Consider the following 57,671-nt stretch of genomic DNA (forward strand, 5'->3'; position numbering starts at 1 on the left):
ATTTTTCACCCAAACCAAAATTGAGACAAATAGAAGACGCATGCCCAATATGCAGATAACCATTGGGCTCCGGTGGGAACCTAAATTTTAATTCTTCCCTTTTGTGAGTGTTTTGAAGATCTTCTTCTATGATTTGCTCAATAAAATTAAGTGCTTTTTTTTCTTCAGCCATAATTTAATATATAAAGAACCTCCAGTAAAAGGAGGTTAACATCAGACAATTATTTATAAATTCGAATATTTTGGATTATTCCCCATTTTACAGGAATAAAGCGCAAAGTTACCAAAAATTAGATCGCATAGCCCAAGCTTTCTAAAACAAGAAATAATATATTTATCTTTTTTACCTAAGCTAAAATCTATTATGCCAGAAGTTTTACTAATTATACTTTACGCTGCTTTTTCAGGAATCACCGTATTTTTTGGTGGATTATTATCGTATTTCTTCGGAAAAGAATTTAGTTCAAATAAACGTACAAAGGAAATTAAGCATTTTGTAATCGCCTTTGGTGGTGGTATTATTCTTGCCGCACTTGCCCTGGTTTTAATTCCTAAGGGAATAGAAGAATTAGAACTACTGCCGCTAATTTTGTGTTTTGCTGCAGGAACATTGATTTTTTTCTATTTAGATAAGAAAATAGAACAATCTGGAAGTAAATATTCACAGCTCATTGCTATGTTACTCGATTTTATTCCTGAAGCACTTGCGCTGGGAGCCATTTTTGCCACCGATAGAAAAACAGGAATCTTATTGGCGATTTTTATCGGACTTCAAAATCTACCGGAATCATTTAATTCCTATCAGGATCTTACCGCTAGTAATTTTAAACCAAAAAGAGCGCTTAGCATCCTGTTTTTATTAAGTTTTATAGGGATAATTGGTGCGGTTACCGGCTTTTATTTACTTAGTGATCTGCCCAAAGTAACCGCAGGAATTATGACTTTTGCCAGTGGTGGAATTCTATATCTTATTTTTCAGGATATTGCACCCAATGTAAAGCTGAAAAAAACATGGTTACCGGCACTAGGGGCAAACCTGGGATTTTTAATAGGAATTATTGGTGATAAACTTATTCATTAATAAATTGATATAAAGCCCGTGTCAAGCTATCTTTGTAAAATATCCTGGAGTAAACATTCCGAGGTGTTACAAAGTATTTAAATCTCAATTATCGAGTAAAAAATAATCTTTTGGGAAGTATAAAATTAAGAAATATCAAGGTTTTTGCCTATCACGGCTGTCTTGATGAAGAAGGAAAAATAGGAAGCGATTATCGTGTAAACCTTAAAGTGAAAGGCAATTTGTCGCACTCTGCCAAAACAGATTCATTGGTAGATACCATAGACTATGTGCATCTAAACAAAATTGTAAAAGAGGAAATGGCTATTCGCTCAAAACTTCTGGAAACTGTAGCTGAACGTATTTTAAAACGAGTTTTAGATGAAATAATCCTCGTACAAAAAGTAAAGGTTGAAGTATCTAAGATTAATCCACCCATTGGCGGAAACGTGGCTATGGTTAGTGTAATTAGAAGTAAATCACGATAATTTTTTAGTTTACAGCGATTTAGAATCATCTTTTTACCTTATATTTTTTTCTCTTTCTAAATCTCTAAACCTTCTTTATTGCGGGTGATAGTTTTATTTTTTAAACTTAAAATTTTTATTACATTTGCCAACCCTTAAACAGGGCATCGTGGCCGAGTGGCTAGGCAGAGGTCTGCAAAACCTTGTACAGCGGTTCGAATCCGCTCGATGCCTCCAAAAAAGCTCCTTTTAAAAGGGGCTTTTTTTATGTCTAAAATTGAAGAATTATTATTGAAGAAATTTGATGATAATGCTACTGTTCCAAAATATTAATAGACTTTACTATTCTAAAAATCAAAAATTTAGATCTCTATTTGTTTAATTTTTAATAGTATCGTTTGGAGAAATTGTCTCAATTTGGTCTTTAATTTCAATCACCTGATTAGGAAATAAACCTTGAAAAATAAGCATACCACCAAAAACGATGAGTAAAATGCTAATCCCCTTTTTCATAAGATAGATTCTGCTAGGGGTAAGTTTTCGATTTAATTTCTTTGCGAGTAGAATCTTAAAAATATCCAGAATTAGGTAAGTACCTAAAACGCTTCCGAAGAAAACCATTATACGGTCTTCTTCCATATCCAGTTTTGGGCCGAAAACAATAATTAATCCCAACCAAAAACCCAGCACGCCAATATTAATAAAGTTTAATAGAAAACCTTTTACCGCTAATCCAAAATAATCGCTTTTACTGAGCTTTCTAATCTCTGGGGTGTCATCGTCCTGCCTAAGTACTTTTTTGGTCTGTACAAAGCTCATAAGTCCGTATGTGGCGAGAATCATCCCGCCAAACAGAAATAGAGCGGGATCATCTTTAATACGGGAAAGTAATTTGGTGGTACTTAAATAAGCAATGAAAAGAAATACAATATCTGCCAGTATTACTCCAAGGTCAAAAGCAAAAGCAGCTCTAAATCCTTTAATAGCGGCGGTTTCCAGTAATACAAAGAAAACCGGACCTAATAAAAACGCTAAAAAAAGACCTAAGGGTAAGGCTGCTAATACATCCTGAAACATACAATTGTATTGATTTACAAATGTAGACTTTTAGTTTTTTCTAATTACTTTACCGCCAAACAGGGTATTTTGGTCTATAGTTTTAGGATTACCATAAACGTTTACGGTGCCTCCTGCTCTAACCTTTGCTTCAACCCTACCACTGGCAGTAATATCTGCAACTCCACCTGCTTTTATACTTATTTCGGTATTCGTGGATTTTAGATTTTTAGCGAAAAATTTCCCACCGGTATTGATGTCTATTTCCTGATCTTCTGTTTTCCCTTCTACTTCTATTTCAGCGCCTGTATTACTATCTACGTAAAGATTACTAAGATTTACATCAGCAAAAATATCTGAACCTTCTGAAGCATTTAGATGAAGTAATTCCTGCTTTAGTTTAGAATCTACCTTTACAGAAGCATTTTGGCGGGCATCTATTTTATCAAGTTTCTTAAACTGAATGGTGATTTGAGTATTATCATTATCAAGAATTTCCTCAATACTCATCCTCACTTTTAAAATTCCGTTATCAATCTTAAATTTAACATCGGTTCTATTTTTACCGGTAATTATCGCTTTATTTTGTTTAGCCTCTTTTAAAATTACATCTAAGCCATTATAGACCTTAATTTCATTAAATTCACCCAAATCCTGGGTTAATTCCTGAGCGCTTAGCATTCCCACACTCATTAAAAACAGCGCAATAAGATAATTTTTCATCTCCATTTTATTTAAAAAGTTCTTAATCTTCCTTTTTACCAATTAAGGTAAAATCTAAGTGTCTTTTCACTAAATCGGCATTTTTTACTTTTACAATTACTTCGTCTCCAAGCTGATAAACCTTTTTAGTTTTTCTACCTACAATTGCATAATTATCTGTATCAAAATCAAAATGATCACCCTTAATATCTCGCAGGCGAATCATTCCTTCACATTTATTATCTACAATTTCCACAAAAATTCCGAAATCTGTTACCCCTGAAATCACTCCAACAAATTCTTTATCCTGGTGATCTTGCATAAATTTCACCTGCATGTATTTAATAGAATCTCTTTCGGCACTAGAAGAAAGACCTTCCATTTCACTACTGTGGTGACATTTTTCGTCATATTCATCTTCTTTGGCAGAAGGCTGACCGTCCAGATAACGCTGCAGTAATCTATGCACCATCACATCTGGATATCTTCTAATTGGCGAGGTAAAATGTGAGTAATAATCGAAAGCTAAGCCATAATGACCAATATTTTCGGTGCCATAATAAGCTTTACTCATAGTTCTAATAGCAAGCGTATCTACTAAATTTTGTTCTTTTTTTCCCTGTACATCCTGAAGCAATTGATTTAAAGATGAAGATACCGTTTTCCTGTTTTTAAGGTTTAAACCGTGCCCAAATCTGGAAACCAAACTATTTAAAGAAACCAGTTTTTCTTCATCGGGTTCATCATGACAACGATAAATAAAGGTTTTCTTTTCATCTCTTTTTCCTATGAATTCAGCCACTTTTCGGTTAGCTAAAAGCATAAATTCTTCAATAAGTTTATTGGCATCCTGAGCCGTTTTAAAGTAAACGCCAACAGGTTCATTTTCTTCATCCAATTGAAATTTAACTTCCACTTTATCAAAAGAAATAGCCCCCTGACGCATTCTTGCCGAACGCATCTTTTTGGCCATTTTATCCATTGTTAATACCGCTTCAACAATTTCATCTTTAACCGTATAAGCCTTTTCCTGTATAGAGATCTCTTCAGGAATATCTCCTTTTCCGGTTTCAATTATTTGTTGCGCCTCTTCATAAGCAAATCTAGCGTCAGAATACGTAACCGTTCTCCCGAACCACTCATTTACCACCTTTGTATTTTTATCTATTTCAAAAACCGCAGAAAAAGTATATTTTTCTTCATTAGGCCTTAAAGAACAGGCATTGTTAGAAAGCACCTCTGGCAACATTGGGACTACCCTATCTACAAGGTAAACTGAAGTTGCACGCTCGTAAGCCTCGTCGTCTAAAACAGTTCCGGGTTGCAAATAATGTGAAACATCGGCAATATGAATTCCAACTTCCACATTTCCGTTTTCCAATTTTTGAAAACTTAAGGCATCGTCAAAATCTTTAGCATCTGCCGGATCTATGGTAAAAGTTAAAACATCGCGCATATCACGACGCTTTTTAATTTCTTCCGGCTGAATTGAAGTATCTATCTGATTTGCAAATTCTTCTATTTCGCTTGGAAATTCGTGCGGCAAACCATATTGTGCCAGGATAGAGTGAATTTCGGTATGATGTTCACCAGGGGTACCCAATACCTGAATAACTTTACCAAAAGGAGAATCGGCTTTTTCTGGCCATTCTTCCAATTCAACCACTACTTTATCACCATCTTTTGCTTCACCCATTTTGTTCTTCTGAACAAAAATATCGGTATACATTTTTGGGTCTCCAATAACCACAAAACCAAAATCTTTTTGCATATCAAGAACCCCAACAAATTCGGTTCTTTTTCGCTTTAAAATTTTAGTTACTTCTCCTTCAGATTTTTTATTGCGCTTTCGGTTATAAATATAAATTTCTACTTCATCACCATTAAACGCTGTGTTTAGATCTCGTGGTGAGATAAAGACGTCATCTTCTAATTCGTCTACCATGGCATAGGCATAACCTTTTGTGGTCATATCTAGCACTGCACGGTAATAATCGTTGCTTTTAACTATTTTAAATTTTCCACGCCCTTCTTCTTCAATTTCCTTTTTTCCAGCTAATTGGGCTAATTTCTTAATAATATTATTTCTACTTGTAGCATCATTAACGCCAAGCTTAGCTGCTATTTGTTTATGATTAAATGTTTTTCCTGATTCCTTTCTAAGGATATCTAAAATACTTTTGGAAAGATTACCCTGGTGTTGGGATTTGTTTTTATTCTTTTTACTCATTTCAATATTTAAAGTATAAAATTACGGCTTCTGCCTTACATGACATCTATTTGACATTAAAGTTTTGTTAAGCGGTCTGAAAATTATCTTATTATAAAAAAATTTCACATTTACTTAACATTAAATAAAACCTAGGTGAAAACCCTTAATTCGTGTTTATCAGCGATTAAGAAAACCCTGAATACTTAATTTTTTCTTAATTTTAATTTAAGCTTAATAGCCCTCTTTAATTCCATCTTTGTAAGACTTAATAATCTAATTGCTATGGATAAAGCTAAAAGGATATCGCTTATTTTTTTCCTTATTTTTCTTTTTGGATTAATAGGATTTATAATGTCTATAAATCTTACTTTAAATAAAAAAACTAAAGTTGATGTAAAATCTGCTCAACTTTATATGGATGAACAATTAACTTATTCAGAAGGTTCTTTTTTTTATTTAAACTAGCATAAACTACTGTATTAAAGGTTCTTAAAGATTTTTATTTAGAAAATTAAAGAAATCTAAATTAGACTTTATTCATTCCCAGACTTTTAAATATTTTAGAATTTTAAATGAGGAATCTAAATCTCAAATTTTAATTCTAGAAGATAGTAGTCAATGTTATTAACATTATATATAATTATCTTTTTTTCTTCTTTTTATAAAAATTAAAACTGATGGTTATTATAGCTTGTTAACTTGTAGAACAATTTTTTTGAGGTTTTCTTGGTTTTTAAGTTAGCTTAGTTTGATAACAAGTTATTAACATACTTCTAAAGTTCTAAAGAACTGGAAATCTTACTATTTTAATATTTACTTAACAAAACTTGATAACCGAATCTTAATATCTATTCGGTATAAGTGTAATTAAAATTAATGTTTATAACCTGTTTTTATATGCTGATAACTTCTCTAAAAATAACAGACTTATAATTTGATTTACTCAGGGATATTTTGCTATTGAAATTTATATTGGATACTACAAATAAGTTTCTCAGTTTCTCATCAATGCTTATCCACAATGCTATGTCAATACTAAAGCCTTGATTTATAAGCTTATTTAAAAAGTAATTAACAATTGAAAATTGTAGTGTTACTAAGTGGTTTTTTTACCTTTGTTGCAGCTAAAACTTTAATTATGAAAATTGCAATAGGAAACGATCATGCCGGTACCGGATACAAGAAAAAAGTTGTTGATTACCTTAAAAACAAGGGTATAGAAGTTATTAACTATGGTACTAATAGTGATGATAGTGTAGATTATCCAGATTTTGTACATCCCGTAGCAAATGATGTTCAAAACCAAAAAGTAGATTTTGGAATTATTATTTGTGGAAGTGGAAACGGTGCAAATATGACTGCTAATAAACACCAGAGTGTTCGCTCTGCTTTATGTTGGAATGGTGAGATCACTAAACTAGCTAGAGAGCACAATAATGCCAATATATTGAGTATCCCAGCCAGGTTTGTTTCAGAACACCAGGCAGTAGATATGGTTAAAATTTTTCTTGAAACTTCTTTTGAAGGAGGAAGACATCAAAAACGAGTAGATAAGATTCCGGTTGAAAATTAAACCAATATTTTACTATAATTGAGACTGTCTGAAAAGTATAGTTTCGTTAATCTGGACTTGTTTCAGCTCCTATCCTGTTTTGAATATCAACAACTTAGATTCTGAAATGAATTTAGAATGACGATTAAAAAACTTTTCAAACAGTCTCTTTATTTTTATAATCTCAACAGATATTCATTAGAAAAATATGGAAATCCTTATTAAAAATTTCAATGAACTTAGTCTTGAAGAGCTTTACCAAATCTTACAACTTCGGTCTGAAGTTTTTGTAGTAGAGCAGGATTGTGTTTACCAGGATATAGATGGTAAAGATCAAAATGCACTACACATTTTAGGAGTTAAGGATGGGAAAGTAGTTGCCTATACACGTTGTTTTAATAAAGGTTTTTATTTTGAGGAAGCTGCAATTGGCCGGGTTGTGGTTAAAGAATCTGAACGTAAAAATGCTTATGGTCATCTTATTCTAAAAGCTTCACTAAAAGCGATTAAAGAGCGTTTTAAAACCGATAATATCAAGCTTTCTGCTCAACAATATTTAACCGATTTCTACGAAAGCCATGGTTTTATGCAAATAGGCGAAGGATATCTTGAAGATGGAATTCCGCATATTGCAATGATTAAATAAACACTTTATAACCCAGTTTCAAAATTTTTCTGTAATACCTGGTTAGGTACAATTGAGTTAATTTAAAATTTGTGAATAACGCTGGGTATCTTTTAAAATAGATTTAGCCTCTAAGATTTCAGGATTGTTTTCAACATAGTATTCATACAAGCCTTCTTTATAAAAGTAGCGTTTAATAATCTCATCGGTTAGAATGCTTACTATTTCGTGTTTCTTTTCATCTAATTCTTTCTTTTTTTGTGCCTCAATTTCAGTGGAAATACTTTTATAATGATCTAGAATATCCTGTTCATAACCTTCTTTTGAAGCCATAGCAAGCAGTTCTTCAAGTTCCTGTTCTGTAGCGGTTTTATAGTGGAAATTAGAAGTTTTTAAGAAGGATTTAAAATTGTTAAAATCTTCCGCTGTAAATTCAAACGATTCAGGATTTTTTAAATCATTATTATAGTAATATTCGGTAGCAAAATCAAAAATTGCATTCTGCGCCAACAGCGCATTGGTAATACTACTGTATTCTGAAGTTTCCAGTTTTACATCGGGAGATATTCCGCCACCATCAAAAACACTACGACCATTTCGGGTTTTAAACTCATTGTAATCTTCTACAGCTCTTTTAATCGCCTTACCATCTTGATCCCTTTCGGCATAATTTAAAGCCTGTATGCATCTTCCGCTTGGCGTATAATACCTTGAAATTGTAATTTTAAGTTGGGTGCCGTAGGCGAGTTCTTTAGGTCGTTGTACAAGGCCTTTTCCAAAACTTCTGGCACCTACTACCACTCCTCTATCTAAATCCTGAATAGCTCCAGCTACGATCTCGCTGGCCGAAGCACTACGACCATTGACTAAAACCACTAAGGGAATTTGCGTATCTATAGGTTCTTTTTGGGTTTGATAAGCTTTATTGTATTTCTCAATTACAGATTTTGTAGTGGTAATCAATTCGCCTTTTGGTAAGAAAATATTACTCACATTTATGGCTTCTGTTAATAAACCACCGGGATTTCCGCGTAGATCTAAAATAATTTCCTTTGCTCCCTGGTTTTTTAAATCTTTTAAAGCTCTAATTGTTTCTGATGAAGCTTTGGCGTTAAAGCGGGAAAGTACAATATATCCGGTTTTTTCATCTAAAAGTTCATAAAAAGGAACTGCTTTTAATTTAATGGCGCTTCGGGTAAGTTGGGTTGTTTTTATTTCTCCCTGACGTTTATATTTTAGATTGATTTCAGAATCTGCATAACCATTTAGTAACTCTGCAATATCTTCGCTATAGTCTGCTACTTTTATTCCTTCAACTTCAATAATTTCATCCCCGGCTTTTAAACCGGCTTTATCTGCGGGATAATTTTTATAGGGTTCCATAATTAACAACGTATTGTCAATAACCTGCACAGTAGCGCCTATACCGGTGTATTCCCCGGCATTATTTATCCTTGCCGCTTCTACATCCTGCTCGTTCCAGTAATTGGTATAAGGATCTAAATCTGCCAGCATTGCCTTAATTGCAGTATCCATTAAAGCCGCAGGATTGGTTTCATCAACATAGTTCATGTTGATTTCTTTAAAAAGCGTGGTAAAGATTTCAATTTGTTTAGCTATTTCAAAGAAATCAGACTTAAAACCGAAACTGGTAAATATAAGGGTGACACCTAGCGTAACTAGAGCAATTTTTTTGGCGAGTTTCTTTTTCATTTTCAATTTTTTAAGCCGATAATATAGAAAGATCAGTGTTGTTTCTTTTCTTCTTCCCTAAACTTCTCCATCACTTTTATCATTGCCTTATTTAGTTCTTCAAGACTAATTTCATCTCTGGAAATGTAAATAAACATCAGAGCATAAGGTTTTGATAAATCACTGGTTACAAGATACTTGTTTTTTCTGAAAGCTTCCCGCATCAATCTTTTAATACGATTGCGGCCGACAGCGGTTTTTACCAATTTTTTTGGAACTGAAACTCCGGTTTTAAAATTGCTAATTTCTGGGTTGGTTATGGGAAGATAGATGAGTTTTAGCGGATATTTTTTAACCGACTTTCCTTCCTGAAATAATATATCTATGAGCTTTTTGCTCTTTAATTTTTCGTCTTTTCCAAAACTTTGATCCATACTTCAAAAGTAAGCATAGTTTTAAGTTCTCTGTAAAAAATTTTAAGTGGAAATAAATGGAATAACAAGCTATAAGGATTGAATTATATCCGTCAACCTGAACTTGTTTCAGGTTCTAACAGACTTAGATTCTGAAATAAATTCAGAATGACGATAGGAAAACTGATATAAAAAAAGACCTCACAGGTTTCAAAAACCTGTGAGGTCTAAATTCTAATGTGGAAAAATATTACTCCTGTTCTTCTTCCTGTGTAGAAGCGTCTTCGGCAGTATAAAGGTTGTTATCTCTATTAACATCCGCCATTAATTGAGATTCGTCTATTTCTATACTTTCTATCTCACTAAGTGGTTTATCTATTTTTAGATCGTAAGTTGGACGCGCCCAGGCCCAATCTTCTGCTACGGTCCAATTCTCGTGTTCTGGAGATTTTTCCCAACGCATCATTTGCAATGGAATATAAATCATTTCTTCTTCCCCATTGCTGTAACGCACGGTAATATCTAAGGGCATTGGCATCAGGTTTTGGCGCTCTAAAGTTACTTTAGTTGAATTATCATCTGCTTCGGTAACTTCTTTAATTCTATAATCTATCTTAGCGGTAGTACGAGTCCAATCGTTTAAATACCAGTCTAATTCTGCTCCCGAAACTTTCTCTGCAATTCTAATAAAATCGTTTGGGGTTGGGTGTTTAAATTTCCATTCATCGTAATAGCGTTTTAGGGTTTTATCTAAATTCTCTTTCCCTATAACATAGCCTAATTGCGCAAGGAAAACCGCACCTTTAGAATAAGCAGCAGCTCCATAAGCGGCGTTTAAATTATAACGATCTGCCTGAGTAGTTTGTGGTTGTTCAACCCCAGAATTTGCTAATTGTAAATAACCGCGGTAAGAACCGGTGTATGGATTTTCGGCATAAGTTTCCATTACCTGGTTCATTGCAGCGCTGGAAATATAACTGGTAAAACCTTCGTCCATCCACTCGTGCTTGCTTTCGTTTGTAGCCATTAAATGCTGAAACCAGGCGTGTGCCAATTCGTGAGAAGTTACACCTACCAGGCTTCCAAAGCTACGTTCTCCCGTGATTAATGTTATCATGGCATATTCCATTCCGCCATCTCCCCCTTGCGCAACGGTATATTGATCCCAGGGATATGGACCTATGTTTTCATTAAAAAACAACAATAATGCTTCAGTTTTTTCCTGAAGATTTTTCCAGTTTTCTTTTATTTCATCGTTGTCTTTATAGAAAAAGTGAAGTACAGTTCCGTCTGCAGCAGTTCTTTTATCGTGAATATATTCAGGATCTGCTGCCCATGTAAAATCGTGTACTTTTGGCGCTACAAAATGCCAGGTGTGGGTATCACCTTTCGCTTTAACCTCTTTATCAGAATAACCATGACCAATCTCATCTGGATTTTGAAGATATCCTGAAGCGGCAACGGTATAATCTTTATCAAGAGTAAGTTTTACATCAAAATCTCCCCATACCCCATGAAACTCACGGCCTATATAAGGTGCTGCGTGCCATCCTTCAAAATCATATTCTGCCATTTTAGGAAACCACTGGCTCATAGAAAGTGCTACACCTTCTGAGCTGTTTCTTCCTGAACGGCGAACTTGTTCCGGTACCTGGCCTTCAAATTCCATCTTAAAAGTGGCTTTTTCTCCCGGTAGAATAGCCTCGTCCAACTCTACTTCCAATACAGTACCTACTTCTTCATAAGAAAGTTTGTTACCTTTTTGATCAAGACTTGAGACTCTTAAATAGCCTTGTTCTTCTTCGCTTAATTTAGAAATACGGTCTCCTACTCTCCTATCGGGATCATTAATAGTCCTGGACCTAACATCCATTTCGCTTCCAGGTTGAAAAGCATTAAAGTACAGGTGGAAAAATACACGATCTAAAGTATCGGGAGAATTGTTGGTGTACACCAATTCCTGAGTACCGGTATATTGAAAATTTTCAACATTCATATCTACCTCCATCTTGTAGTCTACGTGCTGTTGCCAGTAGTTGGTGTTATTTTGTGCACTGGCCAGGGAGGTTGCAATAAGAGCCAGACTTAATAATAATTTCTTCATTTAATTGTGGTTTTTATGATCAAAATATTACTCGATAATCGAGATTTAAATGCTCCGAGGCTTGCCTCGAAATTGAAATATTTTTACCTATTTATGCCTCGTGGCTTGCACAGAGGTAGTTTACTTAAATTCTATTTAGTTTGTGAAGCTAAAATAAGGGCATTGTAAAGATTTACCATTTTTCCTGAAGTAGATAATTCTTTAAAGGCTTGTGTGTTGCTTCTATCACCGCCTACAATTACTTTTGCATTGGTGGTTAAACCACTATCCATAATAATCTGTTTAACCTGTGCTGCGCTTAATTTTGGATAAAATGAACGAATAATTGCAGCTACTCCAGCTACAGCCGGTGAAGCCATAGAAGTACCTTGCAGGTATTCGTATTCGTTATTTGGTGTGGTAGACCAAATCTTAGTTCCCGGCGCAAAAACATCAATATTTGTTTTTCCGTAGTTAGAGAAATTGGCTAATAACTGGGCACCATAATCATAATTAATTGCACCAACCGTTAGAAAATTATCTGAAATTTCCTGGGGTGCTTCAGGATTTTGGTCGTTAGGATACACGGTATTTTCATCTAAGTTAAGGCCTTCGTTTCCACCGGCATTCACAATTAGCACATCATTTTTTTCAGCATATTTAATAGCTTCTATCACCCATTCCGGGTTTGGCGAAAAGTATTTTCCGAAGCTGGTATTGATCACTTTTGCGCCATTATCTACCGCATAACGAATAGCCAGGGCAATATCTTTATCATATTCATCCCCATCTGGTACAGCGCGTAAAACCATAATTTCAGCATTATTGGCTACACCGTTTATGCCTATGTTATTATTTCTTTCTGCCGCGATAATTCCGGCTACGTGGGTACCGTGTTTAAGATCTTCTTTTTCTGGATCTGGTCCCATAACATTTCCATTACCGTAGGTGGTATCAGTAATATCATAAGGATCGTCACCTACAGGGGCACGTCCATCCAGGTCTAAATTTAAATGGGTGTCCAGCCTGCTGGCATAATACTCTATACCTTCATCTAATTCCTCAAGTGCTTCAGGAATATTTTCACTTACGTTATTCTGAATTTGCTGCAACATGGCTTTATATTGAGCCATCTGCCCTGTAGCTTCCATCTTATTAAGCTCTTCTTTGGTATAATCTTCTTTACCAAGTTGTGAAGAAACAGCTTGGTGTGCAGCTACCAGTTGCTTTTTGATTTGCTCATACTGGTTTCTATTCTGAATAGTTTCCTCATATTCTTTTTCGTACTCTTCTTTAGCCTCCTGATAGTAGATAAATTCAGCGCGATCTGCTGTACTTATTGAGCTTGCAGTTTTACCTTCATACTTTGGCTTTAAACGCTTATAAATTCGGGTATATTCCATATTTTCTTCTACGGCATCTCCCAGGAAGTTCCAGCCGTGTATATCGTCTATATAACCATTGTTATCGTCGTCTTTTCCGTTTCCGGGAATTTCGTCGAAATTGGTCCAAATAACGCCTTCAAGATCTTCATGCTCAATATCAACCCCGCTGTCTATCACAGCTACAATGGTTTTTTGACCCTTATTATTTTTAATTATTTCCGAATAAGCTTTCTCAACGCTCATACCCGGAATAGTATCGGTCATCAGATCGGCACCGCCCCAGCCTTTTAATTGGGTTTCAGAAAGGTCGTTGATTTTTAATGGAATTGAATCTATATTGGCTATTGGCGTAGAAACTATTTTTGGGGAGCCACTTCCGCAGGAAGCCAGAATAAGCGCGCTTCCCATAGCTAATGCAGTTTTTAAAAAAGGTATCTTCATTATTTGTATTGATTGTTTTAGAAAAATATTTAGTGAATGGAATTTTTTAATTGAAAAGTTCGTTAAAAGTAAAGGTTTTGTCTAATCGCACCCCTTTTTCGGTGTTTTTTAAAGTGATAATCTCATTATGTGCATCGTGTTCCAGGAACAAATAAAAACCTTCGTCTGCCGCTTTCTTTAAGAATTTTTCTTTTTCAGTTAAAGTGAGCAAAGGTCGTGTATCAAAACCCATTACATAGGGTAAAGGAATATGGCCGGCGGTGGGCAGTAAATCTGCCATAAAAACAAGGGTTTTATCTTTATACTTAATATGTGGTATCATTTGTTTATCGGTATGTCCATCTACAAACAGTACGCCAAAATCAAATTCTTTTGCATTGGTATAAATTTCATTTTCCTTTCGATCTAAAAAATGAAGTTTACCGCTTTCTTCCATTGGCAGGATATTTTCTGGGAGAAACGAAGCTTTTTCACGAGCATTAGGTTCTGTAGCCCACTTCCAATGTTCTTTATTGCTCCAGAATTTGGCATTTTTAAAAGCCGGTTCGTAGCCGGTTCTGTCTTTGTTCCACTGTATTGCGCCTCCCACGTGGTCAAAATGCAGGTGTGTAAAGAAAACATCGGTAATATCGTCGCGATCAAATCCATATTGTTTCAGCGAATTATCTATTGAATGTTCGCCCCAGGGATAATAATAGCCAAAGAATTTCTCGCTTTGTTTATCACCCATTCCGGTATCTACAAGCGTAAGTTTATCGCCATCTTCAATTAAAAGGCAGCGGGCCGCCATATCTATCATATTATTAGAATCGGCAGGATTTGTTCTAGTCCAAAGGCTTTTTGGTACAACGCCAAACATGGCACCTCCATCCAGTTTAAAATTTCCTGATTCTATTGGATATAATTTCATAAGATTCAATTTAGTTTTCGCAAATTACTAAAAGCAAAAAACATGCACTGCCAAAATTGTGTTAGCAGGCATGTTTTAAAACTTAAAATTGAAGTAAACCACCTTTGGACAAGTCAAAGAGGGGGATAAACTGAAAATTTTGAATGTTAAGCCAGGCTACTTAGGGTATTTAAATCTTGATTATCGAGTAAAAATTACATATTATTCCAAATAAATCACTTGTTCGCCTTCTGTAACTGTATCGTTATAATGGAAAGGCCTTTTAACTCCTTCTGTATTAATTATAAAAAAGGGCAAAATTGAATTTTTATTTCCCTTATGTTCTTTTACCCATTCCCGGGTGGAGATTTCTTCTTTAATAGTTATTGTGTTTTCTTTAAAATCACCTTTACTAATTTTCAATGCCCATGGCTCTAATTCGGTTTTATTGGCAAAAAGTGAGGTAGCTTTAATTTTGTCCAGCATATTTACATCTGCACCGGTTTCACTTGGTGATACCAATACAATTTTATTTGGAATATAAAACGCATCATCGGCAAGTTGCGCGGCCAGGTAGTTTATTTCGCTATTACCGGTAAGCCCAATAAAAGTGCCTTTCTCTGCAGCATTTGCATCTTCAAGGGTTTCTTCTTTTAAAATATTGCCGTACATACTGTTGAAACCTTGTTTTTTAGCTTCTGCCACCATTTCCCGGTTGGCATCTATAATGATCACTTCATTCTTATCCTGAAGTTTTTTTGCCATATATAAACCAAGCGGATTGGCACCTAAAATAATATAACCACTCCTGGATTCCTGGTGTACCAATTCGTTTCTTTTTCTTAGCCAGTTTGTGGTCCAGGTTAATAGTAAAGGAACCGTTAATGTGGTAAAAATGGCCATAAAAACCAAGATAGAAAAGATCTCATTGGTGATGATACCCATTTGTAAGCCAATACCTGCAATAATAATTTCTACTGCACCACGACCGTTCATTCCTGTTCCTACGGCAATACCTTCTCGCCAGCCATAACCACTGGGAAGATAAAACAGGGCTGTACCAAAAATTTTCCCTATCATAGCCACTAATGTAACTACAATAAGCATTACCAGGTCTGTTTGAAATACCTCCAGGGTTACATTAAATCCTGCGGAAACAAAGAAAATAGGAGCTAAAAATCCTATAGAAATATCGTGAAATATATTGTTGATGTCTTTGGAAATTTGGCGATTAAAAACGCCATCTCTAATAAATAAACCGGCCATAAAAGCTCCTAGAATACTATGTAAACCAGCTACTTCAGCTAATTCGGAAAAACCAAGCACGATAATGAGAATTAAAGTAAAGTGAAGTGTACGGCTGTTAATTTTAGACTGCATTAAAAACTTACCCAATAATGGTAAAAGGTAAATCCCCGCGAGGGCTGTAAAAACAAAAAATAAGATAGCTTTTCCCGCAACCCATGCAAGCCCAAGCGTATCTATGCTTCCTGCATCTACATAGCTTATAATTCCAGCAAAAATAACCAGCGCAAGGGTATCAGAAATAAGGGCGCCGGCCATAAGTACGTAAGCTATTCTTGTATTGAGCAATTTTAGATCAACTAAAATCCTACTTTTGGTGGCTAGAGAGGTAACGGCAACGGCTATTGCCACGAAAATGGCAGCCATTTGTGTGCCTCCAAAATAAATTATGGTGTAATAGCCTAATACAAATGGAACTATAAACCCTCCAATAGCGGCTAAAAGTCCTGGCCATGATGCTTTTCCAAGGTCTCGAAAATTAATCTCCATGCCAATGTAAACCATAAGAAGAATAATCCCTACCTCTGCCAATACGTTAATCATTTCAGAAGTTTCCAGTAATCCAAATATTGCTGGCCCTAGAACTATCCCTATAATTAGCTCTCCCAAAATAGCTGGATAACCTAATTTTTTCGCTGCCGATCCTCCTAACCAGGCACTAGCTAAAATGATCAATAAACTAAGTATATTTAACTCTTCCATAGAAAACATTTTAACAATTAAAGCTACAAAATATTACTATTTTCACAATATATACGTAAATAGTTAAAATAAATGTGGGCTCAAACAAAAAAAGATTTTTTTATTTTAAAAACCCCAAATTCCTTATATACTTGCGGTTAAATCAAGCTATTTTTGTAAATAGCAATTTATAGCTAAAAAATGTACGCATGTTAGAACTGGCAAGTTTGATAATATTGGGGATCCTGGCGCAATGGTTGGCCTGGAAAATTAAAACTCCCGCAATTTTACCACTTATACTTATAGGGCTTTTAGTTGGGCCTATTTCAACATTAATTAGTGAAGATGGAACCAAATGGGTAGAGCCAATTTGGAATGGCTCTAAAGGTCTTTTTCCCGGAGAAAGCCTGTTTTATTTTGTATCTCTCGCAGTTTCTGTAATCTTGTTTGAGGGAGGTTTAACCCTTAAAAAAAGTGAAGTTGGGAACATTGGCCCGGTAATTTTAAAGTTAATTAGCGTGGGTACTTTGGTTACTTTTATTGGAGCTGGTTTGGCCGCGCATTTTATTTTTGATCTGTCCTGGCAAATATCATTTTTATTCTCAGCATTAATTGTCGTTACAGGGCCTACCGTTATTTCACCTATTCTTAGAAATATACCCTTAAAATCGCATGTTTCATCGGTGCTGAAATGGGAAGGGATTCTTATTGACCCTATTGGAGCCTTAATTTCTGTACTCATGTTCGAATTTATTCGGGTTGAAGGCGGGCAGGATTTTACGCAAACCGCGCTAATTGAATTTGGAAAAATTCTTCTGTTTGGATTCACCTTCGGATTTACTTTTGCGCACTTACTTGGTTTTCTGATTAAAAAACAAATTATTCCCCATTATTTGCTTAACGTATTCACGCTTGCAACCGTTTTGGGTGTTTTTGTACTCGCAGACATTTTTGCGCATGAGAGCGGGCTACTTGCGGTAGTTGTAATGGGAATGGTAATGGGTAATAAAGACCTGCCAAATATTAAGGAATTGCTATATTTTAAAGAATCCTTAAGCGTTTTACTGGTTTCCATACTTTTTATTTTACTGGCCGCGAATATCGAAATCGAGGATCTTTTACTTGTTTTTAACTGGAACTCGCTTATTTTATTTGGAATCGTAGCCTTACTTGTAAGGCCAATAGGCGTTATTTTAAGTTCCCTCGGCGCCGGTTTAAAATGGAATGAAATTGCCTTTATAAGCTGGGTTGGACCACGTGGTATAGTGGCCGCAGGTATCGCATCTTTATTTGGTCTTAGGCTTTCCAGAGAAGGCGTGGAAGGGGCCGAGTATATTACCCCGCTTGTTTTTATGATCGTACTTTGCTCGGTTTTGCTAAATGCGGCAACCGCCCGGGTATTTGCCAAGCTTGTAGGAGTTTTTATTAAAAATTCACAAGGAATTTTAATTGTGGGCGCTTCCTCTATCTCACGTTTAATAGGAAAATACCTTACCGAAAATAACAGGCGTGTAGTTTTATTAGATAGTAATTCTGATAACGTATTAAAAGCAAGAAAATTAGGAATCGATGCAATTGAGGGCAGTGTCTTTGCAGACGATCTTATGAATAATGTGGAACTAAATGATATAGGCTTTGTAATGGCATTAACTGCAAACAGCAGTATTAATAAAACGGCTATTAAAAAGTTTAAGAAACAATTTGGCGAAAATGGAACTTTTAGGGTAATTACAGCCGATGAGATGAACAACCCCGAGAAAAATCCGTCAGAAGGATTGTTCTCTCCCACCGATGACTATATTAAATTAACCGAAGTATCCAGGAAATTCCCTACCATCCACGAAATAGATTTAAACAGCAAAGAGCATTATAACGGACTCATAGAAATTTCAAAAACCGATCCTGACATTATTCCGTTATTTGTTAAAGATGAAGAAGGAAAACTTATTATAATTCCTTCTCATAGCTCTGAAGTAGAAATTTCGGGGGATTGTCAATTGGTTTATGTTGGTAAAAAAATCCAGAAAGAGGAAAAGGATGAACAGGACTATGATGATACCATAGATCAAGAAGAAGCCGAAGAAGATATTCAACAGGAAAAGCAAAAACAGGAAGAGGAAGAGAACAATTAATCTTCCTTTTCCAATTCTGCTACTAATTCGTGGGTGATTTCCATATTGTGATATACATTCTGAACATCATCATCGTCTTCAAACTTTTCTGCGAGGTTTAGTATTTTTTTGGCATCTTCAACCGGTAATTCTACTGTATTTAGTGGAATGCGTTGAACTTCAGAAGATTTAACTTCTATTTCCAGGTCTTCTAATTTTGAAGACATTAAGCCAAAATCAGTGAATTCAGTATAGATTGTTATAAAATCCTCTTCTTTTTCAATTTTTGAGGCTCCACCTTCAATAAGTTCCAGTTCAAACTCCTCAAGATTCACCTCAATCTTTTCACGTTCAATGGTAAAAACTCCTTTTTTGTCAAAAAGAAACTCCAGAGAACCATTAGTGCCCAGGTTTCCATCATTTTTGGAAAATGTAGAACGTACTGAAGCTACAGTTCTATTTGTATTATCTGTAGTACACTCAATAAAAAAAGCTATTCCGTTGGGGCCATATCCTTCAAAAGTTACCAGTTCATAATTATCAGCATCAGTGCCGCTAGCCTTCTTTATAGCACGTTCTATGGTGTCTTTGGGCATATTCACACCCTTGGCATTAGAAATCGCATTACGTAGCGCAGGATTGGCTTCAGGATCTGGCCCACCACCTTCTTTTACTGCAACGCTAATTTCTTTGATTGCTCGGGTAAACTGCTTTGCACGCTTCTTATCCTGTGCACCTTTTCGGTGCTTTATATTTGCCCATTTACTATGTCCGGCCATTTTTTTAGTCTTTAGTCATTAGACGGTAGGCCTTAGAAAAAGCTACCACTTAATTTAATTCACCACAAATTTAAAAAATGAACTACAAGTTAAGAAATGATATGAAAATGGTTATCCAATGAAAGATTTTATATATTCAGATAAATGGAAATGTAAAAATTTAATTTAGAGGAACCTAAGGTTTATCAAAAGTCTTTGATTTTGACTGATAGATTTATGTGGAAACTAAAGAATTTCCAAAAGAATAAGTTTATGGACTAACTTCCCAATTTCGAAGAGTTGCCATTTCTATAGCTCTTAATATTGCAGAAGGATCAGGTAGTTCAAAATCTGAATTTCGCCGTTATCTTCAAATATCCTTGAATTCAGTTAAAGAATGTGTCGTTTGCGTAGAGATTGCACAGCGTCAAAACTATCTTGAATTAGAAGAATATAATCTTTAAAAGATCTTGTAGAACTATCTGATCAGGAAATAAATACTACAATCTTAAGACTAAAGTCTACCGACTAATTAATCATTCAACTTCAAAACCGCCATAAATGCTTCCTGAGGGATTTCCACATTTCCTACCTGTCGCATACGTTTCTTACCTTTTTTCTGCTTTTCCAAAAGTTTTCTTTTACGCGAAATATCACCACCATAACATTTGGCGGTAACATCTTTTCTAAGTGCTTTTACGGTTTCACGCGCAATAATTTTTGCACCAATAGCTGCCTGGATTGGAATATCGAACTGTTGCCTTGGAATTAATTCCTTAAGTTTTTCACACATTTTCTTTCCAATATCGTAAGCGTTATCTACATGAAGTAAGGCAGAAAGGGCATCTACAATGTTTCCGTTAAGTAAAACATCTACCTTAACCAGTTTAGACTCGCGCATTCCTATAGGTGAATAATCAAAGGAAGCATAACCTCTGGAAACGGTTTTTAGCCTGTCGTAAAAGTCAAAAACTATTTCTGCCAAAGGCATATCGAAACTTAGTTCCACCCTTTCAGGAGTTAAATAAATTTGATTGGTGATTTCTCCTCTTTTTTCAATACAAAGCGACATTACGTTCCCAACATAATCGGCTTTAGTAATAATAGTGGCTTTAATAAAAGGTTCTTCCACCCGGTTTAAAGAAGAAGGTTCGGGTAAATCTGATGGATTGTTAACCAGGATGAGATCATCAGGATTTTTATTGGTGAAGGCATTGTAAGATACGTTAGGTACGGTAGTAATCACCGTCATATCAAATTCACGCTCTAATCTTTCCTGAATAATTTCCAGGTGAAGCATTCCTAAAAATCCACAACGGAAACCAAAACCTAATGCCGCAGAACTTTCCGGTAAAAACACCAGGGAGGCGTCATTAAGCTGCAATTTCTCCATAGAACTTCTTAGTTCTTCATAATCTTCTGTGTCTACGGGATAAATACCGGCAAATACCATTGGTTTTACATCCTCAAACCCGGCTACAGCTTCAGTAGTAGGATTTTTAGCATCGGTAATGGTATCCCCAACTTTCACTTCTCGGGCATCTTTAATCCCCGTGATAAGGTAACCAACATCACCCGTTTTTATTTCCTTTCGCGGGAATTGCTTTAGACGCAACGTTCCCACTTCGTCAGCAAAATAATTTTTCTGGGTAGCTACAAATTTTATATTCTGGCCTTTTTTGATCGATCCGTTAATCACTCTAAAATAGGTTTCCACCCCACGAAATGGATTGTAAACCGAATCAAAAATAAGTGCTCTTAAAGGAGCATCTACTTTTCCGCTTGGTGCCGGAACTCGCGTTATAATCGCCTTCAGAATTTCTTCAATTCCTAATCCAGTTTTTGCACTGGCAGGAATAATATCTTCATATTCACATCCAAGAAGGTCTACAATATCATCGCTTACAACTTCTGGGTTAGCACTGGGTAAATCTACTTTGTTAAGTACAGGAATTATCTCAAGATCGTTTTCCAGGGCTAAGTATAGGTTAGAAATGGTTTGTGCCTGTATGCTTTGTGCGGCATCTACTATCAATAGAGCACCTTCACAAGCCGCAATAGAACGTGAAACTTCATATGAAAAGTCTACGTGTCCCGGTGTATCAATTAGGTTTAAAACATATTTTTCACCTTCAAATTCATAGTCCATCTGTATGGCATGGCTTTTAATAGTAATGCCACGTTCGCGTTCTAAATCCATACTATCCAGGAGTTGTTCCTGTTTTTCACGATCGGTTACTGAACCTGTAAAATCTAAAAGGCGATCTGCCAGGGTACTTTTTCCGTGGTCAATATGGGCGATTATACAGAAGTTTCTTATATGCTTCATCGGGTATTTTTAATAATTGAATTCCTAAAAGGCTAATCAACAAATTTAAGTTTACAAATATAGTTTATTTCATAGTCCAAAAAAGAAAGATAGAATATAAGAATTATAAGAAGGTTGAATGCTTGAGTAATGGTTTATTAAACTTATATAAATAAAAAAATACCTTATCTTTTAGTTAATTATAAAAAAACTTACTTAAGTATACATTAGTTGTAAAAAAGTTTCTTTTTTTTGTAGGAGACAATTATGTTAGAATTTTCTAAAAAGGCGTTAAGTTTAGCCTAAAATAAATATTAATAATAATTAAGACACACGCTTATGGCTGCTAATCCCGCAACTAATCAAAACAACACCAGTAGATCTATTATCATCATTGGTGTATTATTTTTCATTTTTGGCTTTGTAACCTGGCTAAACTCGGTACTTATTCCTTTTCTAAAAACTGCCAGTCAGTTAAATAATTTCGAGTCTTATCTAGTGGCCTTTGCTTCTTATATTTCATATTTCGTGATGGCTATTCCTGCCGCCTGGGTTTTAAAAAAAATAGGTTTTAAAAACGGAATGTCACTAGGTTTAGTAGTAATGGCAGTTGGTGCTTTAGTTTTTATACCTGCAGCGATGTCAAGAACTTATACTATGTTCCTTTTTGGTTTATTTGTTCAGGGAACTGGTTTGGCTTTACTGCAATCTGCGGCTAATCCATATATCACTATTCTTGGGCCAATAGAAAGTGCGGCGAAGCGAATTAGTATTATGGGAATTTGTAATAAGGTAGCCGGTGCTTTGGCTCCAATTATTTTTGGTGCCATTTTACTTAAAAATATGGATGCCGTAGAAGCTAGATTAGAAGGTATGGGTGCCGTAGCTAAATCAGCAGAGTTAGATGAACTTGCTTCTCTTGTAATTACGCCTTATGCAATAATGGCTGTAATTCTGGTAGGCCTTGCAGTACTTATTTATTATTCTGCTTTACCGGAAATTGAAACCGATGGGGAAGATGAAACCGTTGCTGCTGCCAATAAAAATAAAACGAGTGTGCTTCAATTCCCTAATTTATTATTGGGAACCCTTGCTATGTTTTTATATGTTGGGGTTGAAGTAATTGCGGGGGATACTGTAATTAGTTACGCAAAAGATGGTCAGGGTATCGCCACCGGGGTTGCCAAATTCTTTACTACATACACGTTAATAGCTATGATTGTAGGTTATTTAATTGGTACAGTGACTATCCCTAAATACATCAGTCAACAAAAGGCATTACAAATCTCGGGTATTTTAGGAATTATTCTTGGTCTATGCGCCATTTTTACCGATGGGTATATTTCAGTACTGTTTATTTCTTTATTAGGTTTAGCAAATGCGCTGGTATTTCCGGCAATTTGGCCTTTAGCTCTTAATGGATTGGGTAGATTTACCAAAATAGGATCTTCTTTTCTAATTATGGCACTTGCAGGGGGAGCTATTTTACCACTTATTTATGGGTATTTAGCTGATACTTTTGATCCTCAATCTGCCTATTGGATTGTAATTCCAAGTTATTTGTATATCTGGTTTTTTGCCGCAAAAGGGCATAAAATAAAATAAAATAAAGATTTTATTATGAAAAGTTTTAGTATCAAGTTTAGCTTAGTGTTTTTAATGTTTTTTCAGTTGGGTTTATCCGCACAAGAACCCAATGTTGAAAAACCGGCAATCATCCCGCAGCCAGCAGAAGTTGAGTGGAAAGACGATTTTTTTACACTTCAGGAAAGAACAGTGGTTTGTTTTAATTCCGGTGCAGAAGCATCGGCTGCCTGGCTGCAGAGATTGTTGCAAAATACCTACACACAAAGTTATACTATGCGGGGAGAAAATTGTAACGGTTTTAATCTTAATATTAATCCAGAACTGGAAGAAACTTTGGGGAAAGAAGGCTATAATTTAGATATTTCTTCAAGTAATGTTAGGCTAGAAGCGGCTACAGAAGCCGGCCTTTTCTATGCTATCCAAACCTTACGCCAAATGTTTCCATCTGGAATTGAAAATGAAAAAGTTTCCGAAGAAATTAAACTTTCTCAAGTTTCTATAACAGATACTCCAAGATTTGAATGGCGTGGTTCTATGTTAGATGTGGCACGTAGCTTTTTTGGCCCAAATTATATTAAAAAGCATATAGACCGCATGGCTCTTTATAAGTTAAACAAACTTCACCTGCACTTAACCGATGACCAGGGTTGGCGTATAGAGATAAAACAAAAGCCTAAGTTAACAGAGTTAGGAAGCAAAGGTGCCGTTAAAGGTGGTAGGTCTGGATTTTTAACTCAGGAAGAGTATAAAGACATTCAGGAATACGCAGCGGCCAGGAATATTGTAATTGTACCTGAAATTGATATACCGGGACATATTTATGCTGCCTTAATGGCTTACCCCGAATTAAATTGCGATGATTTAAGCAATATTGAACCAAGGAGAGCAACACCGCCGGAACTTTTTCATGGTTACGAGGTTGGATGGAGTAAATTTTGTCTTGATAAACCAGAAATTTACGATTTTGTAGCTACGGTATTAGGCGAAATGGCGTCAATTACTACCGGAGATTACCTACATATTGGTGGAGATGAAATTGAAGATGAACGTTACAGGGAGTTTGTAATAAAAGCCGACTCTATTGTTCAAAATCTTGGAAAAACAACTATAGGTTGGGAAGAAGTAACCCAAGCTGCGGTAGACACTACTTTTATTAGCCAGCGTTGGAATGGTAAAACCAAGAGTGTTGTAAAAACCCCTATTATAGAATCTATTTGTTCGAGTTTTTATTTTGATCATGCCAATGTTCCAGGTCAGGAAATGACCAATAATTGGTGCCAGGAAAATGGAGTTTCTTTAAAAGATACTTATAATTTTAAAGTAACAAATCCCAATACTATTGGAGTAGAGGCTCCGGTTTGGACCGAGATGGTACTTTCTGACGAAGCTGCCGACGATAGATTTTGGCCAAGAAGTATTGCAATGGCAGAAGTAGGCTGGACTAAAGAAGAAAACAAGGATTATAAGAGCTTTATAGAGCGTTTGGGAGCACAAGGTCTTCGACTTGACTTTATGGACGTGAATTATTTTAGAAGCCCGGAAGTAGAGTGGAATAGTGATCCTAAAAAAGGTATTTTTTCAGAATTTATGCCTGAATCTAAGTTTTAAATTATTTTAGATAATTTTACTGAAAACATTACTCCCTGATTTAAATACAATCGGGGAGTATTTTAATTAAACTTAACAATGGAACATACCAATCCCGATACCGAAAAAACCTCTAAGTACAATAATTTAGAAAAGATGAGTACTTCGGCTTTGCTCAGTAATATCAATAAAGAGGATAAGAGCGTTTCAGAAAGTGTTGAAAAAGAGCTTCCGGCAATTGAAAAGTTAGTGGATGCCATTGCTCCAAAAATGGAAGCTGGGGGTAGATTGTTTTATATTGGAGCAGGAACAAGCGGAAGACTTGGAGTTTTAGATGCTTCAGAGTGTCCTCCAACCTTTGGAGTTTCAGACCAATTAGTAATCGGATTAATTGCTGGCGGAGATACTGCATTGAGGAATGCGGTAGAAAACGCAGAAGACGATACGAAGCAAGCCTGGAAAGATCTTCAGGAATATAAAATATCAGAAAAAGATGTATTGGTAGGCCTTGCCGCCTCGGGAACCACTCCTTATGTGATTGGTGGAATAAAAGAGGCACGTTCCAAAGGTATTATTACCGGTTGTGTTACCTGTAGTTCAGGTAGCCCATTGGCCGCAGCTTGTGAATTTCCGGTAGAGGTAGTTACAGGAGCCGAGTTTGTAACGGGAAGTACAAGGATGAAGGCCGGAACGGCTCAGAAACTTGTATTAAATATGATATCTACTTCGGTTATGATTAAGCTGGGCCGCGTAAAGGGCAATAAAATGGTAGATATGCAACTATCAAATAAAAAGTTGGTTAGCCGCGGAATTCGTATGATTATGGAAGAATTAAATGTTGATGAAGCAGAAGCTTCAAAATTATTACAAACCTACAAGAGCGTAAGAAGCGTTCTAGCTGAATATAAGCCTTAAGACCTACATAAGATCTAGATTGAATGCCTGGTAATATTTCCAAAGCAGACTCAGCAGGATATTATTTGGCAAATACTTATTTATAATAAATCCAAACCCTTGTTTTCATACTCTTGCAATTCTGGAGCGTTTGGGGCTAATTCAGTAATTAAAGTATCTACAACAAGAGTATCACAAACCTTAAAACGATTATAGGTATTTAGTTTTTTAGAAATGGTGAGCGAAACTAATTTTTTTGAAGATTTCACCATGGCTTTTTTCATTTGGGCAACCTCCCAGTCCAGTTCTGTAATACCTTTTTTAATATCCATATAACCGGTACCAAGAAAACAGATATCTGCGGTAATCTCAGATAAAAGATTAATAGCGCTTCCGCCGGCAGCAAGTTGCGACCCTCTTGATAGTTTTCCTCCAATAAGGTGTACTTCATCATTTTTTGAGACGTTGTTTAGCAGCTCTACCGCCATAGGTAGGCTGGGGGTAAAGAAGGTTAGATTCATTTTCCTGGGAACTAATTTTGCCAGTTCCAGGTTAGTAGATCCGCCGCTAATAAGAATCACATCGCCGTGATTTAAAAGCTCTATACCTTTTTTTGCAATAATAGATTTGTTTTCATATTCGTAAACCTCCCTGGTATTATCAGAATGAATATTGAATCCATTAGAAACAGCGCCTCCGTGAACTTTTTTTAGTTGTTTTAATTTATCCAACTCCATAAGATCCCTTCGCACGGTGTCCATAGATACGTTGAGGGTTCTGGTTAAATCACTTAGTAGTACCCTATTATGTAGATGTACTTCATCGAGAATAATTTGATGGCGTTCTGTTTTTTTCATATAAATATTTTGATGCTGGGTTTAGTTTAAAGTAAGGCTTTATAGTTTAATTAATTCAAATCCCATTAATATGTTAAAATCCACTGAATATGAACTACAAGGTAAGATTACTATTTTTCTATTAAAATTCCGAATTTGCGATTAAAAATAGCAAGAAATAAACTGTTACTTTATAAAAAATTGCATATAAAGCAAATTATTGCAATATTTAATTGCTATTAATGTATTTATATAATATGTTTGTTTCATAATCAATTGTTAATATAATAATATGGAAAAACGATTTCGTACATCGATCTTAATTTTGCTTTGCCTATTTTCTATCCAGGTTTGGGCGCAGGAGAGAGAAATTTCGGGTACTATAACAGATGAAAGTGGTTTACCACTGCCCGGAGTAAATGTAATAGAAAAAAATTCCAGCAATGGAACAGTAACAGATTTTGATGGGAACTTTAAGCTTACAATAACTGGGGGTGATGAAACTATTTTAGTTTTTTCTTCATTAGGTTTTGTAAGAAAGGAAATCGTTATAGGAGATAAAAATACTTTGGAGGTCTCTATGTTTACAGATACTGAAAGTTTAAATGAAGTTGTAGTGACGGCTTTTGGTATAGAAAGGCAGGAGAAGGCTTTGGGTTATGCGGTACAGGAAGTGAATTCTGAGGAAATTCTTGAAGGAAACAAAACCAATGTAGTGAGTGGTCTTCAGGGAAAAGTGTCAGGGGTTACTATTTCAAATTCAGGGGGTGCCCCTGGTTCTTCTACCGCAATTTTGATTAGAGGGGGAACTTCTATTACCGGGAATAATCAACCATTGTTTGTAGTAGATGGAATTCCAATTGACAACTCTACAAGTTCAAGTTTAACTGTTGCCAGTATAAACAGGGCGGCAGATTTAAACCCTGAAGATATTGAAAATGTTTCGGTACTTAAAGGGCCAGCAGCGGCTGCATTATACGGGATACAAGCGGCAGAAGGGGCTGTAATTATTACAACTAAGAAAGGAAAAGCTGGTGTAAGTACGATTTCTTATTCGGGAACATTCTCTGTAGATGAAGTTTTGGGAACTCCTGAGGTGCAGCAGCAATTTGGGCAAGGGACTCAAATTTTGAGTACTGATGGTTTTAGCTATGAAAAGGAATCTAATTTTAGCTGGGGTTCTGTTGTTGAAAATCAGGAGACTTATAATCATATAGAAGATTTTTACGAAACAGCTATAACTCAAAATCATAATGTTAGTTACTCAGGAGGTACAGAAAGCAGCACAATGTATCTTTCTATTGGAGACCTTTCTCAAGATGGCGTTATAGAAGGAACTAATTATGATAAAACCTCCTTTAAAATAAATACTACTTCTAAGTTAGGGGATAAGCTTACCGTTGGAGCCTCGGCAAACTATGTAGTAACCGAGGTTGGTAGTACTAAGCAAGGTAATGCTTCAGGTAGTAGCTATAGCAGCTTATTATCTTATCCTATAAACATAGATATTCAGAATTTTTATGCTGAAGATGGTTCGCAAAGAAGATTTTATGAAGATCAAACTTTTGATAATCCCTACTGGAGTATAGAAAACAGTCCTAACGATAACAAGGTGAATAGATTAATAGGAATTGTAAATCTAAGCTATGACTTTTTGAACGATTTTAATTTGTCTTATAAACTGGGAACAGATTATTTCTCAGAAACAAGCAAACGTGTTATTGGCACTGGATCCTTAATTGAAAATAGATCTGAAGGTTATATTAGCCAGTTTCAGCGTGAAAATAGAAAAACTACTTCAAACCTTATTTTAAGCTATAGTAAAGCGGTAAGTGAAGATTTTGAAATTGATGCTTTGGTAGGTAATATGGTTGAAGATTATAAAGTACATAGCGTTTATACCTATGGAGATGGTTTTCAGGCTCCTGGAATATATAGCATAGGAAACGTTTCGCAAGAAAATCAATCAATTACTGAATTGATAACTAGAAGAAGAGCAGTAGGTGTTTTTGGAGAGGTGAAGTTTGGATGGAAGGATGCGCTGTTCTTAAACTTTACAGGAAGAAATGACTGGTCTTCAACATTGCCCGAAGATAAAAGATCTTTCTTTTATCCTTCTATAGGAACATCGGCAGTAATAACCGATTTATTTGAGCAGGCCGGAAACGATATTACCAGTGATAATGGATTGTCGTTTATGAAATTTAGAGCAACCTGGGCTCAAGCCGGAAAAGATGCCCCAATAGGAGCTTTAAATAGTTTTTTAGGAACAAATATAAATCCACTTGCGAGTTCGGCTTATACTTATAATGGGGTAGATATTGGTAATCCAGCGTTAGAACCGGAGTTTACCGATAGTTACGAGGCAGGAATTGACGCTAGATTCTTTAAAAATAGATTAGGTTTAGATTTAAGTGTTTATTACAGTAAATCCAAAAATCAAATTCTTGAAGATATTAGGGTTCCACCTTCAGCGGGAACATTTTATGCTACTTTAAATGGCGGGTCTATTATAAACAAAGGAATTGAGGCTTTAGTAACCGCCAAATTATTTGAAAGGGGAAATGCTTTTCAATGGAATATGACTTATAATTTCGGACTTAATAAAAGTGATGTTATTGAATTACCTGGACAGCTAGATGAAGTTTATCTTTCAGATTCCTGGACTTTTAGTAACACTGCCGCCGGTGCAGCTATTTTGAACGGATCTTTATTTGGCCTTAGAGGTTACCAAGCTGTAAGAAACGATCAGCAGGAACTTATTATTGGAGCAGATGGTTTACCGGAATTGGAAACCGTAATCTTTGAAGATGTGAATCGTCTTCCAGACTGGACCTTAGGGTTTACCAATAACTTATCTTATAAGAACTTTAATTTCTCATTTTTACTCGATCTAGTGCAAGGTCAGGAAGCATATAATGCTACAAAATCTGCATTTATTTACTATGGTCTTGGAGAAGAAACCTTAGATAGATCTTCAGATGGAGTAAGAGTTGTAGAAGGAGTTTTAGCAAATGGCCAACCTAATACTACACAAGTTACAGATCAACAGTATTACCAGCAATATTATTCACAAAATGCAGAAAATTTTATTGAAGATGCTTCCTTTGCGAGATTACGTTATGCAACATTAAGTTATGACGTACCTACTGCATTATTAGAAAAATTAAATATGGTATCAGCTCAAATTTCTATTACAGGTAGAAATTTATTTACCATAACAGATTACTCTGGAGTAGATCCTGAAGTTAATACCTATGGTGCCGGAATTCAGGGTGCAGGGTCAATGGGTATTGATAATTTAGGAACTCCAAATACCAAAGGTTTTGATTTAGGATTAAGATTTAAATTTTAAGAAAATGAAAAAATATTATAAATACTTTCTACTACTAACCGCGGTAATAACGGTAGGTGCGTGTAGTGATGATTATTTCGATGTAAACGATTCGGTAACACAACCAACAACTACAGAGCTTTCGCCTCAGTACCGTATTGAAGGAGCTATAGAGAATACAGTAGCTACCGCTCAATATAGAGGGATGAGAGAAGTGCTAGGGGTTGTGCAGTATGGATCTCAAAATACAGCCGCCTACTACTCTGAGTCCTGGAACACTTTTCTATCAACAGGTAGTTATTTCTTATGGCAAAATGTATATGTTTATGCACTTCCAAATACAGCAGATCTTATTTATTTAGGTGAAAAGTTCAACGCTCCTCATTATACTGCCGTAGGAAAAATTTTACGCGCCTATCTATTAGGTATGGCCACAGATCAGTATGGCTCTATAGTCTTGGATGATAGCTATAATCCTGAAGAATCTATAAAATTAGAACCAGAATTTGTTTCTCAGGAAGTAATCTATGAAAGAATTTTTAAAATTCTTGATGAGGCTGTGTTAGAGTTAGACCAGGAAAGTGAATTAGGTTTAAATGATGAAGGAGGGGACATCTTATTCAATGGAGATTTAGAACAATGGAAGAAATTTGCATACTCCATTAAAGCACGATATTTAAACCATCTTACTAAGAAGAATTCTGGCGAACACGCATACAATCCCCAAATGGTTTTAGAGGCTGTTCAAAAAGGCTTTAATTCTAATGCAGATAATGCTTTTATAAGCTATGGTGGAGGAGAGGCTTCTAATGATAACCAACCATTCAGCGAAAGCGGTTATGGCTCTACAAGATTTGATTACTTTTCTGAATTTTTTGTTGAACTTTTGAAAAACCCATTAAACGAATACGCAGATGTTCAGGATCCCAGGCTACCAGTAATCGTTACAGAAGCTGTGAATGGAGGTTACCAGGGTGTTAAAACCGGTGCTGGTGTACCTGGCGGAGAAGGAGATAACTATTCTATAGGCTATGGCGGCTTTTATACTTCACCAGATTCTCCAACTTTTATGATGACTTATAGCGAGTTGAAGTTTATTGAAGCAGAGGCTAAATATAGAAGTTCTGATGAACCTGGTGCATATCAGGCTTATAAAGAAGGAGTTGAAGCCGATCTAAATAAATTGAATATTTCAGCAGAGGAGACAGCAGCATATTTAGAAACAATAGAAGAAGAGATTTCTATTACCAATTTTGGTTTATCTCAAATTTTCGTACAAAAATATATTGCAAACATGCTTAATCCAGAAACCTGGGTAGATTTTAGAAGAATGGATTACAGTTCAGATATTTATCCTGGTTTAGAAAGGCCTGAAAATGTGAATGTAACTCTTTTTCCAGGTGAGAACGATTGGTTAAGAGCAATGATGTATGAATACAATGAAGAAGATCGTAACTACGAGAATATGCCAGACAATGATCCTTATGTGAGACTAACAACTCCATTATGGTGGGATACACAGGAGTAAACCTTGATGTTTAAATAATATAAAACCCTTCAAAGTTTATTTGAAGGGTTTTATATTATTATTTTTCTTTAATTGCTCCTAAAATCTTCAAACTATGAAAAAAACAATTCTTTCCCTATTTGCTGTATTCTTGTTTTTTTACTCCTGTAAATCAACCCGGGAAATTCCAGAAACTCCTGAAGTACCGGTTAGCCCAGATACCGAGGAAATAGTTGAGGTAATCCCTGAAGAAGTTGAAACGCCTGAAGCACTACCCAAAGAGGAAGTAAAATGGGATCCCAATACCCCAAAAAATATCGAGGAATTCCGTGCAGCCTGGATTGCAACTGTTGCCAATATCAATTGGCCCAGCAAACCGGGGCTGTCTACATCAGCACAACAGCAAGAAGCGCTGGAACTTCTTGACTTTCTAGAGGCTCATAATTTTAACGCGGTTATTTTTCAGGTGCGTCCCCAGGCTGATGCCCTTTATAATAGTGAAATAGAACCCTGGTCTTATTACCTTACCGGAGAACAGGGGAAAGCTCCGGAGCCTTATTACGATCCGCTTAAATTCTGGGTAAATGCTGCTCATCAGCGCGGTTTAGAATTACATGTGTGGTTAAATCCTTATAGGGCTCATCATACAACCGGAAAAGAAATTAGTGAAAAATCCATTATTAAAACAAACCCAGAACTTGTTGTAGAACTTGAAAATGGAATGTGGTGGATGGATCCTGCCCAAAAAGGAACGCAAGATCGTTCATCAGCGGTAGTGATGGATATTGTAAAGCGGTATGATGTAGATGGTATTCATTTTGACGATTATTTTTACCCTTATGATTCTTATAATAACGGTAAAGATTTTCCCGATGATAGCAGTTGGAGATCCTACCAGGCTGCCAGTGGTGAACTTTCACGCGGGGATTGGCGTAGGGAAAGTGTAAATGTGTTCATTAAAAGAATTTATGAGGAAATTAAAGCTGAAAAACCGCACGTAAAATTTGGGCTAAGTCCGTTTGGAATTTGGCGTCCTGGCTATCCTGAATCTGTAAAAGGCTACGACCAGTACGATAAATTATATGCAGATGCCAAACTTTGGTTAAATAAAGGCTGGATAGATTATTATACTCCACAATTATATTGGAAAATCAGTCAGTTGGAGCAGAGTTTTCCTGAGTTGTTAGGTTGGTGGCAAAGTGAAAACACCAAACAGCGTCATTTATGGCCGGGAATGAATGTGGGAGGCGAAGGTGACCAAATGCATATTACTGAAGTGATCAATCAAATTATGATTACCCGGGGAATGCTTCCGCAAAGCAAAGGTGCAGTACATTGGAGTATAGGGCCTTTACTAAAAAATAAGGAACTTGCAAAAGCGATAAAGGAAGGGCCGTATAGAAAGAAAACCCTGGTTCCCCCAAGTCCCTGGTTAGATAATACCCCACCTCAAATTCCTAATGTTACCGTAAATGAAGACCTGGATAAAATTGAAATGACCTGGGGTGTTGAAAATGATGAGGATATAAAAAAATGGGTTTTGTATTTTAAATATGAAACCGGAAACTGGGATTATAAAATTTTTAATTCCGAAAAAAGAAGTCAGAGCTTACAAAAAGAAGTAGGGGTAAAGAAGGTTCAACTTGAGAAAATAGGAATAACTTCGGTAGACCGTAATGGAAATCAAAGTGAGTTTATAGAAATAAAAGTAAATTAACTCAGGGTAAGACCACGAGCCCTTAAATGAAAAAAATAGATTTCAAGCTAAGCCTTGGAGCATTAAATCTCGATTATCGAGTAAATTAATTATTTATGAGCCCTTTTCTAGTTTTTGGTGTTATAGCCGGTTATTTTTTGCTTTTAATGGCTATTAGCCATTTTACTTCAAAGCAAGCAGATAACAATACATACTTTACTGCAAACAGGCAATCGCCGTGGTTTCTTGTGGCCTATGGGATGGTGGGTGCCACTTTATCTGGGGTTACCTTTATTTCGGTGCCGGGTGAGGTAGGAAATTCAAACTGGACTTACCTACAGTTTGTAATGGGAAATATGGTGGGTTATGCGGTTATCGCGCTTGTTTTAATTCCTTTGTTTTATAAACTGAAATTGATTTCTATTTATGAATATTTAAAAGATCGGTTTGGGCAAAATTCCTATTATGCCGGTGCTTCATTTTTTCTTATCTCTCAAACAGTAGGAGCTTCTTTTAGATTGTTTTTAGCAGCTTTAGTTTTGCAAATTGCATTTTTTGATGCCTTCGGAATCCCGTTTTGGGTAACAGTAATGATCACCATTGCTTTAATTTGGCTTTATACCTTTAGAGGAGGTATAAAAACTATTGTATGGACAGACACCCTGCAAACCAGTTTTTTACTATTGGCGGTGGTAATAAGTATTTTTATGATTGTAGATCATATGGGGTTGGAATTCACCGATGTATTCGCAACTGTAGCCAATAGTGAAAAATCTACGATTTTCGATTGGGATTGGCGCTCTAACAATGCTTTTTTTAAGAGTTTTCTCGCGGGAATATTTATAACTATCGCGATGAACGGACTTGACCAAAACGTGATGCAAAAGAACCTTACCTGCAAAAATAAAGGGGAAGCACAAAAAAATATTTTCTGGTTTTCTATCGTATTTTTCTTTTCTACTATACTCTTTTTGTCTCTTGGTGTTTTACTTTACAAATACGCCCTGGATCAGGGAATCGCAATTCCAGAGAGAACAGACGATCTATACCCGTTACTGGCATTAAATCACTTTGGAATTCTCGCGGGTATTGTTTTTTTATTAGGAATTACCGCTGCCGCTTTTTCCAGTGCAGATTCGGCCTTAACCGCCCTCACTACTTCATTTTGTGTAGATATTCTAGATATTCAGAAGAAGGAAAAAAATCAGAAAAGAACAAGGATGCTGGTCCATATTGGCTTCACAATATTAATGTTTTTGGTGATTATAGTTTTTAATTCCTTAAATGATAGTAGTGTAGTAAGTACGGTTTTTAAAGTGGCCGGCTTCACTTATGGTCCTCTTTTAGGTCTATTTGCCTATGGATTGCTAAATAAAAACCCGGTTCGGGATAAATGGGTGCCACTGGTTTGTATTTTGTCGCCGGTAATTTCAGTAATTTTAGATTTCAATTCCGAAGATTGGTTTAATGGTTATGAGTTTGGTTTTGAAATTTTGTTGGTTAATGCAGCAATTACTATGTTAGGTCTTTTTACACTATATAAAGCGAAAATTGACGAGATTTCTCCAAAAAACAATTAAAAATAATGCAGCTAGAATTTCATTCATTTAACCTGGAGCTTAAAAACACTTTTACCATAAGTCACGGTTCAAGGGATTTTCAGCCTACTTTAATCGTTTCATTAAGCGATCGTGGATTTACCGGTTATGGAGAAGCTACAGCAACGTCCTATTACGGCGTTTCGATTGAAAAAATGCAGGCCGATATTCTTAAAATTGAAGGTTTAATTACTGAAAATATTCTACTGGAACCAGAAGACCTATGGGAATTAACCTATCCGCATTTAAAAGATAATCCATTTGCATTATGTGCGCTGGATATCGCGATGCACGATTTACACGGGAAAAGAAATGGGCAACCCCTATACAAATTATGGGGCTTGAATTTAGATCATATTCCGCTTACTAATTATACCATTGGGATAGATTCTGTAGAAAAAATGGCTCAGAAGATCAAAGAATTTCCCTGGCCACTTTATAAAATTAAATTGGGTACCGAAGATGATGTAGCCATTATAAAAGAACTACGTAAGCATACCAATTCAGTTTTTAGGGTAGATGCCAATGCGGCCTGGACGGTAGACCAGGCTATAGAAAATGCAAAAGCTCTAAAAGAATTAAATGTGGAATTTTTGGAACAGCCTTTAAAAACAAATGATTGGGAGGGAATGGAAAGACTCTATAAAGAATCGGTTTTACCACTTATTGCCGATGAAAGTTGTATTGAGGAAAGTGATGTAGAAAAGTGCGCGGGTTATTTTCACGGAATTAATATTAAACTCACAAAATGCGGCGGACTCACACCCGGGAAAAGAATGATTTTAAAAGGAAAATCGCTAGGTTTAAAAGTAATGGTGGGTTGTATGACAGAATCTACGGTGGGAATTTCAGCCATTGCACAATTATTGCCGCTCTTGGATTTTGTAGATATGGACGGCGGACTTTTAATTAAAAATGATATCGCTGATGGTGTAAAAGTCTATGACGAAAAAGTACATTTCCCTAAAAGAAACGGCACCGGGGTTGAATTATATGATAAATAGAAAAATCACGTCATTCTGAACTCGTTTCAGAATCTAACTCTCTGAAGAAAAAAGTAAAAATAATCACCAATGAAATTAATTACAATACCTTATTTGACCTTTCTCTTAACACTTTTCTTATTTGCTTCCTGCGAGGAGAAAAAAGAAGAAAAAGAGGAGAATCCGCTTCAAAACAAAATAGCGGAAGTAAAAGAAAACTACGCGCCAGATGGCCGGGTAGCTCTCTTTGAAGTTACGGCTGAAAAAACCGGAGAAACTTATATTCTTAAAGGAGAATCTAACAATCCTGAAGCGGTAACGTCATTAAAAGAAAAGCTAGAGTCACAAAACATCAAGTTTACCGATAGCATTCAGGTGCTGCCAGATACAAAAGCTTTAGAAGATAAAATTCGTGGCGTGGTAAAAATATCGGTAGCAAACCTTCGTGACGAGCCTAAACACTCTGCACAATTGGTAACTCAGGCCACGCTTGGAATGCCGCTTAAAGTTTATAAAAAGCAAGGAGGTTGGTATTATGTTCAAACGCCGGAGGGGTATCTAGCCTGGGTAGATTATGGTGGAATTGAAAATATGACTAAAGAAGAATTCTCGGCCTGGAAATCTCAGGAAAAACTGATTTTTACCGAACCTACCGGAAATTCTTATTCCGAAGCAAATTCAAACTCGCAAACAGTTTCAGATCTTGTGGCCGGGAACGTTTTAGAGCTTTTAAGAGAACAAAATAATTTTTACTGGGTTGCGTATCCAAATGGCAAGAAAGCTTTTGTAGAGAAAGCTTACGCCCAGCCTTATCAAGAATGGGTAGCTTCTTTAGAACAAAACAAAGAAGACCTTGTGGCAACGGCAAATAAACTGATGGGATTACCTTATTTATGGGGCGGTACTTCCTCAAAAGGCGTAGATTGTAGCGGTTATACCAAAACCATTTATTTTTTAAACGGGATGGTAATTCCGCGAGATGCTTCCCAGCAAATTCGTACCGGAGACATAGTAGATTCTGACAAGAATTTTGAAAATCTTGAAAAAGGTGACTTGCTTTTCTTTGGAAAACCGGCCACCGATTCTACTTCAGAACGCGTAATTCACGTAGGCATGTGGATTGGAGATAATAAGTTTATTCATTCCATGGGAGAGGTGCATATTAGTAATTTTGATACCGAAGCTGAAGATTTTGATGAATATAACTACAATCGTTACTTACGTTCTAAAAGGATACTTAACAAAGAAGATAAAGGCTTAATCTATCTAAAAAACACCGATCTTTTTACTACTTCTGAAGTTGAAGAAGTGAAGATGTAGGTTTTAATAAATCTTATACTATTAGAAAGGGATTCTGCGAGTGTTATTGAAGTCGTCATCCTGAGTTTGTTTCAGAGCTTGCTCCGAAATTTATTCGGAGATCTAAGATTTTATTTGCTCAAAACAAGTTAGAAGCTGAAACAAGTTCAGCTTGACGTAAAACTAAGAGGCATTGGAAATCAAAATTTAAACTTATCACGTAACCTTTATAAGTTTCTAAAACCTTTGAGATTTTTCTATTACAAATATTTCTTGTGCATTATATACAACACTTTTAAATCATACGTACCAAAAGGCTGTTCTAAATTTTTTTGTATAAAATGAAGTTTAAAGGCACTTTTAGCGGCTTCTAAATCTGAGGTATCAAAACCTATAATTTTAAGTGCGTTTTCAATATTGAAATCGGCGGGAATTACTTCTGGAAAAACCAATTTGTCTATAAATGGGATTCGGTTATTAAGCCTGGTGTTGAGGTGAATCGCCAAAGGATTCGGTTTAAAGAATTCGGCTTCAAGCTTCAATGTTTTTACTTCAGCTTCATCATACCATAAACCAAAGCCTTCTTCCGCCAATCTTTCCCAGGGGAAATTAGCGTTAGGATCTACCTTTCTCGAAGGTGCAATATCAGAATGGCCAATAAAGTTTTCAGCTGGAATATTGTACTTATCTTTAAGAACTTTAAGTATGTCTATTAGGCTGATAATTTGTAAATCGGTAAATTGTTCTTTACCATTATTATCAATTTCAATTCCAAGAGAAGAGGAATTTAAATCAGTATTATTACCCCATTTGCCAGCGCCGCCGTGCCAGGCCCTAAAGTAATCGTCAAGCATATGGTAAATTTCGCCATTTTTAGCGATCACATAATGTGAACTTACTTGAGTTCTTGGGAGTGTAAAAGTATTTAAGGTTTGCCCTACAGAATCTTGCGCAGTATGGTGTAAAACCACGTAATTTGGCTTGCGCATATTAAAATTAGTAGTTCCTACCCAGTATTCACCATAATTGAGTGCGGATTCGTTTTGGTTTTCCCGGGTAGGGAACTGCTGTAATTTTTTACTATAATTTTTTACCTGCTTTTTATAAATTCTATTGGTTTTAGTATAGGGATTAGAACCACATGAAGTAATTATAATTCCCACTAAAAGGACAATATAAAGCGGATAAAAACTTCTCATCTTTAATCAAATTTCCATCGTACAAAAGCTTCCATAGCCTCATAATTTGCTAATCCAAGAGAGTGATAGCTCTCTGCGGTCTCGCGGTTTCTTTCTTCGGCACGAACCCAAAACTCCCTTTCGTCATCACCCGGAAAAACAGGCGTGTCTTTTTGTGATTGGTGTTGATAAATAGCATTTCTCTTTCGCTCAACTTCCTGTGGAGAAAGCGGTACGGCCATTTCTATTTCATGAACGGCAAATTCCTGCCATGCTCCACGGTACATCCATAGCCAACAGTCTTTAGTCCATGATTCTGTTTCTCGAAGTCTTTTCATTGCTTCCAGGATTATTCTAAAGCAAACGATGTGTGTACCATGAGGATCGGCAAAATCACCTGCAGCAAAAACCTGGTGTGGTTTTACTTCGTTCAATAACTCCATAGTGAGTTCTACATCCTTCTCAGTAACCGGGCTTTTTACGCGTTTACCGGTTTCGTAGAACGGTAAAGCCATAAAGTGAATGTTCTTATCTTTAAGTCCGGCATAGCGAGCTCCTGCAATTGCTTCAGATTTTCTAATAAAAGCTTTTACATCTCTTATTTCATCTAGATCTATATCGTTAGGCTCTTTCTTTTCAATAAAAGCACGCATCTTTTCATAAGTTGCTTCTAGTTTCTCAGTATCCTCTCCGGTACTTCTCTTAAAATCTATTGCAAATTCAACATAACGCAGTACATCTGTATCCCAAACGGCGGTATTTCCTGAGGTTTGGTAAGCTACGTGTACATCATGTCCCTGGTCTACAAGCCTAATAAAAGTTCCACCCATAGAAATAACATCATCATCAGGATGCGGGGAGAAAATTAGCGCACGTTTCTTTTCAGGGCTTTTACGCTCTGGGCGCTGAGAATCGTCGGCATTTGGTTTACCACCAGGCCATCCGGTTATACTATGCTGTAACTGGTTAAAAACATCTATATTAATTTGGTAAGCAGGGCCTTGCTCGGTAGCAAGTTGTGCCATTCCATTGTTATTATAGTCTTCATCAGTAAGTTTTAGAATAGGTTTTTCTACTTCGGAAGAAAGCCAAATTACTGCTTTTTTAACAAGGGTTTTATCCCAGGTGCAGTCTTTTACCAACCATGGTGTATCAAACCTGGTTAATTCTGAAGCTGCGTCTTTATCTAAGATAAACTCAACATTATCTGAAAGTTGAAGATAAGTTGCCGGCACATTACCAGAAATTTCACCTTCTACAGCCTTTTTAATAATTGGAGCTTTTTTCTTGCTCCAGGCCATTAAAATGATTTCGCGAGCTTTAAAAATGGTACCAATTCCCATGGTTATTGCCTTGGTAGGTACATTTTCCTTACCTCCAAAATCACGGGATGCATCACGGCGGGTTAAATCGTCTAAAGTAACCAAACGTGTACCGGAGTTAGGTGCAGATCCAGGTTCATTAAAACCAATGTGTCCTGTTCTACCAATTCCCAATAATTGTAGGTCCAATCCACCGACAGATCCAATTTTTTCCTCGTAAGCAAGGCAATAATCAGTAATTTCGTCTTTGTTAAGTGTTCCATCAGGAATATGGATATTTTCTCTTTTTATATCTATATGATTAAAAAGGTTTTCATCCATAAATTTAACGTAGCTCTGCTTGGCATCTGGAAGCATTGGGTAATACTCATCCAGGTTAAAAGTGATCACGTTTTTAAAACTTAAGCCTTCTTCTTTATGCAGTCTAATTAGTTCTCCATAAACTTCAATCGGTGTTGCTCCGGTTGCAAGGCCCAAAACGGCATTTTCATTGTTATCCTGCTTGCGCCGAATTAGATCGGCAATTCGTTTAGCTACCTTTTTGGTGGCAATATGTTCATCTTCATAAACTTTTACCGGTAGTTTCTCAAAGCGTGTTTCTTCTAAAAGATTTAATCTTGCCATAATTTTAGCTGATTATTGAATTTATTATTTAGCTGATATGCGATTTTACCAGGCTAACCTGGTCTTTAAAAATATTTTCCATTACTGCTATGGTGCCGCCGTATAAACTTGAATGTGATCCAAGTGTAGAAAGCTCTATCCTGGTACGTTCCTTAAGCTGCATCATGCAATAGGTATTCATAGATTGTTGAATTGGTGTAGTAATAAATTTTTCTGCTTCCGCAATTTTCCCTTCCAAAATCACCAATTCGGGGTTAAATATTTGAATTAGAATTGCAATTCCCTTTCCTAGTTTAATTCCTATCTCAGATAAAACTTTGATTGCGAATTGATCTCCTTTATTTGCTGCATCTATAATGGTTTCTGGTTCCAGTTTTTCTAATTCTTCTTTTGTAAGATTGTTTAAAACCGAAGTTTGCCCGGCTTTTAAGCCTTCTTTTGTTTTTCTAACCAATGCAAGGCCAGAAGCTTCTGTTTCTAAGCAACCACGTTTCCCGCAGTGACATAACAATCCATCTTCTGTCATTGGAATATGGCCAAATTCACCGGCAAAACCAGATTCTCCAGAGTGCATTCTTCCGCCCATAATAATTCCCAGGCCAATACCCCAATCCATAGAAATTACAAGAACGTTGTTTTTGTTTTTAGCACTACCAAAGCGAAATTCGGCTAGACAAGCACTCTTGGCATCATTTAAAATGGCCACCGGTTTTTTAAATTTTTTCTCAAACTTTAATTTAAGTGACTCTGGCTCCTGTTCGCTTAAATAATAGGTGAAGTTTTTACCGGCATCGGCAGAAACCAATCCAGGCATACTTATACCTACGCCCATAATTTGGTCTTGCTTTATTTTAGCTTCTTTAAGCAGCTCCTGGCTCCACTCATATAAAAGATCTACAATATTGGATTCTGAAGAAATTTCTGTAGGCCATGATTTTTCTTCAATAATTGTATGGTTATTATCAATTATAGCTATTTTTATCCTAAAGCGCTCTATGTGAATGCTTACTACAAAAAATGAGTTTTCAACAAGACCATAAAGATCTGGTTTTCTACCACCCTCAGATTTTCCACGTCCTTTTTTTGTCACTATTCCTTCTTCAATAAGTTGATTTAAAAGAGACATTGAAGTGGGTAAGCTTACATTAAAACGTTGACAAACTTCTGCGTTTGAAGTCTCCCCATTTAAGAAGAGATGTTTAATGATCTTTAATTTTTGAAGAAATTTTTTCCGCTCTACATTATTGATTTTAGAGAGGTTTTTTTCGTCTATAAAAAAGTGATGTAGATCTGTTGGCATAGTTTGAGTTATCATAATTTAAAATAAAAGCATTAAAAATTTAAATCTAAGCTTTTAAAAAATGAAATTATTCTGGATTTAAAAGTAGATAAAAAAATTATTTTTAGAAATACTTTTTCTATTTTTTTATAAAAGATTGACTATTTAATCAAAATTTATATTTTTATATATTAAGTTTAATGTACAATTTTTAAATCTATTTTCCTATAATTAGAATTATTCTAAGTAAGAATGACTGAAACAAACAAATTATTTAAGGAATCAACAACTGTGAAAAGCCAGCGATATCTTGCGTTAGATGTGTTGCGCGGACTTACCGTAGCATTAATGATATTGGTGAATACACCTGGCAGTTGGTCGCATATCTATGCACCATTTAAGCATGCTCCCTGGGATGGCTTTACCCCAACAGACTGGGTTTTTCCTTCTTTTTTATTTGTAATTGGTAACGCAATGAGTTTTAGTTTGCGCAAATACGAAAGTATTTCTGAGGCTGTTTTTTTAAAGAAAGTATTTAAGCGTTCCGCGCTTATTTTTCTTATTGGCCTTTTCTTAAATGCATTTCCCTTTGTTTTTAGGCAGGAAGGAGAACTACTTTTTAAGAATTTAGCTAATATTCGAATTATGGGTGTTTTACAACGTATTGCCCTATGCTATTTTTTCGCGTCGCTTATTCTTCATTATTTAAAGTTGAAAAAATCTATACTCTTCGGAAGTTTTATATTGTTTGCTTATTGGGCAGTTATGTGGTTTTTTGGTGACCAACCCAATCCGCTTTCATTAGAACATAATGCTGCACTAAAGTTAGATCAACTAATATTTAACGATGCAAATCTTTATAAAGGTTATGGGTTGCCGTTTGATCCCGAGGGCTTATTAAGTACACTTCCTGCAATTGTAAATGTACTTGCAGGTTATGTGGCAGGCGTATTTATACAAAAATCTGGGAATAATATTTCTACGATAATTAGGCTTAGTGTTTATGGCTTCGTAATCCTGGTGTTGGCACAAATTTGGGATATTTGGTTCCCAATTAATAAACCTATTTGGAGTAGTTCCTATGTATTATACAGTACAGGTTGGACGCTTTTAGTTCTATCAGCATTAATTTTGATTATTGAAATCTTCGGTTATAAAAAATGGACCGTGTTTTTTGAAGCTTTTGGGAAAAATCCTTTGTTTGTTTTTGTGATGTCTGGCCTGGTAGTTATGCTTTTAAATATTATTTATGTTAACGGCCAGTCTTTAAAACCCTTGCTTTACGAAAACTTATATCTTAGCTGGCTAAACAATTATAACGCCTCACTGCTATTTGCCATTTCTTATATGTTGCTAATGTGGTTGCTAGGTTACTGGTTACATAAAAAACGTATCTATATTAAAGTATAAAATCAATTTCTGAATAATGAGAAATAAAATATCGCGCTTATTCATCTTTGCAATGGCCTTTTTAGGCTTAACACTTCAGGCGCAGGAAAGCGCTAAAAAATCGCCTGAATTTCTTCAATATACCAATAGTAAATGGGTAGATTCTATAATGCAAGAGCTTACGCCAAAAGAGCGTATTGCCCAGCTTATTATGGTTGCTGCTTATTCTAACAGGGGGAATGCGCATAAAGAAGAAATTTTAAAACAGGTTAACGAACAAAAAGTTGGCGGATTAATATTTTTCCAGGGAGATCCTGAAACGCAGTTGAAATTAATGAACGATTATCAGCTGGCTTCAGAAGTTCCTTTATTGGGTGCTATAGATGCTGAATGGGGCTTGGGAATGCGCCTGGACAATACTATAAGTTATCCCTACCAAATGGCCCTGGGAGCTATCCAGGACGTCAGTCTAATTTATGACCTGGGATGCGAAGTTGCGCGCCAAATAAAGCGTACGGGACTTCATCTTAATTTTGCGCCGGTAGTAGATGTAAATAATAACCCGAACAACCCGGTAATTAATTACCGCTCTTTTGGAGAAGATAAAGAAAACGTTTCCCGAAAAGGAATTGCTTATATGCGCGGAATGCAGGATGCTAATTTATTAACATCGGCTAAGCATTTTCCGGGTCACGGAGATACCGATACCGATTCCCATTATGCACTTCCACAAATAAACCATCCTTTTGAAAGGTTGGACTCCTTAGAAATGTATCCTTTTAAAGAATTGATAGATGCTGGAATTGGCGGCGTTATGGTAGCGCATTTAAATATTCCCTCGCTAGATTCTACCGGAGTGCCTTCTACATTATCAAAATCTATTATTACCGGTATTCTAAAAGATAGTTTAGGTTTTGAAGGCTTAATCGTGACCGATGCCATGAATATGAAAGGGGTAACTGCCGGAAACGAACCCGGTATTGTAGATAAAGATGCCATTTTAGCGGGTAACGATCTTTTGGAGTTTACTGAAGATGTTCCAAAAGCCATAGATGAAGTTAGTAAAGCAGTTAAACAAGGTTTAATTTCTCAAAAGCAGTTAGACGAACGGGTAAGAAAAATTCTGGCGGTAAAACAATGGGTTGGTTTAAATAAATTTAAAGCACAAAGCCCTAAAAATATCCTGAAAGAAATCAATACGGCTGAAGCAAAGTTTTTGAAAAGAAAACTGGTAGAAGCTTCGCTTACTGTATTAAAGAATAAAAACAGCATTTTACCTTTAAGAAAGCTGGATACTTTAAAAATAGCTTCAGTTTCTTTTGGAGCTTCCAGACAAACAGAATTTCAAAAAACGCTTAATCTTTATACCGAAGTAAAAAACTTTCAGTTAAAGACTGGTGCAAGTGCTTCGGAAATAGCGCAAATCAAAGAAAAACTTTCAGCATATAACCTGATAATTGGAGGAGTTCATGACGATAGCCGTTTTCCGCGGAATACGATGAAATTCTCTAAACCTGTAAAAGATTTTATCGCAGAACTAGCCGAAAATGAACATACCATTTTCAGTTATTTTAAAAACCCATATTCTATAAATAAACTGGATAAGATTGAAAACGCTGCCGGTTTGATCTTAACTTACCAGGATAGTAAAACTACGCAGGACCTCGCTGCGCAGCTTATTTTTGGTGGGGTAGGAGCAAATGGAAGACTTCCTGTGAGTGTTGGAGAAAAATTCAAGTCAGGAGACGGGATGGACGTTAAGGGAAAAATTAGATTTAAATATACCCTTCCGGAAGATGCCGGCATGAACTCAGAAAAACTTTTTGGTGGTGTAGATTCCTTAATGCAGGAAGCTATTAAAAAAAAAGCGACGCCGGGAGGGCAAATTTTAGTCGCTAAAGATGGGAAAATCGTCTTGCATAAAGCTTACGGTTTCCACGAATACAGCGATACAGTAAAGGTGAAAAAAACCGATTTGTATGATCTGGCTTCGGTAACAAAGATATCTTCGGCTTTGCCCGCTTTAATGAAATTGCAGGATGAAGGAAGTTTTGATCTAGAGGTGGGGATAGATGAATATTTGCCTTACTTTAAAAACTCTAACAAAGCGGGCGTTCCTTTTCGTCAAATTCTTACGCACCAGGCCAGATTTAAACCCTGGATAGCCTATTGGAAAAACACACAACGAAATAACGGCAGTTATAAATGGTTTACGTTTAAAGAAGATTCTTCAAGTAGATTTCCTATTAAAGTAAGTGAAGATTTATGGCTACATCGCAACTACCAAAAGAAAATGTTTAAGGCCATCAAGAAATCTGAGTTAGAAGAGGAGGCGAAATACAAATACTCGGGCCTGGCTTTTTATTTGTTACCTGATATAGTTGAAGAAATTTCCGGGACAGATTTTAGGGAATATATTAACGAAAATTTTTACGATAAACTTGGCACCACAACTTTAGGTTATAATCCTATGGAGCGTTTCGATAAAAGTAGCATTGTACCTACAGAACACGATTATTTATTTCGCCGTAAAGCTATTCATGGAATGGTACACGACGAAGGGGCGATTATGATGGGTGGTGTTTCGGCCAATGCCGGTCTTTTTTCAAATGCCAACGATCTTGCAAAATTAATGCAAATGTACCTGAATATGGGAGAATATGCAGGAGAGCGTTATATAAAAGAAGAAACTTTAAAAGAATGGAGTGCAGCACAATTCCCCGAAAATAACAACCATCGCGGAATAGGTTTTGATAAACCTTATTTAGAATATAAGGGTGAAAGCAGCAACACGGCAAAAGATACAAGCAAAGCCAGTTTTGGACATACGGGTTTTACAGGAATTTACGCCTGGGTAGATCCAGAAGTAGATTTACTTTACCTGTTTCTGTCTAACCGGGTTTTGCCTTCAAGAGAAAATAAAAGGCTCTATCAACTAAATACCAGGACTAATATTCAGCAGGTCTTGTATGACGCTATAGAAGAGTAAAAGATTGAGTTTGATTATTTTTGTTAAGAAATATTCTGAATTACAGAATAGATTCCTTAAACATTTTACATATTATTTATTAAAGCATATATTTGTTTGAGTTTTTCGTAAACCATTCGAAATATATGATCAGAATTTACCCCCCTCTACTAATTACCCTACTATTCCTATCTACTAATTCTTTATTTGCACAGTATAGTTTAAAAGGAAAATTGGTAACCGAAGCCAATAATCCAGTGGCATTTGCCAATGTTATTTTATTAGATTCGCAGGATTCTACTACAGTTTATAAAGGTGTAATTTCAGAAGATAATGGAGAGTTTTCTTTTGAGGAGGTTGCTTCTAATGAGTATCTCTTAAAAGTGAGTTTTGTTGGTTATGAGGAATATCTTCAGGAAATTTCATTGAATTCAGATAAAAAAATAAAAAGAATTACTTTAAAAGAGGTTGCTTCAAATTTAGATGAAGTAACTATTAAAACCCGTAAGCCAAAAATTACAAGAAGCATAGATCGCATTACTTTTGATGTGGAAAACTCTACGCTTTCCAGCGGAAGCAGCTGGGATATTTTGCGCCAAACCCCCGGCGTTATTATGAGCCAGGATCAATTGCAAGTGCGAAATTCTAATGTAACAGTTTACATTAACGATCGTAAAGTGCAGCTTACCGCAGATGAGTTACAAACCCTTTTACAAAGTTATTCCGCAGAAAATATTAAATCGGTTGAGGTAATTATCAATCCGCCGGCACGCTATGATGCCGAGGGTGGAGCTATTTTAAATATCAATACCACTTCGGCCATTTCTCCCGGTTATAAAGGTAGTATAGAAGGAGCTTACACACAGGGTATTGTTCCAAAGTACCAAATGGGAACCAGTCATTACTGGAAAGGAGATAAATTAAATGTATTTGCAAATTACACTTACAGCCCCCGAAAAGAAATAAAACGGGACAATAGCTACATTAATTTCCCTTCTGATTTTGAAGCTGACCAAAGATGGCAAACCGATTTTGAGCGTGTTACACGCTCCCAGGCGCATAATGCCAATATTATTTTGGACTATGATTTTGATGAAAAAAATAAGCTTAGCTTTTCTTCCAATCTCCTGTTTTCTCCCGATAAAACCTTTAATAATTCAGTAAGGACTGATATTGCAACACAGGCAAATACGTCTTTTTCTAATTTTTTAACCGATAGTGATGTCACTACCGATGATAGCAATATTGCATTAGACCTAAGTTATACCCATAGTTTTGAAAACGGAGGAACTATTTCTGCCGGGGCGCATTTTACCAAATTTGACCAGGAACGAGATCAAATGGTTGAAACCAATTATTTTTCCGGAAATGGCGAAATGGTAAATAGTATTGCTTTTAATACCGAAGCAATTCAGGATATCAACATTTTTACAGCCCAAATAGATTTAAGCACAAGTCTTGGGGAAACAACATTTGAAAGCGGACTTAAATTATCCAGCATAGATTCAGAAAGTGGGATCGATTTCTTTGATGCAGAGAGTTTGGAAAATTTGTATGATAATCTTTCAGATGAATTTCATTATGATGAAAAGGTTTATGCTGCTTATGCCAGCGCTTCCAGAGAATGGGAAAAGTGGAGCGCAAAGCTGGGTTTAAGAGGAGAATATACCGATCTTTTGGGAATGTCTTTTTCAACCGATAAATTGAATACTCAGGAATATTTTGAATTATTCCCTACTGCTTATTTACAATATCGTGCTTCAGATAATCATAGTTTTACACTGGATTATAGCAGAAGAATTGAGCGTCCACGTTATGAAAGTTTGAATCCATTCAGGTATTTTCTAAATGAAAACGATTTTAATGCCGGTAACCCTAATCTAAGGGCTGCAATTGGTAATAATTTTAATCTTAATTATTCCCTTATGGGTCGGTACTTTTTTGATCTATATTATCGTGATAATGGGAAGTCACCGGCTAGTCTGGCTTTCCAGGACAATCAAAATCTAACCATAAGAAGGATGCAGGCTAATTTACTGGAAAGTAAGGGTTATGGATTGGATGTTACACACGGTCGTTCCGTAACCGGTTGGTGGTATACGCAATTGTATGCTTCTCTTTTTCACGAAGAAAATACCTTTTTAGCGGTAGAAAGTAATAATGTTGAAGTTACTAATGAAATAGACGCGGTATTTGCGCAATTTTATAATGCCTTCACGCTTTCTCAAGACGGGACATTTTCAGGAAACTTAAGCTTTACCTATGTTTCAGATTTTATTGCCGGATCTTATAATTTTGATCCTTTTTCGACCTTAAGTATCGGGCTCAGGAAAGCACTTTGGAACAATCGCGCAGAATTAAGCCTGAATATCAACGATATTTTTAACAATACTAATACCAGGTTAACCTCCCAATATCTCAACCAGGATAATTCCTTTTTTGCCCGGGAAGAAATGCGTTATGTGCGGGTTGGATTTAAATATAACTTCGGAAACTTTAGACTGGAAGACAATCAACGCAGTATAGACGCCGCTGAAAGGGATAGGTTGTAAAGCCCCCTAACCCCCAAAGGGGGAACTCTGCGCACTCCTATAATTTTAATCCCTCCAGAGGGTTTAATTTCCCGGGGCTTGCCTCGAAATTTCAAAATTTTTTTTTTCAATTCATACCTCGTGGGCTTGCCCCGAGTTTTTTGATTAAAAGCGATTTAACTCTCTCCCTTTGGGAGGGTTGGGGTGGGCTGACTTTTTTCGTACTTTTGCACTCCAAAATAGACTGAAGTGGCTAAAATAGGAAATATAGATGTAGGAGACTTCCCGTTGCTGTTAGCACCGATGGAAGATGTGAGTGACCCGCCATTCCGCGCGCTTTGCAAGGAGCATGGTGCCGATGTGGTTTACACCGAGTTTATCTCTTCAGAAGGACTTATTCGCGATGCAGCGAAAAGTACCATGAAACTTGATATTTACGAGAAAGAACGCCCGGTAGGTATTCAAATTTTTGGAGCCAACCTGGAATCTATGCTGCAATCGGTAGAAATTGTTGAGAAATCTAATCCCGATATTATTGATATTAATTTTGGATGCCCCGTTAAAAAAGTGGTTTCCAAAGGTGCCGGTGCCGGGATTTTAAAAGATATAGATCTTATGGTTTCGCTTACAGAAGCCATGGTAAAGCATACTAACCTTCCAATTACTGTAAAAACCCGCCTGGGTTGGGATAACGATTCCATTAAAATTGTTGAGGTTGCCGAAAGATTGCAGGATGTTGGTTGCAAAGCCATTTCTATTCACGGGAGAACCCGTGTACAAATGTATAAAGGCGAAGCCGATTGGGCTCCAATTTCTGAGGTAAAGAACAATCCACGAATGCATATTCCGGTTTTTGGAAATGGTGATGTAGATACGCCTGAAAGAGCTGTAGAAATGCGTGATAAATTTGGTCTTGATGGGGCCATGATTGGTCGTGCTGCTATTGGTTACCCCTGGTTTTTTAGAGAAGTAAAACATTATTTTGAAACCGGTGAGCATTTACCGTCTCCAACAATGATAGAGCGTTTAGATGCTGCAAGGCGTCACCTGCAAATGGCGATTGACTGGAAAGGAGAGAAGTTGGGTGTTTTTGAAACCCGAAGACATTATACCAATTACTTTAAGGGTATTCCTCATTTCAAGGAATACCGAATGAAAATGGTAACCAGCGACGATGCTGTAGATGTTTTTGCTGCATTTGATGAGGTTGAGCGAGATTTCTCAGATTTTCAGTTTGCTTAATTAAATTTAAGCCACGAATTCAATAATTTTTTAAACAATTAAAAGCTCCTCCCCTTATTTTCAAGGGGAGGTGGCCGATAGGTCGGAGGGGTTTTATGTTGCCGAGTTTTTGTGTTTTTATTTTGTTGGATGTTTAACCACCCCTTTCTTCAGCTACGCTGAATTCATTCCCCTCCTTGAGAAGGAGGGGAGCCGTTATCTCCGTCATCCTGAATTTATTTCAGGATCTACTTATTTAACAAGTATGAATTCCGATTTTATTTATACGTTTTTAGAAACAATAAAGCTCCTCCCTTTATTTTCAAGGGGAGGTGGCCGATAGGTCGGAGGGGTTTTATGTTGCCGAGTTTTTGTGTTTTTATTTTGTTGGATGTTTAACCACCCCTTTCTTCAGCTACGCTGAATTCATTCCCCTCCTTGAGAAGGAGGGGAGCCGTTATCTCCGTCATCCTGAATTTATTTCAGGATCTACTTATTTAACAAGTATGAATTCCGATTTTATTTATACGTTTTTAGAAACAATAAAGCTCCTCCCCTTATTTTCAAGGGGAGGTGGCCGATAGGTCGGAGGGGTTTTATGTTGCCGAGTTTTTGTGTTTTTATTTTGTTGGATGTTTAACCACCCCTTTCTTCAGCTGCGCTGAATTCATTCCCCTCCTTGAGAAGGAGGGGAGCGTTTAAAGTTATAAGATTCGTGTATTCGTGGCCAGCTAAAATACCAGAGGGATTTTAAACCGCCCTTAAAGCTTTCCTACTACTTCCGGCAGCAATAAAAGAAGCGATAAGACCTAGAATCCCTATGGTAAAGATTACAATTAGGATATTTTCTAAAGTAATAGCTACGGGATAAGGTAGGCTTGGTGTGATCATAACCAGGTTAAATTGTAGTTGCAGATAGACCAATAGAATTGCGGCTGATAGGCCTATGGCACCTCCAATAATCGTCATAAGCATTCCCTGGGTAAAGAAAATCTTTTTGATCTGGCGCTCAGAAGCACCAAGATTAAACAAAGTTTTAATATTCTCCCGTTTATCCAGGATCACCATAATTATAGAACCGGCTACATTAAAAAGCGCGATAATTAAAACCAGGGTGAAAATAAGGTAGACCGCGAGATTTTCGGTATTGAGCATTTTATAGAGCATCTCGTTAAGTTGTGCCCGGTTTTTTATAGTAATGTCATCACCAAGAAGCTCTTTGATTTCAGCGGTAACTATGTCGGCATCAGCATCTGGACTGATTTTAATTTCTACACCAGAAAAAGTATTTTCATCCAATTCTAAAAGATTTCGTGCAAAAGCAAGATTAGAGAACACATATTTATCATCTAATTCTTCGTTCACACTGTAAATTCCGCTAACAATTACTTTTTCCTGGTTAAAAGCCTGGCCCGGGTTTAAGCCGGTTATTTGACCTTTTCCGGGACGGGGTACCATAACGTTTAATAGATGCTGATAATTAAAAATACTAAGCCCCAGTTTTCTGGAAATGGTATTACCAACCACCACCTGGGCTTCGCTATTGGTTAACCAGGAACCGGCAATCGCGCTGTCTATTTGGGTGACCTGCTGGTAATTTTTATCTACGCCTTTTATAAACGCCGTGTGGTTCTTATTGCGGTAATCCAGAAAAATACGTTCTTCTATGATTTTACTAAAACTTGAAATTCCTTCAATTTCAGCTAATGCTTCGGCTTTATCTTCGGGGATTTGCAATGTTTTTCCGCTTGACGGCAATATTTTTAAATCGGGATCAAATTTATTGGAAAAAGAAAGACTAAAATCTTTGAGTCCGGCGAAACCCGAGAGTACTATAAATAACGAAAATGCCCCTGCAAATACGCCTATAGCTGCAATAATGGTAATGATATTAATGGCATTATTGCTGCTTTTGCTAAAAAGATAGCGCCTGGCGATGTAGAAGGGGAATTTCAAATTAAGATTTTTTCCGGCGCTCCAGTAAGTCGGGATCTGCTATAGGATCTTCTTCGCCTTTAATAGACTTTTCTATGTTTTCTATATACTCCAGCGAATCGTCCAGAAAATAATTGATTTCCGGCATTCTGCGCAGCTGATGTTTAGTGCGCTGTGCCATTTCGTGCTTTATCTTAGACTTACCAAGGTTTATTTCTTCTATAACTTCCTGCGCGTGTTTGGGCGGAAAAATACTGATATAAGCCTTCGCGATAGAAAGGTCTGTAGTTACTTTTACTTTAGAGACCGAAATAATCACTCCTGTTCTCCCGGCATCTTTAAGGTTCTTTTGCAGGATATCGGCTAGATCGCGTTGCAAAACTCCTCCTATTTTCTTTTGTCTGTTTGTCTCTTCCATAGGGCAAAAATACTATAATAAATTGGTATACTCCTAAATGTAAAAAACTATGCGTACAAGTCTTAATTTTGAATTATACCATTCTTAAATATTTGACTTGTTCATTTTTTCCATTGATGAAAAACCCTTCGGCTAAGCTCAGGATAAACCAAGCCAAAAAATCTAGGCTTACGAATCTTTATCTAAATTTTATGCTCGTTTCCTAAATTTTAGGAACTCGCCAATTAAGCTGCTGCTTACATGAAAATTTATGTTGGCTCAAACAGCCTAAAATTTTGCGGAAACTTCACTTCAAATTTCACGATAAATTTTTGATAGGCCAAAATGAACTTATTCAAAAGCAACCTAAGTAATACCGAACCTATTGGAGTAAAGATGTTGTGTTTTCTTTTTAAATTATAGAAGTTTACCGATTTTGAATATATAAAATTAGAAGTTTAACTTGCTGTATCTACTTAAAAAATTAAAAATGAAGAAAATTGAACATATTGGAATTGCCGTAAAAGATCTTGAAGCAGCAAATGCCACTTATAAAGCGGTTTTAGGGAGTAAGCATTATAAAACCGAAACCGTGGAAAGTGAAGGCGTGAGTACTTCTTTCTTTAAAATTGGAGATAGTAAAATTGAATTACTCGCCGCCACAAATCCTGAAAGTCCTATCGCAAAGTTTATTGAAAAACGCGGTGAAGGTATTCACCACCTTGCTTTTGCGGTAGATAATATTAAAGCTGAAATTGCCCGACTTGAAAAAGAAGGTTTTAAACTGATAAATACAAAACCTAAGGAGGGAGCCGATAATAAGCTGGTGGCTTTTATGCACCCTAAAAGTTCCCACGGGGTTTTAGTAGAATTATGCCAGGAAAAGTAAGCGAAATTCTAAAAGCACAGCTCCGGAATAAAAAGTGATGAAGGAAAATTGGATTTAGTCTTGCAGAGATTGAAAATATGTACTAATATTGCACTCCTAAAATTCGGGTATTGTTGCAATACTTGAATTGGTCCTATAGCTCAGCTGGTTAGAGCACTTGACTCATAATCAAGGGGTCCCTGGTTCGAGCCCAGGTGGGACCACAGAGAATACATCAGAAACCCTACAGACAGTACGTTTGTAGGGTTTTTTTATTTCTAGGAGACGTATAATTAGTTGCAAAGTCAATTTCCCTACTCTTAGAATTTTAACCTATATTTAAACGTAAGAATAATTTTATAATACCAAATGAGAAAAATATTTGAAATTGTATGTGATTCCTGTAGAAATAAAAATTTAGTTGAAATTGAAGCTTTAATTAATACAAATAGTTTTCTTCCTGGTTCGGAAAAGAGTATTCTAAAACTTTTAATAAGAAATAATGTTGATACCGCTAATGTGTTAGAATTAAGAAAAGCTGAAGAAATGGGTAATTATTTTATTACAAACGGCTGTGATGATCCTGAATACATTCAAAATAGAATTAAAAAAATTAAAAAGAGGTTAGAAGATATCGACAATTAATTTTTTCCCACCCTATGAAAAATAAAATACTCGTTTTTATACTTTTTGTAATAGTTATAGGTTGCAAAAATCAAGAAGACTTATTAATCCAGGAGGAATGGATTCTATTCAGTAGAATAAATTTTAATCAAGAAAATTATTCTTCTGACACCCTTTTTTTTAATAAAAATGATCGAGTTCTTAGTTTGAGATTTGCCAAGGATGGAAAATTACGAGTGAGAGAAAATGACCAAATGCCGAAAGGTGTTTATTTCTGGAGCGAAGGAATGTATGAGAATGAAATTGTATTGGATGAAACAGAGGCATATCCGTATTATGAAATATTAGAATTAAATAGCAAAACTTTAAAATGGAGAGAATTTGCCAGTCCCTATTCTAAAGAAAAAATTATAGATACGTATAAGCATCCTGACGATCCCATATGGAATGAATCTAAAGGCGAGGCTACTAAGTATATTATCAAAGGATTTTAAATCAAGTAAATAAATTATTTAACCTGTTTAAGAAAATAAACTTTATAATAACTAACCAGAGAAACTATGAAATTATCTATTATTAATCTATTTATGGTTATCAGCTTCTTTACATCTACAGTTACTGGTGATATTTCAAAAGACAAGATAACCATTAATTATAATTCAGATGAAATTCAACGCCCTCCAAAATTTGTGTTAACAGAAATTAATGGAAGAGAATTAGAAGAAAGAGCCTTCTTCACTATCAAATATGATAACACTTTTGAATTGAAATTATCTGATGGGACAATCTTTAAATATGTTCCTTATAAACATTTTGGGGACGAACCTTTATGTAACATCGCAGCTAAAGATAAACGAGGTTTAATTACCGCAATTTGCATTAAAAAACTTTCCGGAAATAAAGTTAAGATTATGATTGAAAATGATGAAATGATTAGCAACTTCAAAGGTTACAAACAATAATTGATTGGAATGAGGAATAAAGCTTTCTATTCATCAGAATCATATCTCTTAGAAGATATTCTTATTTTTTTCATCTAAATGACGATAGGGAGATAAAGCTTTTCTGGGGAGGTCAATCATTTTAATTTGTAGAAAGGTCGATCTATATGATCTTTAACCTCAAATTCTTTTATTACCGCATTTAAACGCATGAAGTTGTCTGTATACTCCGTAGTAGTGTAAAAGTCTGTGTAGCGTTCTGAAACACGCTTAGAACAGTTCCAAACCTGACATTTAAATTTTGAGATAATATTATTCCAACTTTCCTAAAATTGGCACCTTCAAAAGCAGTTATTTAATTAAGCTTTTTTATTTCTTTTAGCTATATTTAAAGATTTGAAAAAGAGGTGTCTGGAGTAAAATGAACTTGTGAATCTTGAAAAGCATAGAATAGATTGAGGTTTGAAATACATTATTTTTTACAAAAAATAATTCAAGCTTAAGTTTTGACTGTAAAACCAAAATATATGAAATCACCAAAAGCTCCCGGAGTGTATCTTCAGGAAACAGCCTCTTTCCCGGTTTCGGTTAGTAGTGTACCCTCGGCAATACCGGCATTTATAGGGTATACCCAAGAGGATAGCCTGCGTAACATTCCTACCAAAATTAACTCCCTTCAGGAATATAGAGATAAATTTGGCGGTGCACCCCTGCAAGCTTTTAGCCTTAAATTAACCGATATTTTTACCAATGCTAAACTTAGCTCAAGAACCTATACTGTAGACGACCCCCATCCCGGTATTTTTAAACTTTACCATAGCCTGGAATTATACTTTAGTAATGGCGGTGGTCCCTGCTATATAGTTTCGGTGGGCAATTATAAGGCAGAAAAAATTGAAGTTGGAAAAAGAGATCCTCTGGAAGGATTGCTTGGAGGTATTAAAGCTACAGAAACCATAGACGAAATTAGCCTTCTTGTTTTTCCGGATGCTATAAGCCTGGCTAACCAAAATGAATATGGCTTTGTGGTAAAAGACGCTTTGGCATTGTGCCATAAACTTAGGGATAGGTTTACTATTTGTGATGTTTATGATAATAATTCCCCTTCGGCTATAACCGATTTTAGACAAGCTATCGGGACAAATTATCTAAAATATGGAGCTGCTTATTATCCTTCATTAAAGACGGCTTTTAACTATACAGCCAATGAGGAAAACTCTGTGATTATCCATACTAAAATTGAAGATACTGGTTCCCCGGTCAATTCTCGCTTCCATAAAAAATCTTTGCGCGAAGTAAAAGACCTGGATCATTTGGTGTACCACGGTTTTGAAAATGAAATAAAAAATAAATATATAAGTCTGCCGCCATCAGGGGCCATTGCAGGGGTGTATATGAGTGTGGATACCCAAAGGGGTGTTTGGAAAGCCCCGGCTAATGTAAGTTTAAATTCGGTAATAGAACCTACTGTAAATATCACCCAAAATCAACAAGAAAGCCTTAATATAGATGCTATCGCAGGAAAGTCTATAAATGCGATTAGGACTTTTTCCGGTAGGGGAGTTTTGGTTTGGGGCGCAAGAACTTTGGCTGGTAACGATAACGAAAGCAGGTATGTTTCTATGCAAAGATTATATATAAACATAGAAGAATCTGCAAAAAAGGCAATACAACAATTCGCATTTAAACCTAATGCATTACCTACCTGGGCGAGCGTGAAAACGATGCTTGAAAATTACCTTCTAAATTTATGGCGGGAAGGTGCCCTGGCAGGTGCCAAGCCCGAACATGCCTTTTTTGTAAAAGTAGGCTTAAATGAAACCATGAGCTCTCAAGATATTTTAGAAAATAAAATGATTGTACAAATAGGTTTGGCCCCAATAAGACCGGCAGAGTTTACTATTCTTAATATTTCCTGTGAGATGAAAACTTCTTAAATTTTAAAGCACAATACTTATATCTCTTTTTCTTCAATTTTATTGCTTAAACCTACAATTTGTCCAATACTAGTTTCAGTACTTTCTACAAGAATATACCGCTTAAAATATAAGCATGTTGGTAGGTTATTCTTATTGATGGGTATATTTGAATAGATATAACTAACCCTGGTTTTATGATGAAGCAGAAAAAATCAAGAAAGCCCTGGCCAACTAAGGATGCTATGGTTCAAATTTATGAGAACAAGCTTTGGGGCGGGGACAAGTCATTATATTATTCGGGTTTAGGTTCACATCATCCTGAAATGGTAAATCCGTATTTGGAGGCTTTGTCTTCTTTTTTAGATGATTTTGAAACTTCCCCGGTAGTTTGTGATTTGGGGTGTGGAGATTTTAATATTGGAAAGGAACTAGTAAAGTACACCAAAAAATACATCGCGATAGACATAGTTCCAGATCTTATAGCGTATAATAAAAAGGAATTTAAAGCTGAGAATTTGGAGTTTCACGCTCTGGATATTGCAAAAGATACTTTGCCGCCGGGAGATTGTGCGATCCTCAGGCAGGTGTTACAACATCTATCTAATGCCGAAATAAGGCGTGTGGTAGAAAAATTATATGATTTTAAATATATAGTGCTAACCGAACATTTACCCGAAGTAGATTTTCTACCCAATAAAGATATTATCTCGGGGCAGGGAATCAGGCTAAAAAAGCAAAGTGGAGTAAACCTTTTAGCGTCTCCGTTTAATTTTAAGGTCAGGGAAGAAAGGTGTTTATTATCTTTACAATCCCGGGACTTTAAAGGACTTGTAGTTACTACGTTGTATGGGGTATAAATCTTAGGCCTGGATATTAGATGTATAGATTAAGCTGCCTTTCACAGTTTTAATTTTAACCTCCGGTCTTTTTAAGGGATTCCAGCAATACTTAAAATATGATTTGAATCAGCCTAACTCATTTTAATACTTCATTAATTTTTTCATTATTGTTCAATTAGTTAATTTAATTTTTTAATTAAAACTTGATAAAAATGGCCCAAAATACGAATGCTATCTCCTTTGATAAGATTTGGAGAGATATGGAGTTCCTAACCAACTGTTTCCGGCAGGTGTTGAAAGAGCTTGGACAAGATGAACTGGTAGATTTAATATCGCCAGATGGCTCTAAAAACAAGATGCCTGATGATATAAAATTGGAGAAAAAACAGGTGCAGGTCTTGAGTATGTACTTGCAGCTTATGAATTTGGTGGAGGAGAATGCGGCCGTACAATACCGTAGGCAACTTGTGAATAATAATGGAATGCAGGCAATAAGGGGTTCCTGGAGCGAGACCTTTCAACGATGGAAATCCCAGGGGATTTCCCAGGGCCAGATGCAAGAAATTATGAAGAAA

45 protein-coding genes and 2 tRNA genes (2 of these 47 running past the window's edge) are annotated in these 57,671 nt (G+C 36.1%); 29 read left to right on the plus strand and 18 right to left on the minus strand.

Annotation, left to right across the window (positions count from 1 at the left end):
- Positions 1 to 172, minus strand: the start of a protein-coding gene (locus tag B5X51_RS06720) for a glutamine--tRNA ligase/YqeY domain fusion protein (RefSeq protein ID WP_079720216.1). Its footprint begins 1,505 nt before the window's first position; 172 of the gene's 1,677 nt are visible here — the first part of the coding sequence; it begins with the start codon at positions 170 to 172; its stop codon lies beyond the left edge, outside the window.
- A gap of 192 nt (positions 173 to 364) precedes the next feature.
- Here B5X51_RS06720 and B5X51_RS06725 point away from each other — a divergent pair, with 192 nt between their 5' ends.
- From B5X51_RS06725 to B5X51_RS06735, 3 genes are all read left to right on the plus strand, one after another.
- Entirely contained in the window at positions 365 to 1,081 is a 717-nt protein-coding gene (locus tag B5X51_RS06725) for a ZIP family metal transporter (RefSeq protein WP_079720218.1), read from the plus strand.
- A gap of 110 nt (positions 1,082 to 1,191) precedes the next feature.
- Complete coding sequence (gene folB, locus B5X51_RS06730; protein ID WP_079720219.1) at positions 1,192 to 1,548, plus strand: dihydroneopterin aldolase; 357 nt, start codon at positions 1,192 to 1,194, stop codon at positions 1,546 to 1,548.
- A 142-nt stretch (positions 1,549 to 1,690) separates the two neighbouring features.
- Positions 1,691 to 1,764 (plus strand) — tRNA-Cys (locus B5X51_RS06735).
- A gap of 141 nt (positions 1,765 to 1,905) precedes the next feature.
- Here the strand turns inward: B5X51_RS06735 and B5X51_RS06740 are convergent.
- Genes B5X51_RS06740 through rnr form a run of 3 tightly spaced genes read right to left on the minus strand, consistent with a single transcriptional unit; the run spans position 1,906 to position 5,515 of the window.
- The gene (locus B5X51_RS06740) at positions 1,906 to 2,604 is read right to left on the minus strand and encodes a LysE family translocator (RefSeq protein ID WP_079720220.1); all 699 of its coding nucleotides are present in this window, start codon (positions 2,602 to 2,604) and stop codon (positions 1,906 to 1,908) included.
- A 30-nt stretch (positions 2,605 to 2,634) separates the two neighbouring features.
- Positions 2,635 to 3,306, minus strand: coding sequence for a head GIN domain-containing protein (locus tag B5X51_RS06745; RefSeq protein ID WP_176132732.1), 672 nt, complete (start codon positions 3,304 to 3,306; stop codon positions 2,635 to 2,637).
- 22 nt (positions 3,307 to 3,328) lie between these two features.
- Entirely contained in the window at positions 3,329 to 5,515 is a 2,187-nt protein-coding gene (gene rnr / locus B5X51_RS06750; protein ID WP_079720223.1) for a ribonuclease R, read from the minus strand.
- A gap of 264 nt (positions 5,516 to 5,779) precedes the next feature.
- On the opposite strand from rnr, the gene B5X51_RS06755 reads away from it, so the two are divergent.
- The 3 genes from B5X51_RS06755 (at position 5,780) to B5X51_RS06765 (ending at position 7,695) form a co-directional block, all read left to right on the plus strand.
- Positions 5,780 to 5,962, plus strand: coding sequence for a hypothetical protein (locus tag B5X51_RS06755; protein WP_079720225.1), 183 nt, complete (start codon positions 5,780 to 5,782; stop codon positions 5,960 to 5,962).
- Between the two features lie 673 nt (positions 5,963 to 6,635).
- Positions 6,636 to 7,070: a ribose 5-phosphate isomerase B gene (gene rpiB / locus B5X51_RS06760; RefSeq protein ID WP_079720744.1), complete on the plus strand. Its 435-nt coding sequence runs from the start codon at positions 6,636 to 6,638 to the stop codon at positions 7,068 to 7,070.
- Positions 7,071 to 7,257: 187 nt separating this feature from the next.
- Positions 7,258 to 7,695, plus strand: coding sequence for a GNAT family N-acetyltransferase (locus B5X51_RS06765; RefSeq protein WP_079720227.1), 438 nt, complete (start codon positions 7,258 to 7,260; stop codon positions 7,693 to 7,695).
- Positions 7,696 to 7,752: 57 nt separating this feature from the next.
- Here the strand turns inward: B5X51_RS06765 and B5X51_RS06770 are convergent, their stop codons facing one another.
- From B5X51_RS06770 to B5X51_RS06795, 6 genes are all read right to left on the minus strand, one after another.
- On the minus strand, positions 7,753 to 9,387 hold the full coding sequence (locus B5X51_RS06770) for a S41 family peptidase (RefSeq protein ID WP_079720228.1): 1,635 nt from the start codon (positions 9,385 to 9,387) through the stop codon (positions 7,753 to 7,755).
- Between the two features lie 32 nt (positions 9,388 to 9,419).
- Positions 9,420 to 9,800, minus strand: coding sequence for a ribonuclease P protein component (gene rnpA, locus B5X51_RS06775; RefSeq protein ID WP_079720230.1), 381 nt, complete (start codon positions 9,798 to 9,800; stop codon positions 9,420 to 9,422).
- 229 nt (positions 9,801 to 10,029) lie between these two features.
- Positions 10,030 to 11,883 (minus strand): M1 family metallopeptidase, encoded by a 1,854-nt coding sequence (locus B5X51_RS06780; RefSeq protein WP_079720232.1) that lies wholly within the window; start codon positions 11,881 to 11,883, stop codon positions 10,030 to 10,032.
- A 131-nt stretch (positions 11,884 to 12,014) separates the two neighbouring features.
- Positions 12,015 to 13,688, minus strand: a complete 1,674-nt coding sequence (locus B5X51_RS06785) for a S8 family peptidase (RefSeq protein WP_079720234.1) — start codon at positions 13,686 to 13,688, stop codon at positions 12,015 to 12,017.
- A gap of 46 nt (positions 13,689 to 13,734) precedes the next feature.
- Positions 13,735 to 14,598: an MBL fold metallo-hydrolase gene (locus B5X51_RS06790; protein ID WP_079720236.1), complete on the minus strand. Its 864-nt coding sequence runs from the start codon at positions 14,596 to 14,598 to the stop codon at positions 13,735 to 13,737.
- Between the two features lie 201 nt (positions 14,599 to 14,799).
- Positions 14,800 to 16,584, minus strand: a complete 1,785-nt coding sequence (locus B5X51_RS06795) for a cation:proton antiporter (protein WP_176132733.1) — start codon at positions 16,582 to 16,584, stop codon at positions 14,800 to 14,802.
- Between the two features lie 188 nt (positions 16,585 to 16,772).
- Here B5X51_RS06795 and B5X51_RS06800 point away from each other — a divergent pair, with 188 nt between their 5' ends.
- Entirely contained in the window at positions 16,773 to 18,695 is a 1,923-nt protein-coding gene (locus B5X51_RS06800; RefSeq protein WP_079720240.1) for a cation:proton antiporter, read from the plus strand.
- Here the strand turns inward: B5X51_RS06800 and B5X51_RS06805 are convergent.
- Positions 18,692 to 19,453 (minus strand): YebC/PmpR family DNA-binding transcriptional regulator, encoded by a 762-nt coding sequence (locus B5X51_RS06805; RefSeq protein WP_079720242.1) that lies wholly within the window; start codon positions 19,451 to 19,453, stop codon positions 18,692 to 18,694. The two genes, B5X51_RS06800 and B5X51_RS06805, sit on opposite strands and share 4 nt — an antisense overlap.
- A 302-nt stretch (positions 19,454 to 19,755) precedes the next feature.
- Here B5X51_RS06805 and B5X51_RS16025 point away from each other — a divergent pair, with 302 nt between their 5' ends.
- Entirely contained in the window at positions 19,756 to 19,896 is a 141-nt protein-coding gene (locus B5X51_RS16025; protein WP_245828723.1) for a four helix bundle protein, read from the plus strand.
- 68 nt (positions 19,897 to 19,964) lie between these two features.
- Here B5X51_RS16025 and lepA read toward each other — a convergent pair whose 3' ends face one another.
- The gene (gene lepA, locus B5X51_RS06815; RefSeq protein WP_079720246.1) at positions 19,965 to 21,761 is read right to left on the minus strand and encodes a translation elongation factor 4; all 1,797 of its coding nucleotides are present in this window, start codon (positions 21,759 to 21,761) and stop codon (positions 19,965 to 19,967) included.
- A 318-nt stretch (positions 21,762 to 22,079) separates the two neighbouring features.
- On the opposite strand from lepA, the gene B5X51_RS06820 reads away from it, so the two are divergent.
- The 3 genes from B5X51_RS06820 (at position 22,080) to murQ (ending at position 25,829) form a co-directional block, all read left to right on the plus strand.
- Complete coding sequence (locus tag B5X51_RS06820; protein WP_079720248.1) at positions 22,080 to 23,345, plus strand: sugar MFS transporter; 1,266 nt, start codon at positions 22,080 to 22,082, stop codon at positions 23,343 to 23,345.
- A gap of 15 nt (positions 23,346 to 23,360) precedes the next feature.
- The gene (locus tag B5X51_RS06825) at positions 23,361 to 24,935 is read left to right on the plus strand and encodes a beta-N-acetylhexosaminidase (RefSeq protein WP_079720250.1); all 1,575 of its coding nucleotides are present in this window, start codon (positions 23,361 to 23,363) and stop codon (positions 24,933 to 24,935) included.
- Between the two features lie 78 nt (positions 24,936 to 25,013).
- Positions 25,014 to 25,829: an N-acetylmuramic acid 6-phosphate etherase gene (gene murQ, locus B5X51_RS06830; protein ID WP_079720252.1), complete on the plus strand. Its 816-nt coding sequence runs from the start codon at positions 25,014 to 25,016 to the stop codon at positions 25,827 to 25,829.
- Between the two features lie 80 nt (positions 25,830 to 25,909).
- Here the strand turns inward: murQ and B5X51_RS06835 are convergent, their stop codons facing one another.
- Positions 25,910 to 26,665 (minus strand): DeoR/GlpR family DNA-binding transcription regulator, encoded by a 756-nt coding sequence (locus B5X51_RS06835; protein WP_079720253.1) that lies wholly within the window; start codon positions 26,663 to 26,665, stop codon positions 25,910 to 25,912.
- A 271-nt stretch (positions 26,666 to 26,936) separates the two neighbouring features.
- Between B5X51_RS06835 and B5X51_RS06840 the strand changes: the two genes are divergently transcribed.
- The 6 genes from B5X51_RS06840 (at position 26,937) to B5X51_RS06865 (ending at position 37,082) form a co-directional block, all read left to right on the plus strand.
- Complete coding sequence (locus B5X51_RS06840) at positions 26,937 to 29,999, plus strand: SusC/RagA family TonB-linked outer membrane protein (protein WP_079720254.1); 3,063 nt, start codon at positions 26,937 to 26,939, stop codon at positions 29,997 to 29,999.
- Positions 30,000 to 30,003: 4 nt separating this feature from the next.
- Complete coding sequence (locus B5X51_RS06845; RefSeq protein WP_079720255.1) at positions 30,004 to 31,506, plus strand: SusD/RagB family nutrient-binding outer membrane lipoprotein; 1,503 nt, start codon at positions 30,004 to 30,006, stop codon at positions 31,504 to 31,506.
- A 94-nt stretch (positions 31,507 to 31,600) separates the two neighbouring features.
- Complete coding sequence (locus tag B5X51_RS06850; protein ID WP_079720257.1) at positions 31,601 to 33,202, plus strand: glycoside hydrolase family 10-like protein; 1,602 nt, start codon at positions 31,601 to 31,603, stop codon at positions 33,200 to 33,202.
- A gap of 95 nt (positions 33,203 to 33,297) precedes the next feature.
- On the plus strand, positions 33,298 to 34,761 hold the full coding sequence (locus B5X51_RS06855) for a sodium:solute symporter (protein WP_079720259.1): 1,464 nt from the start codon (positions 33,298 to 33,300) through the stop codon (positions 34,759 to 34,761).
- 5 nt (positions 34,762 to 34,766) lie between these two features.
- On the plus strand, positions 34,767 to 35,783 hold the full coding sequence (locus tag B5X51_RS06860; protein WP_079720261.1) for a dipeptide epimerase: 1,017 nt from the start codon (positions 34,767 to 34,769) through the stop codon (positions 35,781 to 35,783).
- A gap of 69 nt (positions 35,784 to 35,852) precedes the next feature.
- Positions 35,853 to 37,082: a C40 family peptidase gene (locus B5X51_RS06865; RefSeq protein ID WP_079720263.1), complete on the plus strand. Its 1,230-nt coding sequence runs from the start codon at positions 35,853 to 35,855 to the stop codon at positions 37,080 to 37,082.
- Positions 37,083 to 37,321: 239 nt separating this feature from the next.
- Here the strand turns inward: B5X51_RS06865 and B5X51_RS06870 are convergent, their stop codons facing one another.
- From B5X51_RS06870 to B5X51_RS06880, 3 genes are read right to left on the minus strand one after another with little or no spacing between them, the layout of a single operon-like run.
- Positions 37,322 to 38,260, minus strand: a complete 939-nt coding sequence (locus B5X51_RS06870; RefSeq protein ID WP_079720265.1) for an N-acetylmuramoyl-L-alanine amidase — start codon at positions 38,258 to 38,260, stop codon at positions 37,322 to 37,324.
- Positions 38,261 to 38,262: 2 nt separating this feature from the next.
- Positions 38,263 to 40,185 carry a glucosamine-6-phosphate deaminase gene (gene nagB / locus B5X51_RS06875; RefSeq protein WP_079720266.1) on the minus strand — a complete coding sequence of 641 codons (1,923 nt, stop codon included), beginning with the start codon at positions 40,183 to 40,185 and terminating at the stop codon, positions 38,263 to 38,265.
- Between the two features lie 28 nt (positions 40,186 to 40,213).
- Positions 40,214 to 41,500, minus strand: a complete 1,287-nt coding sequence (locus B5X51_RS06880) for an ROK family transcriptional regulator (RefSeq protein ID WP_245828712.1) — start codon at positions 41,498 to 41,500, stop codon at positions 40,214 to 40,216.
- Between the two features lie 216 nt (positions 41,501 to 41,716).
- Between B5X51_RS06880 and B5X51_RS06885 the strand changes: the two genes are divergently transcribed.
- From B5X51_RS06885 to dusB, 4 genes are all read left to right on the plus strand, one after another.
- A complete protein-coding gene (locus B5X51_RS06885; protein WP_079720269.1) occupies positions 41,717 to 42,874 on the plus strand; it encodes an acyltransferase family protein in 1,158 nt (385 codons plus the stop codon).
- Between the two features lie 16 nt (positions 42,875 to 42,890).
- The gene (locus B5X51_RS06890; RefSeq protein WP_079720271.1) at positions 42,891 to 45,842 is read left to right on the plus strand and encodes a serine hydrolase domain-containing protein; all 2,952 of its coding nucleotides are present in this window, start codon (positions 42,891 to 42,893) and stop codon (positions 45,840 to 45,842) included.
- A 125-nt stretch (positions 45,843 to 45,967) separates the two neighbouring features.
- Complete coding sequence (locus B5X51_RS06895) at positions 45,968 to 48,373, plus strand: outer membrane beta-barrel protein (RefSeq protein WP_079720273.1); 2,406 nt, start codon at positions 45,968 to 45,970, stop codon at positions 48,371 to 48,373.
- Positions 48,374 to 48,601: 228 nt separating this feature from the next.
- Positions 48,602 to 49,594 carry a tRNA dihydrouridine synthase DusB gene (dusB, locus tag B5X51_RS06900; protein WP_079720275.1) on the plus strand — a complete coding sequence of 331 codons (993 nt, stop codon included), beginning with the start codon at positions 48,602 to 48,604 and terminating at the stop codon, positions 49,592 to 49,594.
- Between the two features lie 729 nt (positions 49,595 to 50,323).
- Here the strand turns inward: dusB and B5X51_RS06910 are convergent.
- Together B5X51_RS06910 and rbfA are read right to left on the minus strand one after the other, a co-directional pair.
- Positions 50,324 to 51,529 (minus strand): ABC transporter permease, encoded by a 1,206-nt coding sequence (locus B5X51_RS06910; protein WP_079720279.1) that lies wholly within the window; start codon positions 51,527 to 51,529, stop codon positions 50,324 to 50,326.
- A 1-nt stretch (position 51,530) separates the two neighbouring features.
- Positions 51,531 to 51,926 carry a 30S ribosome-binding factor RbfA gene (gene rbfA, locus B5X51_RS06915; protein WP_079720282.1) on the minus strand — a complete coding sequence of 132 codons (396 nt, stop codon included), beginning with the start codon at positions 51,924 to 51,926 and terminating at the stop codon, positions 51,531 to 51,533.
- Between the two features lie 469 nt (positions 51,927 to 52,395).
- Between rbfA and mce the strand changes: the two genes are divergently transcribed.
- From mce to B5X51_RS06955, 8 genes are all read left to right on the plus strand, one after another.
- Positions 52,396 to 52,794 (plus strand): methylmalonyl-CoA epimerase, encoded by a 399-nt coding sequence (gene mce, locus B5X51_RS06920; protein ID WP_079720284.1) that lies wholly within the window; start codon positions 52,396 to 52,398, stop codon positions 52,792 to 52,794.
- A gap of 129 nt (positions 52,795 to 52,923) precedes the next feature.
- Positions 52,924 to 52,997: transfer RNA gene (locus tag B5X51_RS06925), tRNA-Ile, on the plus strand.
- Between the two features lie 145 nt (positions 52,998 to 53,142).
- Positions 53,143 to 53,418, plus strand: a complete 276-nt coding sequence (locus B5X51_RS06930; RefSeq protein WP_079720286.1) for a hypothetical protein — start codon at positions 53,143 to 53,145, stop codon at positions 53,416 to 53,418.
- Positions 53,419 to 53,432: 14 nt separating this feature from the next.
- Complete coding sequence (locus B5X51_RS06935) at positions 53,433 to 53,891, plus strand: hypothetical protein (protein WP_079720288.1); 459 nt, start codon at positions 53,433 to 53,435, stop codon at positions 53,889 to 53,891.
- 66 nt (positions 53,892 to 53,957) lie between these two features.
- The gene (locus tag B5X51_RS06940; RefSeq protein WP_079720289.1) at positions 53,958 to 54,359 is read left to right on the plus strand and encodes a hypothetical protein; all 402 of its coding nucleotides are present in this window, start codon (positions 53,958 to 53,960) and stop codon (positions 54,357 to 54,359) included.
- 506 nt (positions 54,360 to 54,865) lie between these two features.
- Positions 54,866 to 56,275 carry a phage tail sheath family protein gene (locus B5X51_RS06945; RefSeq protein WP_079720291.1) on the plus strand — a complete coding sequence of 470 codons (1,410 nt, stop codon included), beginning with the start codon at positions 54,866 to 54,868 and terminating at the stop codon, positions 56,273 to 56,275.
- Positions 56,276 to 56,454: 179 nt separating this feature from the next.
- Positions 56,455 to 57,114, plus strand: a complete 660-nt coding sequence (locus tag B5X51_RS06950; RefSeq protein WP_079720745.1) for a class I SAM-dependent methyltransferase — start codon at positions 56,455 to 56,457, stop codon at positions 57,112 to 57,114.
- Positions 57,115 to 57,308: 194 nt separating this feature from the next.
- Positions 57,309 to 57,671: the 5' portion of a phosphoenolpyruvate carboxylase gene (locus B5X51_RS06955; RefSeq protein ID WP_079720292.1), read on the plus strand. It continues 2,319 nt past the right edge of the window; only the first 363 of its 2,682 coding nucleotides appear in the window; its start codon is at positions 57,309 to 57,311; its stop codon lies off the right edge, out of view.

Origin of the sequence: Salegentibacter holothuriorum, from assembly GCF_900168045.1 — a bacterium.
GTDB classification, from domain to species: domain Bacteria; phylum Bacteroidota; class Bacteroidia; order Flavobacteriales; family Flavobacteriaceae; genus Salegentibacter; species Salegentibacter holothuriorum.

Coding starts and splice junctions, on each gene's coding strand:
- B5X51_RS06725 (WP_079720218.1), top strand. CDS start 365: ATGCCAGAAGTTTTACTAATTATACTTTACGCTGCTTTTTCAGGAATC.
- B5X51_RS06740 (WP_079720220.1), bottom strand. CDS start 2,604: ATGTTTCAGGATGTATTAGCAGCCTTACCCTTAGGTCTTTTTTTAGCG.
- B5X51_RS06745 (WP_176132732.1), bottom strand. CDS start 3,306: ATGAAAAATTATCTTATTGCGCTGTTTTTAATGAGTGTGGGAATGCTA.
- rnr (WP_079720223.1), bottom strand. CDS start 5,515: ATGAGTAAAAAGAATAAAAACAAATCCCAACACCAGGGTAATCTTTCC.
- B5X51_RS06755 (WP_079720225.1), top strand. CDS start 5,780: ATGGATAAAGCTAAAAGGATATCGCTTATTTTTTTCCTTATTTTTCTT.
- rpiB (WP_079720744.1), top strand. CDS start 6,636: ATGAAAATTGCAATAGGAAACGATCATGCCGGTACCGGATACAAGAAA.
- B5X51_RS06765 (WP_079720227.1), top strand. CDS start 7,258: ATGGAAATCCTTATTAAAAATTTCAATGAACTTAGTCTTGAAGAGCTT.
- B5X51_RS06770 (WP_079720228.1), bottom strand. CDS start 9,387: ATGAAAAAGAAACTCGCCAAAAAAATTGCTCTAGTTACGCTAGGTGTC.
- rnpA (WP_079720230.1), bottom strand. CDS start 9,800: ATGGATCAAAGTTTTGGAAAAGACGAAAAATTAAAGAGCAAAAAGCTC.
- B5X51_RS06780 (WP_079720232.1), bottom strand. CDS start 11,883: ATGAAGAAATTATTATTAAGTCTGGCTCTTATTGCAACCTCCCTGGCC.
- B5X51_RS06785 (WP_079720234.1), bottom strand. CDS start 13,688: ATGAAGATACCTTTTTTAAAAACTGCATTAGCTATGGGAAGCGCGCTT.
- B5X51_RS06790 (WP_079720236.1), bottom strand. CDS start 14,598: ATGAAATTATATCCAATAGAATCAGGAAATTTTAAACTGGATGGAGGT.
- B5X51_RS06795 (WP_176132733.1), bottom strand. CDS start 16,584: ATGGAAGAGTTAAATATACTTAGTTTATTGATCATTTTAGCTAGTGCC.
- B5X51_RS06800 (WP_079720240.1), top strand. CDS start 16,773: ATGTTAGAACTGGCAAGTTTGATAATATTGGGGATCCTGGCGCAATGG.
- B5X51_RS06805 (WP_079720242.1), bottom strand. CDS start 19,453: ATGGCCGGACATAGTAAATGGGCAAATATAAAGCACCGAAAAGGTGCA.
- lepA (WP_079720246.1), bottom strand. CDS start 21,761: ATGAAGCATATAAGAAACTTCTGTATAATCGCCCATATTGACCACGGA.
- B5X51_RS06820 (WP_079720248.1), top strand. CDS start 22,080: ATGGCTGCTAATCCCGCAACTAATCAAAACAACACCAGTAGATCTATT.
- B5X51_RS06825 (WP_079720250.1), top strand. CDS start 23,361: ATGAAAAGTTTTAGTATCAAGTTTAGCTTAGTGTTTTTAATGTTTTTT.
- murQ (WP_079720252.1), top strand. CDS start 25,014: ATGGAACATACCAATCCCGATACCGAAAAAACCTCTAAGTACAATAAT.
- B5X51_RS06835 (WP_079720253.1), bottom strand. CDS start 26,665: ATGAAAAAAACAGAACGCCATCAAATTATTCTCGATGAAGTACATCTA.
- B5X51_RS06840 (WP_079720254.1), top strand. CDS start 26,937: ATGGAAAAACGATTTCGTACATCGATCTTAATTTTGCTTTGCCTATTT.
- B5X51_RS06845 (WP_079720255.1), top strand. CDS start 30,004: ATGAAAAAATATTATAAATACTTTCTACTACTAACCGCGGTAATAACG.
- B5X51_RS06850 (WP_079720257.1), top strand. CDS start 31,601: ATGAAAAAAACAATTCTTTCCCTATTTGCTGTATTCTTGTTTTTTTAC.
- B5X51_RS06855 (WP_079720259.1), top strand. CDS start 33,298: ATGAGCCCTTTTCTAGTTTTTGGTGTTATAGCCGGTTATTTTTTGCTT.
- B5X51_RS06860 (WP_079720261.1), top strand. CDS start 34,767: ATGCAGCTAGAATTTCATTCATTTAACCTGGAGCTTAAAAACACTTTT.
- B5X51_RS06865 (WP_079720263.1), top strand. CDS start 35,853: ATGAAATTAATTACAATACCTTATTTGACCTTTCTCTTAACACTTTTC.
- B5X51_RS06870 (WP_079720265.1), bottom strand. CDS start 38,260: ATGAGAAGTTTTTATCCGCTTTATATTGTCCTTTTAGTGGGAATTATA.
- nagB (WP_079720266.1), bottom strand. CDS start 40,185: ATGGCAAGATTAAATCTTTTAGAAGAAACACGCTTTGAGAAACTACCG.
- B5X51_RS06880 (WP_245828712.1), bottom strand. CDS start 41,500: ATGATAACTCAAACTATGCCAACAGATCTACATCACTTTTTTATAGAC.
- B5X51_RS06885 (WP_079720269.1), top strand. CDS start 41,717: ATGACTGAAACAAACAAATTATTTAAGGAATCAACAACTGTGAAAAGC.
- B5X51_RS06890 (WP_079720271.1), top strand. CDS start 42,891: ATGAGAAATAAAATATCGCGCTTATTCATCTTTGCAATGGCCTTTTTA.
- B5X51_RS06895 (WP_079720273.1), top strand. CDS start 45,968: ATGATCAGAATTTACCCCCCTCTACTAATTACCCTACTATTCCTATCT.
- rbfA (WP_079720282.1), bottom strand. CDS start 51,926: ATGGAAGAGACAAACAGACAAAAGAAAATAGGAGGAGTTTTGCAACGC.
- mce (WP_079720284.1), top strand. CDS start 52,396: ATGAAGAAAATTGAACATATTGGAATTGCCGTAAAAGATCTTGAAGCA.
- B5X51_RS06930 (WP_079720286.1), top strand. CDS start 53,143: ATGAGAAAAATATTTGAAATTGTATGTGATTCCTGTAGAAATAAAAAT.
- B5X51_RS06935 (WP_079720288.1), top strand. CDS start 53,433: ATGAAAAATAAAATACTCGTTTTTATACTTTTTGTAATAGTTATAGGT.
- B5X51_RS06940 (WP_079720289.1), top strand. CDS start 53,958: ATGAAATTATCTATTATTAATCTATTTATGGTTATCAGCTTCTTTACA.
- B5X51_RS06945 (WP_079720291.1), top strand. CDS start 54,866: ATGAAATCACCAAAAGCTCCCGGAGTGTATCTTCAGGAAACAGCCTCT.
- B5X51_RS06950 (WP_079720745.1), top strand. CDS start 56,455: ATGAAGCAGAAAAAATCAAGAAAGCCCTGGCCAACTAAGGATGCTATG.